The sequence below is a fragment of the Pseudomonas sp. TH37 genome (genome assembly GCF_016650735.1).
In the GTDB taxonomy this organism is placed as follows: domain Bacteria; phylum Pseudomonadota; class Gammaproteobacteria; order Pseudomonadales; family Pseudomonadaceae; genus Aquipseudomonas; species Aquipseudomonas farris.
Window position 1 is genome coordinate 230,687 of the sequence record NZ_JAEKFD010000010.1, and the last position, 57,671, is coordinate 288,357.

The window sequence follows — 57,671 nt, forward strand, 5'->3', positions numbered from 1 at the left end:
ACTGACGCGGGCCGATACCGGCGTCTTCCAGGGCGTTCCAGGACTCCTGCAACAGCAGACGCTGTCGGGGATCGAGGTTTTTTGCCTCACGCGGTGAAATCCCGAAAAACAGCGGATCAAATTCGTCGATCCCCGGCACGCTGCCCATCCAGATGCAGCGGGTCTTGGCCGGGTTCTCACGCGGGTCGCCATAATGCTCGCGCCAGTCGTAACGCTCAGCCGGTATTTCGCCGACCAGGTCGCGGCCTTCGGCCAGCAGTTGCCACAGCTCATCGGGCGTGCGGGCGCCGGGGAAGCGACCACTGATACCGATGATCGCGATGGCGTCGGTGTCCGGGCTTGAGGTGATGGTGCTAGTTGCCACGGGTACCGGTTCAGGCGCGCTGGCCACGGTACGCAAGTAGTAGGCCTCAACCGCTTGCCGATACTGCGCCAGCAAATGCCCGGCGAGTTTTGCCAGGGTCGAATGGCTGAAAAACACTTCCGGGGTCAACTTCAGGCCCAAGTGCCGGCTCAGCAGACCGGCATACTCCGCCAGGCTGATGGAGTCGAAACCGAAATCGGCCAGATTGGTGTCTTCGCCGAGCGTCTGGCGTTCGGCATTCAGCGGCCGGCTCGCCAGCTCCCGCAGGTCCCACAGCAGCGACCGCTCAAGGCTCAAACCCTTGAGTTCGGGACGGCTGTGCGCGGGGTTGCGTACCGGACTTACTGACGGTGTTTCAGCTGTGGCTTTTGGTGTCGGTTCATTGATCCCGGCGACCATCTGCTGCAACCGCGCCGGTTGCCCGGCCAGCACCAATACCTGCTCGACGTCGCTGCTGACAATCCGGCGCAGCAATGCCAGGCCTTCGGTGCTTTCCAGCATCCGCTGGCCGCTGGACTTGAGGTAGAACTCGGTCGACTCGCGCTCGCCCACCGCCATGCCGCCGTCACGCCACAGCGGCCAGTTGATCGCCACGACCCGCCGCGTGCGCCCGGTCTGGACATAACGCGCATAGGCCTGCTGGAAACGGTTGGCCATTGCGTAGCTGCATGCGCCCATATCCCCCAGCAACGCCGAGCTTGAGGAGAAATGGCAGATCAATGCCAGCGGTTGCGCCGACAGCACCTCGCCCAGCACCTGCGTGGCCTTGATCTTGGCGTTGAGCACCGCGTTGAAATCAGCCGCCGAACTGACAAATACACTGCCGCTGGCCTTGAGGCCGGCGGCATGGATCAGGCCGTCGATGGGCCCGCTTTGCGGCAGTATCTCGGCCAATGCAGCCGTCATCGCGATACGGTCGGCGCAATCGGCCTGCACATGGAAAATCTTGCAACGCTCATGGCTCAGCGCATCGATTCGCGCCTGTGTGGCCGTCGACAATGGCGAGCGACCGTTGAGCAGCAGATGCAGTTGACCGCTGCTGCGGTGCCTGGCCTGGTTCGACAGTTCGCTCGCCAGCAGCAAGCCCAGCTCGCCGAGTCCACCGGTGATCAGCAGCGTATTGAGTTGCTCCAGCGTCAGCGGCTCGACGGTGGGCTCGGCGAGGGTCGGCGTCAAGACAGGTCGCAGGCTCAGCATGTCCTGGTACAACCTGCTACCGGCCGCTTTGCCGCTGAGTTGCAGCCACACACGGCGCAGCCAGCGACTGTCGTCGGAGTCACGGTGCGGCAAGTCGATGGCCACTTCGACAGGGCAATCCATCACCGCGCCAAGCGAGCGTTCGATGCCGATCCAGGACTCAAGGTGACAGCGTTCAAGCACATCGCCCGCCCGCCCAGCGAGCAGCAAGCGGTCGATGGGCGTTGCGGTGGCGGCCATGGCCTTGAGCAAGGCGACTATTGGGCTGCTGTCGCTGATCCAGCGTCGATCATCCATGCCCCACAGATACAGAATCCGGGTTGCGCCGTGAGCGGACAGCGCCTGTTGCAGTCCTTGCTGCAACTGCTGCGGGTCGTGCGCCGCAACGCGGTAATGGCCCTCCTCGTCGCGGCCATTGGCGTCAGCGGCAGCGATAAAGACCAGCTCGGTGTGCGGGCTCAGGGCGTGGATTTCGCGGGCCAGTTGTTGGCGTAGACGAGGCTCAGTCAACAGGCAGATCACCCGTTTGATCCCGGTCCCCCCAACCGGCTCCTCAACCGAAAGCCATTGCTCGGTGTACGTGAGCAACGTGCCTTCTGCCACGGCGGGTATCGTCGGCGCTTCCAGCCAGTGGCGTTCCTTGGCAAAGGCATAACACGGCAGGCTGATGCGTGCAGGATGCCGGTTCGCGCTATAGAGCTGCGCCCAGTCGATAGTGTCCTCATCGTCAGCACCCGCGAGCCACAGCGCTGCCAGTTGCCGCAGGTCAGCGGCAGCCAGGGCCTGCTCGGCGCTCATGACCGGCGCGGCAACGACGCCACCGCGCTCGCCCGCGATCCAGGCTTGCAGTTGGTGTTGCAACTGTTCAAGGCTGTCGACCGTAAAAATCGCCCGCACCGCCATCGCCTCCCGCCCGGTTTGCAGGGTGTACGCCAGTGCGGCGAGGTCCGGCGTGTGTTGCTTCAGGTGGTCCAGCAACCGCAGCACCTGCTCTTGCAGACGTTGTTCATTGCGTGCGGACACCGGCACCAGCACCTGCTGGCCCTGATGCGTGGCGAACGCGCGTTGCTCGCGATATTCCTCCAGCACCGCATGGGCGTTGGTGCCGGAAAAACCGAAGGAGCTGATTCCAGCTCGTCGCGGTGTGTCTTGTTCCGGCCAGTCACGGCCCTCGGTGTCGATCAGCAACGGTGAGTCATCGAGCTTGATGTGGGCGTTCTGCTCCTTGAAATGCCCCAGCGCCGGCAGTTTCCTGTGTTTCATCTGCTGCAACACTTTGAGTACCCCGGCGATGCCCGCTGCACCCTCGGTGTGACCGATGTTGGCCTTGACCGAGCCGATATGGCAGAAGCCCCGGTCGTCGGTATAGCGCGCAAAGGCGCGTTTGAGTGCATTGATCTCGATCGGATCGCCGAGTCGGGTGCCGGTGCCGTGGGCCTCTATGTAGCTCAGGGTGCGCGGATCGATCCCGGCGTTCTGCCAGGCATGCAAGATCACGTTTTCCTCGCCTGCCACACTTGGCGCCGTCAGCGAAGGTGTGTAACCGCCATGCAGCGCCGCCGAGCCCTTGATCACACCATGGATCGGGTCGCCATCGGCCAGTGCCTGTGCCAGCGGTTTGAGCAGCAGCGTGGCCACGCATTCACCCGGCACATAGCCGTCGGCGCGGGCGTCGAAGGTGTGGCAATGCCCCGTCGGTGACAGCGCGCGGATCGCCGAAAAATAGCGGTAATGCCAGGACGACAGCAGCAAGTTGCTGCCACCGACAAAGGCCATCCCACACTCGCCGTTGCGCAACGCCACGCAGGCGGCGTGCAACGCGACCAGCGACGACGAGCAGGCGGTGTTGAACATCAGGCTCGGGCCTTTGAAGTCGAACCAGAACGAGATCCGGTTGGCCGCGATGGTGCCGCTGCCGGTGGCGATGTACGGGTCCATCGGCAGGCCGAGTTCGCTGATCTTGTCGACGTACTCGTTGAAGCACGAACCGATAAACACCCCGGTATTGCTGCCGCGCAAGCGCTGGATCACCCCGGCATTCTCGGCGCTGCTGTAGGCGCTTTGCAGCAGCAGGCGCACTTGCGGGTCCATCCACTGGGCTTCGCGGCGCGACATGTTGAAAAAGCCGGCGTCGAATTTGTCGACGTCGTCGATGAAACTGCCCCAGCGCGAATAGGTTTTATCCTTGGCGTCGGGATCGGCATCGAACCAGGGCGTGATGTCCCAGTGGTCCGCCGGCACCTGCTTGATCAGTTCAAGGTCTTGCCAGATGTTGCGCCAGAACTGATCCAGATCGGCGGCCTCGCCGAACTGCCCGTGCATGCCGATGATGGCGATATCGGTCTGCGGCTGTTCAGCCCTAAGCTCGGTCATGGGGCCGCTCGTGAGGCCGGGTTCAGTCACCGGGGCAACCTCGCTCGTCTTGCCCTGCTCGCCCAGCAACGGGCTGAACGCCATGCGGTGCTCCTGCCAGAGAAACGTTGCCAGTTCAGCGATGCTCGGGTATTCAAAAAACACCGTGGGTTCCAGCTCGATCAGCGCTGCGCTGGCGATTCGCTGCGCCAGATTGACCAGTTGCATAGACTCAAGCCCCAGGTCCATCAGGTTGCGCTGGCGTTGTTTTTTACCGACCTGACTGGCGCCGATGGCGTGCAGCTGGGACAGCAAATAGTCTTCGAGCGCAGCGCTGCTGCCGGTAATCTCTACGGCGTGCGGCTCAGCCTGATCAACCAGACTGACATCGCGCAACCGCTTCAACGAGCAGCCATTGAACTGGGCAATCAATGCGCCGTCGTCGCCATACAGCTCGGCGTCAAACAATACCAGTTCGCCGGAATTCTTCATCAGACGGGCATGGATCCAGCCGGTTGCCGGTGCCTGGCGCTGATGAAACGTCAGGGATTTGATGCCCAGGGGAATGTAATGACTGGCAAGTTGTTCCCCGGCCAGCAGTGGAACGATGGTCAGGAAAGCGCTGTTGATCAGCAATGGATGCAAACCGTACTGGCGCGCATCGCTCAGCGACACCCGTGACAGTGCCTGACTGCGGTCCGCTTGCTGGTAGAGCGCTTGCAGGGTGCGATAACTCTCACCAATGTGGATCTGCTCGCTGATCTGGTAGATCGATGCCAGTTCCACCGCCGTCATCCCGGCCATGAGTTCAGCAGGTGCTACTTGCTGGCGTTCGACAGCGACCGCCGACAATTCGCCGCTAGCCACCACCTGCCAGGGCGCCAGCGGCGTGCGCCGGCATACCGCCTCGAAGCCGGGCTGAGCGGCACGGATCGCCACTTCAAGCTGCTCGCCTGCGGCCAGCGCCATCGGCGCGGCAAACGTCAGTTTTTTCAGTTGCAGCGCTTCGCCGTCGGCGAGCTGACCCAGGCCGTGCTCCAGCGCCAGGCTGGCATAGGTCAGCCCCAACAGGATCTGCTGGCGATTGAACTGGTGATCGCGCAGGCACGGCTCGTCATGGCGATAGACAGCGGCAGCGATCAGTCCGGCGCTGGCCGAGGGCGCCTCGATCAGACGCGGAGCAACGTCGTGGCGAGCGTCGGCCCTGAGCTTCTCGAATTCCAGCGCCGCTTGTTCGATGCTGATTTCCTGCCGTTGGATCTTGCCGTGCAGAACCCTGATTTTACTGTCCACTGCTCTCTCCAATCCCTGGTTCTGATAGTGCTGCAATACCGAAATACGATGTGTGCCCTGCCTGATCAGGCGCCGCTGAAGTCGAGGAAGGCTTTGTTCGAGGGGCGTAAAAATGGCAGATAGGCCGGCGGCGGCATCTTGCCCACTAGCCGTGGTGTGATGCCCTTGGGCCCCAGCTCCCGGGCCAGCATCGCGATAAACAGGGTGATTTCCAGCGCTGCGACATGCCGCCCGAGGCACGCGTGCGGACCGCCGCCGAACTGGCAGGTTTCCACCTGGTTCAGCGCACGGTCCAGGCCCAGCCAGCGTTCCGGCCGCCAGCTGTCGGGATCGGGGTAGCGTTCGGGGTTGCGTGAAACATGCAGCAGGCTGACCCCGGCCATCACCCCGGCCGGGATGGTGTGGCCCATCAATTCGAACACAGTGTGCACCTTGCGCATTTCAAACGGTGCCGGTGGATAGAGGCGCATGGTTTCGCGGAATATCCCTTCGGCCAGCGGCACCTGTTTGACCAGTTCCTCGTGGGTAACGGGCATGCTGTCCAGGCCCGCGACCTGCTCGCACAACTGCTGCCAGACGTGCGGATGCTGCGACAGCATCAGCGCCGACCAGGCCATCACAGCGGCGGTGGTTTCCGAGCCGGCAAAGCCCAGGCCGAGGATGTTGTGCACCAGTTCGACTTCGGACATGCCGTTGCCGTGGTCATCGCGGCCAAAGATCATCGCCCCGACCAGACTGTCGTGGTCATTGTTGGCCCGTGTGGTGGCGACAATCTGCGCCACCCGCTGCTCCAGCCAGCCCCGCGCCTTGCGGCAGCGCCAGGCCGGGAAACCGGGCAGGTTGACCTTCAACGGAATCATGCCCAGGAAAAACTCTTCGTACTGGTGACGCCACACTTCCAACTCGTGGGTTTCAATGCCCAGAATGCGAAATACCACTTCGAGGGCGATGTCCTTGGTCTGCGGAAAAATCGCCAGTTTGTTCTCACGGCTCCAGTGCTTGAGCCGTTGATCGATGGTTTCCACGATGAACTGGCCGACCTGGGCGCGGGTCAGCCCCTTGGGGGTAAACGCATCGGTACTGGCGCGCCGCGCATTGCGGTGGCGCGGGCCATCGAACGCGTTCATGGCCTCGCCGGTAATCACCGGCATCTGTTCGCGCAGGAACGAATTGTCGGTGTATTTGTTCTGCAGGATCGCCAGGCCGGCCTCGTCGAGGATTTGGAGTACCGGCAACTGGGTGCCGAAGTAGGTCCAGAAGATCGGCCCGCACGTGGCCTCGGCCTGACGCAACTCACCGAGCGCATCCTTGCCGATCTTGTGCACATGACCGAGCAAGGGAATTTTGCCAGGCATGACCGGAAAACCGTCTTTCATTTTCACGTTGGCGGCAATCGGATGGGCGGCCTTGTACGCGTGTTGACCGGCGACTGCGTCACTTTGCGTGGGTGTGTTGGTGTCTTGTATCTGGCTCATAACGTTCCCTGTTCATTGCTTGAGGTGGTGAGCAGTCGTTCAAATTGTGCGGCGTCCAGCTCGCCGCAACTGATGCGCCGATACAGTTCGCTGGAGAACAACGCGGGTGGCGTTCTGCCGGATTTCGGCGACGCCAGTGGATGCTCAAACTCATAACCGGGCAGCGCCATTCGATTGCCGCCGCTCGGGTACAGCGCCGGGATATCCAGCCCGGCACCGCGACTCCAGGCTTCGCCCCTTTGCATCAGTGACCCCGACGCGGTCCCAGGCTCGCCCTCTTCAATGCCATCAACCGGTGATAGCCAACAGCCGCTATCTGGTGTGCCCGCCAACAGCAATTGCAAGCGTGCCCGCAGTTGCTGTTTGTCGCCGACCACCAACGCGGCGCGGTGGGCCAGACGGTGTTCACGCAGGGCTAAACTGTAGGCCAGATCTGACAGATCGAAAGTCGAATTCGCATCGATTAAGGTCTGGAGTTTTTTCAGATAGGCCAAGAGGCTGCCCCGGCTGGCTGCGGCGACAATCAACAGTTGCTCACCGCCTGTGTTTCTGAACGTTGCCCGACTCTCCTGATACTCCTCGACCACCAGACTGGCGTAAGTTCCGCCAGCCCCAAAAGAATTGATCAGGCAACGGAGCGGCTGACCGTTGCCATCAGCCGTCCAGGGCGAAGCGTGTTGTTGCAAATAAAAGGCGCTGCCCTCCAGGCGAATATGCGGGTTCAGCGGTTCGGCATTGATCGAAGGCGCCAACTGCTGATGTTGCAGTTGCAGCAACACTTTGGTCAGTTGGGAAATTCCCGAAGCCGCCTCAAGGTGACCGATATTGGACTTCACCGTGCCCAGCGCACAGCTGCCGGGCGGCAGTTCACCGAAGACCTTTTTCAACGCGGCCACTTCAATCGGGTCGCCGAGTTCCGAGCCGTTGGCCGCCGCTTCAACGTAGTTGATCTGCGCGGGTTGCAGGCCTGCGCGCTTGATGGTCTCGGCGATCAAGCGGGTTTGCTGGCGGGTGTTGGGCGCCGAGTACATCAGTTTGCCGCCGCCATGATTAACACTGGAGCTCTTGATCACCCCGTAGATCCGGTCGCCATCGGCCACTGCCGCCGCCAATGGTTTGAGCAGCACGGCGCCGGCGCCTTCACCCGGCAGCATGCCGTCGCTCTGGCCGAAGCCGCGGCTCAGGTCCGAACTGCCGAGGAAACTGGCCAGTTTGAGGGTCTGGTATCGGGACGGATCGAGGATCAGATTGACGCCGCCAGCCATCGCCATCGCACAGTCGCCGGCCAAAATGCTCTGGCAGGCCAAGTGGATCGCCGACATCGAACTGGCGCACGCCGTGTTGACCGCCAGGCTCGGGCCCTTGAGATCGAAGCAGTGAGAAATCCGGTTGGGGATCTGCCAGTCGGTGACATTGGCCGTGATCACCGCATGCGCAGGATCGCTCTCGCGCAGCGGCGACGGGTTGTACATCGAACCGATAAACACCCCGACCGCCGCCGTATCGCCCTGCTGGAACCGGGCCAGCGCATCGCTGTTGTAACCGGCACTCTCGAAGGTCAGCCAGGCCACTTCGAGCATCTGCCGCAGCTCTGGCGAAACGTGCTGCACCTCGGCGTCTCCGATGCCGAACAGGCCATGATCAAAGGCCTCGACCTGTTCGAGGAAGCCACCGTAGTAGCGCTCATCGCCGTTCGAGGCCATTGACCAGCGTTGACCATCGGCCTCGCTGACGCAGTTGCGACCGTTGCGCAGGTTGTCCCAGAAGGCGTCCAGATCAGCCGCCATCGGGTAGCGGCCATTGACCCCGATAATCGCGATGTCGCGGTTCGCTGCCTGCGCCTCAACGCTGGCTGACGGTTGCGGCGCGGGCCTGACAGGGGCGTGACGACTGACCGCGAGCGGCGCAACCGACTGCACTGCCACCGACCGCTCAACCTGCTGCACGGGTGCAAAATAGCTGGTCAGCGCAGGCCGATGTTCGGCCAGCAGGTAATTCGTCAGCTGATTGATGGTGTTGTGTTCGAACAGAATGGTGCGCGACAGCTCGCCGGTGCTTTTCTCCAGCGCCTGAATCAGGCTGATCTGCAAGATGGAGTCGATGCCGTAGCGATCGAACGCAGTGTCGCGCTGCAAACGCTCAGGTGCCATGTTCACCAGCTTCGACAGCACCTCGGTGATCAGTTGCCGACACTGCCCCGCCAACACTTCTTCATCGATATCTGCTTTCGCAACAGGGCGTGGCGCCTGCGGCTCGACGTTCGCCACGACAGCGCCACCCTGCGCCGGCAGGCACACCACGCCATCGCTGGCGGCGACGACTATCTGCTGGCCCAACGAATGACTGGCCGAGGCCGGGAAGGCAATGCCGTCAAAGCCCTGCGCCTGCAACAGTTGCCGCCAGCGCTCGGGATACAGGCCGGGGCATCCGGGAATGCGCAGCGGCGTGTCGTTGTGCAACCACCAGCCTTCGAGCAGGCCGAAGGTCAGGTGGGTGAACATCGAACGGTCGCTGATTTCATTGAGCAACAGCAAGCCGCCCTGGCGCAGCGCGGTCTTGGCGTTTTGCAGCGTGCGCCGCAGGTCCGGCGTTGCGTGCAGCACGTTGGTGGCGATCACCAAGTCATAGTGTTGCAGGCTGATGCCTTGCTCGGCGCAGGGTTGGCCGACATCGAAAATCGCCGTGCGCAGGTAAGGCGCCTGGGGCGCGAAATGCGTTTCGGCATGGCGCAGGAACGCCTGGGACACGTCGGTGTAGCAGTATTCACCGATCCCTTGTTGCCACGGGCGCAGCGTGTCGATCAGCCCGGCGGTGGTGCCGCCCGTGCCGGCGCCGATTTCCAGAATCCGCAACGGCCTGCCGCTCTGCGCCTGACGGCGAGCGACATCGGCCACCACCTCGCCGAGCACGGCGTTGAAGTAGTCGCAGACCCGGTTGTTTTTGTAGATGCCCTCCACCAACGCCATCGAACCGTCGGGGAACATCACCCCGGTAGCCGGCTGCTCGCCGCGCAGGATCGCCGGCAGCGCACGGGCGCAGGTTTGCACCAATTGCAACTGAGCATGCAGATCGGCGTCGCGGCGCCACTGCTCGCTGGCCTGTTGCCATTGCGACCAGAGCGTTGCCGGCTCAGGCAGGGCCGACAACAACTGGCCGTGTGCGTCGATATCAGCATTCTCAGTCAACAAGCGCAGGCTTTCACGCAGCCAGCGACGGTAGAACGGATGGGCTTGCAGATTGGCCGCCACAGCCGGCTCGGCGGCGATCCGTTGCTCGGTCAGCGGCCCGCCAGCAGCCAGTTCACCGAGGCAGGCAAAGGTCTGCGCCAGCAACAGCCGGTTCATCTCGTTGGCCGCCGGGTGATGTTGCGGCGCCGAAGCGCAGTGCCGAACGACCTGCGCCCAGTCATCGGACGCCAGTGATTCCTGCGCCGGGTAGCAATCGAGCTGCCAGCCGCTGTCGATGCCGGCGATGGCCATCGGCTCCAGCAACTTGATCAGCCCCAACTGCGGCAAGGGACTGGCCAGCAACCGGTCCAGCGCCGCCATGCCCTCTTGCGGTTCAATCGAGCCCAGGCCCTGCGCGGCCATCCGCGCCCGATAACCCGCATCGGCAACCACGCCCACCGAGCCCCAATAGCCCCAGTTGATGACCTTGACCGGGCATGGGCCGTGCTGATCGAGCTGCGCGGCAAAGACATCGGCGAAGGCGCAGCCAGCGGCGTAGTTGGCCTGGCCAGCGGCTCGGCTGAAGGCAATCATGGAGGAGAAAAATAGCACGAAGTCCAGCGCCGGGTTGTCCGCCGCCGTACAGACCTGGGCCATGGCGAGACTGGTCAGGCGCTTGGCGTCGAACGCCGCGCTGAACTGCGCCTCGTCCATCTGAGCAAGCCGCGCATCATTCAGCACCAGCGCCGAATGCACCCAGCCATTGATCGGCCCGCAGGTCTCGAGCACTTGCTGCCTGGCCCATGTCAGTTGCCCGGCATCGGTAGCGTCGGCCTGGAGATACAGCGGCGCCGCCGCATTGTGTTGGCGGGCAAACTGCGCCAACGTCGCGAGTTTTTGATTGATCTGATCGTCAGCAACGCGGCGGCCCAGCCAGACCACTTGCGCACGCCAATGGCTGATCAGATGGCGAGTCCACACTTCGCCAATACCACCGGCGCCGCCGATCACCACGTACACGCCGCCCTCGCGGTAATGCACAGCGCCAGCGTCTGTTGGCACACCCTCGGCCAGCGGCAACAAGCGTTGGCGAAACCATTCACCCTGACGCCAGGCCAGGCATTCAGCGGGCAATGTTGGCTCGGGCATTGTCTGTGGCAGCGGTTGGCCGTCCGCTGGCAGATCGATCAGCTCAACCCGCCATTGCTCCTGTTCCTTGGCCAACGACCCGGCCAGGCCATGACAAGCCCCCTGCTCCGGCACCAACGGTTCGTCGGGACGCAGGGCGATGCTGGCAGTGAAGATCAGTTGCAGGTGCAACGCTTGTTGGGCCAAACCCAGCTGCAACAGCGCCTTGATCATGCGGAACAGCATCAGCGTGCTGTGCTCCGCTGGCGCCAGCCAGATCAGGCGTTGGAACGGTGCGCAGGCCGACAACTGGGCGGCGATCCCATCGATAGTGGATGACGGCGACGGCAGAAACTCGATCTGTGGATGTAACCCGGCCAGCCAGTCATGGCGCTCACTGGATGCGCCAATGGCCAACGTGGGCAACGCTTTCGCTGATATCGACGGGCTATCGGCGATAACCCATTGAGGCGCCAGCAGGCTCAGGCCCGCCGGCAGCAACTGATCGGTGGGACGTTCACGCCCGGTCCGAATGGGCCGCGAGCTGAACCCGCGTAACGCCACGGCAATCTGCCCATACTCATCGCACAGATCGATATCGATCCGTTGCACCGCGCTACCCGCATTGCGCCCATCGACGCTGATCAGTGCCCACATCTGCGGCCGGCAACGCCCAAATACGTTCAGTTGCTCAAGGGCAAAGGGCAGCAGCGTCTCGCCAGTCCCGTCGCGGTTTTGCAGCAGGCCAATCGAAGCCTGCACGGCGGAATCGAGCATGCCCGGATGCAGATGCAGCACCCAATCACCGTCAAACAACCCCGGCGCCAGTTCAAGCCGGGCCAATACCCGGCCCTCACCCAGCCACAGACGCGAAACACCGCGATGGCCGGGACCGTAGTGGATGCCCATCGCTTCAAACAGCGGATACAGCTCGGCCGCTTCAAGGCTGCGCTGCCAGGGCGCGGCGCAGAGAGTGTCGAGATCCAGCGGTTGCACATGGCCTGCCGGGATCACCTGCGCACTGCCCTTGCAGTGCTCCAACACTACACCGTCAGCTTGCGAGTAGATCCTGAAGTCGACTTTCTGTTGTTCCAGCGTCAATTCGATATGCAGTTCGTTGTGCTGCGGCGTCGGCGTGTAAGGCGTGAGCCAGACGATGTTCTTCAATTGCAGCGAGCCGGCATCCAGTACCTGCGCATCCAGCGACCGGGCAATCGCCGCCCGGGCCATTTCCAGATAACCGACGCCGGGCATGGTGTTGCGGCTGTCGACCTGATGGTCGGCAAACCAGCTCTCGTCACCCTGCCAACGGCTGCTGAAACGCTGTTGATAAAAGTCCGAGGTATTGCGTTCGAGCATCGGGTGCAGCCACATGCCACCTTGAACAGGGCTGGCCACCTGGCCGCTGGCAAGGTCCGTGACCCAGTAGCGCTCCTCGGCAAAGGGATAACCTGGCAGGCTTAGGCGGCGCATCGGCCGAGCGTCACGGTAGAACTGACGCCAGTCGATCGTCAGGCCCTGGGCCCACAGTTCCAGCAACTTGTGGTACTTGCGTTTGTCGATCCAGGCCGCCAGCGCGGCGGCCATGTCCTCGTCCTGACGAAACAGCGCCAGTGCCGGATTATCGCCCTCACTGGTGCCGCGATAGAGCGCTTTGCCAGTCGCCGCGAAGTCGCCGAGCTGGCGTTGCAGATCGCCCAGGGAATCGCTCAACAGCGCCACCCGCTCCTGCATCACATCGCGGCCCACTTGCAGCGTATACGCCAGATCATCGAGGTAGCGCGGGTCTTGCGCAGGCGCGGTGGCGATGAAATCTGCCAGGCGACGGGCAGACTCACGCAGCCGTTCCGGGTTTTTGGCCGACAGCAGAAACGCTCTTACGCCTGAAGTCGCTTCGTTGCGAGCTTGCTGTGGCGCGCAATATTCCTCCAGCAGAATATGCGCATTCGCGCCGCCAAAACCGAACGAGCTGACACCCGCCCGACGCGGCAACTCATGGCCGTGGCGGTCCTTGAGGGCGGCCCAGGGTCGGCTTTGCTGGACCACGTAAAACGGGCTGTCGTCGAGTTCGATATAAGGGTTGAGCTGTTCACAGTGCAGGCTCTTGAACAGGGTCTTGTGCTTGAGCTGCAGCAGGACCTTGATCACTCCGGCAATCCCGGCCGCCAGTTCCAGGTGGCCGATGTTCGACTTCACCGAACCGACGCCGCAATAGCCCTGCCCCGGCGCATCGCTGCTCAGCTCTTCGGCCAGTTCGCGGAAGGCCATTTTCAGGCCGTTGATTTCAATCGGGTCGCCCAGCTCCGTACCGGTGCCATGGGCCTCGATGTAGCTGACACTGCGCGGATCGACCCCGGCCTTGCGCCAGGCCGACTTCAGCAGCTCGGCCTGGGCCCGTGGGTTGGGTGCCGTCAGCGAGTTGGCTTTGCCACCGTGGTTTTCCGCGGTGCTGCGGATCAGCGCATAAATGTGGTCGCCATCGGCCTCGGCCTGGGCGCGTTTTTTCAGCACGATCATCCCGATGCCTTCACCACGGGCATAGCCGTTGGCCTGGGCCGAGAAGGTCTTGCTGCGCCCATCCAGCGCCAGCATGCCGGCTTTGCTGAAGCTGATCTGCGCCTCGGGCGCGATCAATGTGTTAACGCCGCCGACCACCGCCATCCGGCAATCACCGCTGCGCATCGCCTGGACCGCGCGGTGGATCGCCACCAGCGACGACGAGCAGGCGGTTTCCACCGGTTCGCTGGGGCCGTGGAAATCCAGCAGGAAACTCATGCGGTTGGGGCCGACCGAGGGCACCATCGCCGTGGCGCTATAGCCTTCGACCGGTACGCCGGCCTTGGCGATCAGGCTGCTGTAGCCGGTCACCCCGGTGCCGACGAAAATCCCGGTGTCGCTGCCCGCCAGATCAGCGGTGGCGTAGCCGGCGTCTTCGATGGCCAGCCACACGTACGTCATCAGCAGGCGCTGCTGCGGGTCCATCAATTGTGCTTCGCGTGGCGAGATGGCGAAGAACAGCGGATCAAAGTGATCGACACCGTGGATAAAGCCGCCCCACTTGACGTTGGTCTTGTCGACCTCGCGGTGCGGATCGCCGTAGTACTGGCGCCAGTCCCAGCGATTGGCGGGAATCTCGCTGATGCAGTCACGCCCATCCTTGAGATTATGGAAAAACTGCTCGACGTCATCGGCCATCGGGAAACGGCCACTGATGCCGATCACCGCGATGTCATCGTCGGCTTCGGTGGCAGGCGGGTTAGTCAGGGCAACGCTGGCGGTTGGCAGCGGGCGCGGGGCTGCTGCCTGCGGCTGTGTTTGCCGGGGGTACACTACCAGCGGCACTGTTTGCGGCGCGAGTCTGGCGGCCAGTGCGCTGCGGTGCTCGCGTTCCAGATACGCGGCGAAACGGCCGACCGTGGCGTGTTCGAAAAAGATCGTTGGCGCCAGATTGAGCCGCCATTGCTGTTTCAGGGTGTTGGCCAGCGTGGTCAGACTGATCGAGTCGAAGCCGTACTGGCTGAACTCGACATCGAGCCGGATTTCGCCAGCGGGGATTTTCATCTGCGTGGACACCAGCTCGATCAATGCCCGGTGCAGCGCTTCGGTCAATGGTGCGTCACTGTTGGGGGCAACCTGCGGGGCAGGTTGCGGCATTGAGACATGGGTGGCGCCGCTGACCAACGCGGTAATCGGCTCGCGCCGACCGTGCATCACCAGCACCTGCGGCAGCGCCAGCGCCACGCATTGGCGCAGGGCGTGAGTCCCGGCGTTGCTCGGCATGGCGACCATGCCGGTGCTGTGCGCCATCTGCTGCGCGGTCGCTTCATCGACCTGCATACCGCCCTCTTTCCACAGCGGCCAGTTGATCGCCAGGCTCTGACCACGGCGCAGACCTTGGGCGGTCAATTGGTTGCGATACACGGCGTAGCGGTCGACAAAAGCGTTGGCTGCCGCGTAGTCGGCCTGACCGGCATTGCCGACGACGCCGGTGCCGGAGGAAAAACAGATCCAGAAATCCAGCGCCAATCCGGCGGTGGCCAGATCCAGGTTGCGGGTGCCGGCCACCTTGGCCGCCATCACCTGTTTCAGTTCGTCATCCTGTTTGTTAATCAGCAGGCTGTCGCGGATCACCCCGGCGCTGTGCAACACGCCGTTGAGGCCATGATGCCCGGCGACAATCCCGTCGATCAGGCGCTGCACCGCCTCGGCGTCGCTGACATCCAGCTGGCGGTATTCGATCTGGTTGCGGCCCGGGTCAATTCCGGCCAGCAGGTGCGGGGCCAGCGCTGAACGGCCAGTGAGAATCAAGGTGGCATCGCTGACACTGGCGGCGATGGCCTGGGCGAACAGCCGGCCGAGGCCCCCGAGGCCACCGGTAATCAGGTACACACCACGGTCCTTCCACGGAGCGTCAATCGCCAGATCGACCGCCGGGCAAGGACGCCAGTGTTGCACTTGGCGACGACCCACCTGGTAGCGAATCCCGACATCGCCGGCAGCGGCGTTGTCCGCTAGCCGTTGCACCAGTGATTGCTGTTCGTCCAGCTCGATCACCTGGCCGGTCACGTCCGGCACTTCCAGCTGCAAACTGCGCAGCATCGCCGCGAGGCCGCCGATCATCCGGTCGTCATTCGGGTTATGCACGGCGAGCTGCAGCAACCGCCGTCCGCCGCCCGCACCGAGCAGCAACCGGATTTGCTGCAACAGCGCGAGTGCCGTCTGCTGATAATCAACGGCGCAATCCTGCTCGGGAACGTCCAGCACCGTGCAGCAGCCAGCGGCCAGTTGTTGCACCTCGGCGGTGATCGTTGAATCAAAGCCACTCAGCAGGATCAGGCGCTGGCTGAAATTCGGCGCTTGAGCCAATGGCGGCACCTCGTCAATCCACTGTGGCTGGAACAGCAGGGTTTCCATCAGCGGCTGGTCGCTGGTTGCCGGTTCGGTCGGGTTTCCCAGCACGCGCGAAGTGAAACCCTGCATCAACACACAAAGCTTGCCCTGCTGATCGAACAGCTCGATGTTCAAGCGCTGCAAACCGCTGTCGGCCTGCTGATCGTCGCGGCGTTCGGCGTAGCTCACCCGGGCCCACATCGATTCGCTGCAACGATCCAGAATCTGCAAGCTTTCAAGGGCAAACGGCAGTGTCGGGCGCGTCAACGGCGGCAGGTGCTGCCGCTCGTCTTCACTCAGCACCACCTCGGCACCGAGACTCAGGGCGATGGCCGCCTGTAGCGCCGAATCCATCAGCGACGGGTGCAGCACATAGTCCTCCAGGCTGTCGCGCTGGCAGGCGGGCAGCAACAGTTGCGCCAACACCTCGCCCCGCCCGAGGTCCACCGCTTGCAGGCCCTGATAGGCCGGGCCGTGCTCGAACGTCATCGCCTGATAGGCGTCGTAACACTGCTTGGCGCTTAACTGGCCGCCGGTCATCCGTGCCTTGAGCGCCGCCAGATCCACCTGTTGCGGCGCCGATGTTTCAGCAAATCCGGCCAGCCCCTGACTGTGAAGCAGCGGTTCACCCTTGGCTTGCCCGGTCAACAAATCAAGCTCGCGGCTGGAGATCTCGAAGCGGATCTGCTCATCGTCTTCCAGTGTCAGCTCGATATCGACCTGCCGAGGCTGGGCGCCAATGATCAATGGCCGCAGCCACACCACCTGACTGAACGATGGCTGCCGCCCCGCCGTGGCCATCACCACCGCCGCCCGGGCCATTTCCAGATGCGCGACACCGGGAAAAATCCGTTGCCCGCCGACCACATGCTGCTTGAGGAAAAACGCCTCGCCATCAAACACGCTGCTGAAGCGCTGACGCTGTAGATCGGAGGTGTTTCGCGCCAGGAACGGATGCAGATTGCGTTCTGTAATGCCTGCGCCGACCTGAGCTTCGCCTCCCGCCGCGCCACGGTGCGCGGGCGCTATCCAGAAAGTCTGCCGGGCAAACGGATAGACCGGCGCGTGCACACGGCGGGCATCGCCACGGTGCTGACGATTGAATTGCGCCCAGTCGAGTTTGCCGCCCATGACCCAGGCCTCGGCCAGCGGTTGCAGGCTCGTTTGATCGATAATGGCAGGCACCTCGATGTCCGTACGTTCAGCCGTGTCGATCTGCCCGGACCAGCAATGTCGGGGCGAACGCCCGTCCAGCCAGTCATTCAATTGTTGGCGCAACTGGTCCTTGTCGGAACACAGGAAGATCAACCGATGCGCCTGCGCCAGCCGCCCTGTTTGCAGGGTGTAAGCGAGGTCCGGCAGGCGCAGTGCCGGGTCCAGCAGTGCCTGACGCACGCGGCGGGCATAGCGTTTGAGGCTGTCGGCGGTACGTGCCGACAGTGGCAGCAGGCAGGGCCGCGCCTCGTCGGTGACTGGGGCGGCGGCGACTTCGGGCGCCTCGCGGATGACCATGTGCACATTGGTGCCGCTGTGGCCAAAGGAGTTGAGCGCCGCCATTTTCGGGCCGCTGCCGAGCCATTCCCGGGGTTCGGCATGGATATGAAACGCCGAGCCCGCCAGTTCGATCCGTGGGTTGAGCTGTTCGAAATTCAACAGCCCCGGCAACTGGCGGTGCTTCATCGACAGCAGGATCTTGATCAGGCTGACCACGCCGGCCGCCGCCGAGGTGTGGCCGATGTGCGCTTTGGCGCTGCCCAGCGCGCAATAACCCGTGTCGTCGGTAAACTGGCGGAAAGCCCGGACCAGCGCGTTGACCTCGACCGGATCGCCCAGTGGCGTGCCGGTGCCGTGGGCCTCGACGTAGCTGATCTGCCGCGGATCGATGCCAAAACGCGAATACAACTCGCTGATCAGCCGTTCCTGGGCCTGGCCGCTGGGGGCGGTAATGCCGTTGCTGGCGCCGTCCTGGTTCATGCCCGAGGCACAGATTACCCCGTAGATCGGGTCGCCGTCGGCCAGCGCCTGGGACAGGCGCTTGAGGGTCAGCATGCCTACCGCCTCGGACAGCACAATGCCGTCGCTGCGCTGATCGAAGGTATGGCAGTGCCCGGTTGGCGAGAGCATGTCCATTTGCGCCAGGCTGATCAGGCCGGGCTCGCCGAGGGTGGCGAACACACCGCCGGCCAGCGCCAGTTCCGCCTCGCCATTGCGCAGGCTTTCGCAGGCCAGGTGAATGGCCGTGGCCGAGGACGAGCAACCGGTGTTCACCACCAGCGCCGGGCCTTTGAAGTCGAGGAAGTAAGACAGGCGCGAAGCAATGATCGCGTCGGAGGCGCCGATAAAGGTTTCGTGGAAATAGCCGGTCGGTTCGGCGCCGACAAAGATGCCCACCGACTGGTCGCGAAAACTTTTCGGGTTGTAGCCGGCATCTTCCAGCGCCTTCCAGCTTTCCTGGAGGATCAGCCGTTGATGCGGGTTCATCGACTCGGCATCGCGGGGCGAAATACTGAAAAACAACGGATCGAAATCATCGCGCTGCTCAAGGACACCGCCCCATTTGCAATACGTCTTGCCGGGCTGACGCTCGGCCGAATAGCTGCGCTCAGCGTCCAGATAACGCTCGCCCAGTTCAACCACACCGTCGGCACCGGTGCTGAGGTTGTGCCAGAAGCGCTCGACGTTGTCGGCGGAGGGAAACTGCCCCGACATGCCGATCACGGCAATCTCGTCATGCACCTTCGGGCGAGTGGCTGACGGTGTTTCTGTTGTGGCCTGCGCGCCGGCCTTGAGTTGTTGCAGCAGCTGCCGGGCTTCGTCAGCGGTGATCTGGCGCTGTTGAAGCCGGGCGATGATGGATTGAAATGCTTGGCTGCTCATGATTGTCCTTTCCCCGCCGTGGCCTGCGCCGTGCCGTGGTTTGCCGTGGCGTTGTCGTTGATGATTTTCAGCAATTCATCGATTGCCAGTTCACCGCACAAAAATGCCGCCTCAAGTTGCTGCTCGGATGCCGGTGGCTCAGGCACAACAGGCTGTGCTGCCCCGCCGCCCAGCCGGGCGCATTGGGCCGGGTATTGGCCGAGCAGGTAGTCCACCAGGCTTTGCAGCGACGAATAGTCGAACAGCAACGCGGTGTTTAGCTCCGTGCCCAGGGCCTCGCCGATGTGGCTGACAAAACTCACGCCAAGGATCGAGTCGATGCCGTAGTCGGCAAATGGCTGATCCGCCTGAATGCGACCGGGCTCCAGTTGCAACGTCTTGGCCAGGCCGTCCAGCACCAACGCGGTCAGCACCTCGCGGCCGCTGCCGGTTGCCGCAGGCACCGTTTGCAGGGTTGGTGCGGGGCTGCCGAGTGGTTTTTCGATTTGATCCAGCACCGCCACGCGCTCCATACCATCGCTGTGCGCGACGATAATCTGCTGGCCAAGGCCATGGGCGCATTGCGCCGGGAAGGTGACGCTGTGGAAGCCGGTTTCGCCCAGCACGCTGGCCCAGCTTTGCGGATACAGAGCCGGTGTGCCGGGGATGCGCAGCTCGGGGTCTTCGTACAGCCACCAGCCCTTGAGCAGACCGAAGGTCAGGTGGGCGAACAGCGAGCGGTCGCTGATTTCATTCATCACCACCATCGCGTCACGGCGCAGCAACGCACCGGCATGCGTCAGCGTGCGGCGAATGCTGCCGGTGGCGTGCAGCACGTTGGCGGCGATCACGATGTCATAACTGCCCAGCTCCAGACCCTGGGCTTGCGGCGGTTGCTCGACATTCCATACCTGATAGGTGAGGAACGGATTGGCCTCGCCATAGGTTTTCCTGGCGTACATCAAAAACGCCTTGGAGATGTCGGTGTAGCAATACTCGGCGATCTGCCCGCGCCACGCTTGCAGCGCCGGCAGCACGATGGAGCTGGTGCCGCCGGTGCCGGCACCGATTTCCAGAATGCGGATTTGCCGCTGCGGCTCGCGGATCAACAGCGCTTCGATGTGCTGTTGCACCACGCCTGCGACCACCTGATTGAAGTAGTCGGACAAGGCGTTGTGGCGATAGACGCCCTCGACCTTGTCCATCGAGCCGTTGGGGAACATGACATCGGTGGCCTGGGTTCGTCCGCCAAGTATCGCCGGCAGCTGTTGCAGGCAGGCGTCAACCAACTGCACCTGGGCCTTGCGTTGCGGTACGGCGATCAACTCCTCCCTGAGCAGGCACCAGCGTTGCTCCAGGGGCTGAGAATCCACTTGCTCCGTGACCGCGACCTGGGTGCCCCGGCGCTGCACCAGCCCCTGCTGTTGCAGCAGTTCGAGGCTGGTCGCCCACCAGCGGCCATAGTGCTCGCCGATGCCGGCCTGACGGCGCAGGACTTCGCTGTCCTGAAACTGCCCCGGTTGGGTGAACAGGCCCATGCGACGCAGTTGCACCAGCGTCATCCCGGCCATGGCCTGGTCAAACGGCAGTGGATCATGGGCCGCAAGCAACGGCGCGGCAGCGATGCGGTAGCGCTCAAAGCCATCGTCGGGCGACTGAATGCCGGTCTGGCCAAGGATGATGGGCTGCGGTTGCAGTTGCATCAACTGCTGGACCGGCGCCGAAGCGGCCATGCACAGCACCTGATCGAGCTGGCCGTGACTCAGGGCTTCGACAAAGCGGGCAAAGCATCCAAAGCCCTCGCGGTCCTCCAGGGCCCCGGCGTGGCGGCTCATTGGTTGCGCCAACGGGTCCGCCGCCTGTTGTTCGGTCAGCGATGACAGCCAGAACCCCCAATTGATCGCACCCACCGGGAACGCCGCGTGCCGACGCAGGCTGCGCACCAGCGTGTCGCCGAAGGTGATGCCGGCGGCATAGGCCCCCAACCGCGCCGCGCCGGAGAAGGCAAAGCTTTGCCCGGACGAGAAGTAGCACATGAAATCCAGCGGCTCATCAGCCAGCGCCCGGTAGAACTCGATACCGCCACGGCTTTTCACTTGCAGGATTTCGTCGAACTGCGGTTCGGGGATGCGCGTGATCGGATCTTCATGGTTGAACACCACGGCGGAGAAAATCGCCCCGTTGATCGCGCCATGACGCTGTTTGATCTGCGCCATGGCCCGTTGCAGCGATGCAGCGTCGTTGGCATCGGCTTGCAGGTAGTGCAACTGCGCCGGATCGACCGTGCGGTCAACGCGTTGCAGGCAGTTCGCGAGCCGTTGTTGCACCTTGGGATCGGCGGCGCCGCTGCGTCCCAGCCAGATGACCCGGGCCTGATAATCGGCCAGCAGGTAGCGGCTGATGATCGAGCCCACCGTGCCGCTGCCGCCAAGAATCACATAGACACCGCCCCGCTTGAGCGCCGGGGTGACAAAGCGGCCGTCGGCCAACGGCACCTGGGGTTGCCAGCTCAGGTTGAAAATACGCTGGCGATAACGCACGCCGTCGCGCAGGCACAACACCTCGCCCCGCGCCAGGCCGCCCTCGCCCTGCACCTGGCGCAGTAAGCCTGGCCGGCGCCGGTGGTCGGCCAGCTCACGGCTGTCGACATCCAGGTTGCGCACCCGGAAGCGGTGCTCGCCTTGGGCAATCGCGTAGGCCATGCCCGTCAGGCCGCCACCCACGGCGCTGACTGGCTCGCCGCTGATGTCGAAGTTGTCCTGGCTGATGATGTAGCTGTCGATCGCCTGGCAAGAGCTGTGCTGTTTGAGCCATTTGATCAACCGCAGCAGCAGGATTTCATTGGTTTTCGGGCTGTCGAGCTGCGCTTGCCAGTCAGTGGCCTGGGCGTTGCCGCCGAAGAAATACAGGCAATCGATGGCAGGACAAGCGCTCAGGCAGTGTTCCAGCGCTTGCGGATCGGCGACGTCCAGCGACCAGTGATCCGGCGCCAGACAGACCGTTTGCGTGCCGGGCTGCAGACGGATCACCCGGCCGGCACCCGTGGCAAAACCCGCGCTGAGCAGGTAGTGCGCGGTGATCGCCTCTGCCACTGGCCGGATCGACGCATCGCCGACGATCAGCACGCAACGGTGCTCGGCGGTCATGGGTTCGCCGCCCTGCCCGTCGGCCTGCCAGCGTGCCAGATAGCTCAGGTGGTCGCTTGAGGTGGAAGCCGCAGCCTCAGCGCTAACGGTCTCAGGCGTCGCCACAGGCTCAATACCCGGTAACCAGAACGTCTCGCGGGCAAAGGGATAGACCGGCACGCTAATCCGGTACGGCAGCGGCCCGGCCCGCAGAGCATGCGGCAGTGTCCAGTCGACGACTTCGCCGTTGACCCACAGCTCCAGCAGCTTGTGCAGTTTGCCGCTCTCGGCCCAACGGCGAATCACCGGCGCCAGCTCGGCATCGGCTTGGGCGCAGAGCTGTTTACGCTGGATGTCGCCGACGTAAAGGCCTGCGTCCGGCTCGGCACCACGCTCGATAAACCTGCGCAATTGCGTCGCCAGCGCGGCAGGCGAATCGACCACCAGGCCCAGCCGCGCCGCCATCATTTCCCGACCGGTTTGCAGGGTGTACGCCAGGTTCGCCAGGTCGGCGCCCGACAGCGATGGCCGGGCAACCAGATAGGCCAGCAGCGCCTGCGCATAGTCGCGCAGGCGTTCGCCATCCCTGGCCGACAGCAGAATCACTTCGGCGCCATTGGCGGTTGGCAGTTCACGGTACTCGTCGTGCTCTTGCAACAGCACATGGGCATTGGCACCGCCAGCACCAAAGGATGAGACCCCGGCGATACGCGGTCCATCGCCTGCCGGGCACCAATCGCCCAGCGTCTGTTGCAGGTAGAACGGTGTCGCGTCCAACGTCAGGTTGGGATTGAGGGTGGTGGCATGCAGGCTTGGCACCAGCTGTTTGTGTTTGAGCTGGAGAATGACCTTGCTGACGCCGGCGATACCGGCGGCACCTTCCAGGTGCCCGATATTGGCTTTGACCGAACCCAGCGCGCAGTGGCCGAGCTCGACGCCATCAAGCGCAAAGGCCTGGCTCAGGCCGCTCACTTCGATGGGGTCGCCCAACTCAGTGCCGGTGCCGTGGGCCTCGATGTAGCTGATCTGGCTGGCATCGAGCCCGGCCTGATCGATGGCCAGGCGAATCACCTTAGCCTGGGCCTGGGGATTGGGCACGGTGTAGCCGTTAGTCTTGCCGCCGTGATTGACCGCCACGGCGCGGATCAGCGCGTGGATGTTGTCGCGGTCCGCCAGCGCCCGGGATAACGGTTTGAGCAGCACTGAACCGACGCCCTCACCCGGTACAAAGCCGTTGCCGCCTTCGCCGAAACTGCGGCAGCGACCGTCCTTGGAGAGCATCTGCCCGGCGCTCAATTCAACGTAGTTGGAGGGATGCAGGTACAGATTGACCCCGCCGGCAAAGGCCATCCGGCACTCGCCGCGACGCAGGCTTTCGCAGGCCCGGTGCAGCGCGCTCAGCGACGAGGAACACATGGTATCCACCGGTTCGCTCGGCCCGTTGAGGTCCAGCACATAAGAGACGCGGTTGGCGGTCGAGCCGAACGAGGTGCGCGGAAAGACCATGTGCCCCTGCTCCCGCAACGCCGGCCCGTAGAGGCTGTAGCCGGTCTTGGTGATGCCGGCAAAGACCCCGACGTTGCCCTGATACTGCTCGGCCAGATCGGCCTTGGTGATCCCCGCGTCTTCCAGCGACTGCCAACACGATTGCAGGAACAGCCGTTCCTGCGGGTCCATGTTGACCGCCTCACGCGGCGAGATATTGAAGAACAGCGGATCGAAATCGGCAAAGCCGTCGATGAAGCCACCCCACTTGCTGTAACTGCGAGCCTGCTTCAGCGCCTCGGACACCGAGTCGACGTAAAAGCCCTCAAGTGACCAGCGTTGCGGCGGAATCTCGGTGATGCTGTCGCGACCTTCCTTGAGGTTGCGCCAGTATTCGTCGAGATTGGCGGCCTGCGGATAACGACCACTGATGCCGATGATCGCGATGGGTTCGGCGGCTGACATCGCCGCAGGTGCCTGGGTGGTCTGAGTGACAATCGGTGCAATTGGCACGGGAACGTCGGCCAGACCGCTCCACAACATGCAGGCGCGGTGATGTTCGGCCACCAGATAACCGGTCAGCGCGTCCAGGCTGTGGTATTCGAAAAACAGCGTTTTCGACAACAGGCGTTCTGCCGGACGCAGCTGGGTCATCGCCGAAAACACGTCCTCCAGCGCCTTGTTGAGCCGGGTGATCATGATCGAGTCGATACCGTACTGCTCAAGCGGCGCTGCGCTTTCAACCCGGTCGGGCGGCAGTTTGGTAACAGCACAGAACACCGCCTTGAGTCGTTCGAGAATCGCGGCAGTGAGCCGCGTGCGGTCAACCGGGACCGGGGCCGACGTCATCGCTGGCTCAGTTGCGGTTTCTTCAGCAGCGCCAAAGTGCGCACGAATCTGCGCCAGATCGCCCTCGATCACCAGCAGCCGTTCCAGGCCGGCGTTCAGCCCCAGTTGCAACGCCTGGATGCCATGTACCGACTGCATCGGCGCCATGCCGGTCTTGTGGCGGATGTGCGCACGGTCGGCGGCGCTGACCTGCATGCCGCCATCGCGCCACAGCGGATAATTGATCGACAGCGTGTGGCCGAAGCGCAAGCCCTGTTCGACGCGTTTGTTGCGCAGCCCGGCAAAGTGATCGACGAAGCCGTTGGCGGCGGCGTAATCCGACTGACCGATGCTACCCAACACCGCCGAACAGGATGAAAACAGCACAAAAAAATCCAGGTACAGCCGACGGCAAGCACGGTCCAGCAGTTCGGTGCCGATCACTTTGGCGGCAAACACCTCGACCATGTCTTGCGCGGTTTTATGCGCGAGCAACCGATCGCGGTTGATCCCGGCGCCATGCAGCACACCGTTGAGGCCGCCGTGGTTGGTGCAGATGTCGTCGATCAACTGCTCCAGCTCTTCGGCGTCGGTCAGGTCGACCTGCTGATAAATGACCACCGCGCCAGCATCACGAATGGCCTGCAACCGCGCCTGCTGACGCGCATCGAGGGCCGAGCGGCCAATCAGGATCAAGGTGGCGTCGCTGCATTGCTCGGCAATCGCGTCGGCAAAGATCAGCCCCAGGCCACCGGCGCCACCGGTAATCAGGTAGACGCCGTGATCTTTCCAGATGATGCGGTCGTGCTCACGGCGGGCGGCGACATCGTCCGCCAGTTCCTGCCATTGCAGTTCCTGGCACTCGCCTTGTTGGCCGCTGCGTTGCAACACCGAGCTGGCGCGCCGGCGGTTTTCGCCGAGTGTGGTGGTCAGCTGTGCGAGCTGAGTCGCCGACAATGGCTGGTCGGGCTCGACCTCGATCATCAGGCAGCGGGCACTCAGTGCCGGTTGTTCCAGGCACGCGGTTTTCAGCAAGCCGTCGAGACCGGCGTACAGCAAGTGCTCCGGTGCCTGTTCGGCGATCATCAGTTCAACGTGAACCCGGCCCTTGAGCGTCTGCAACCGCAGCAACAGCGCAATCGCCAGTTCCTGATAACGTGCTGCCGGTGCGGTCCTGGTGCAGGGCAGAATTTCACCGCGCACGCCTGCGCCAGCAGCGTTGGTCAGGGTTTGCAACTGTGCCACTTGCGCACTGCTGAAACCAACCCACAACAGCAGGCGCTGGCCGATGTCATCGTCTGCATCAGCGCTTGCCCCCAGCGGCTCCTGCCACACGGGACATGCCAGAAACAGGCCGTTGGCGGGTTCATCCACTGCGTCTTCGGGCGTGTCCTGTTCGACGATGGGCTGCGGCGTCTGATCGACCCAGTAGCGCTCTTTGGCAAACTGGTAAGGCGGCAGGTGAATGCGCTTGGCCGAGCCGGTCGGCCACAGCGCCGCCCAGTCGATGTCGCTGCCGGCGACCCACTCACTGGCCAGCCGGCCGTTGTCGTCCGCCGCCACAGGCAGTGCGTCGCCATTGGCCAGCAGGGCCAGTTGAATGCGCAGTTGCGCGAGATCACTGACCACCAGCGCCGCCCTCTCCCGCATCGGCTCCCGGGCGGTCTGCAAGGTAAAGGCTATGTGGCTCAGCGGCGCGTCGGTCTTGTCCAGCCAGTGCGCCAGCGCCCGGGCGTTGTCGCACAGGCTGGCGGCGGTTTTGCCGGACAAAGGAATAACCCGGCTCACTGCCGGTGGCGTTGCGTCTTGATCTGTGCGGTGGATTGTTTGGTATTCGCCAATCACCAGATGCGCATTGGTTCCGCTATGGCCAAAGGAGTTGAGTGCCGCGATCAGACGTTCGCCGCCACTGGCCTGCCAGGCTTGCGCCTGACGGTTGATGTAGAACGGCGAGTGTTCAAGTTCGATCAGCGGGTTGACCTGTGCAAAGCCCGGCATGACCGGCAAGGTGCGTTGGCGGATCGACAGCAGGATTTTGATCAGACCGATGACCCCGGCCCCCGCCGCCGCGTGACCGAGGTTGGCCTTGGCGCTGCCCAGCACGCAATAGCCCTGGGCGTCGGTGAGCGCGCGGAACGCACGGATCAATGCGTTGGCCTCGACCGGGTCACCCAGCCGGGTGCCGGTGCCATGGGCTTCGACGTAGCTGATCTGCGCAGGATCGACACCGAATTTGTGCCAGGTGTCGCGCAGCAATTGCTCCTGAGCATCACCGTTGGGCGCGGTAATGCCGTTGCTGGCGCCGTCCTGATTCACCCCCGAGGCCTCGATCACGGCGTAGATCGGGTCACCATCGGCCTCGGCGTCTTCCAGGCGTTTGAGCACGACCATGCCCACGCCTTCGGAAATCACCGTGCCGTCGGCTGCCGCATCGAACGCATGGCACTGGCCGCTGGGGCTGAGCATATCGATGGCCGACAGGCTGATCAGCCCGCGTTGATCCAGCAGCGCATACACACCGCCCGCCAGTGCCAGGCGGCTTTCACCGTGGCGCAGGCTTTCACAGGCCTGGTGGATGGCCACGGCGGACGACGAGCAACCGGTGTTGACCACCATCGCCGGGCCTTTAAGGTCGAGAAAATACGACAGGCGAGAGGCGACGATGGCCTCGGAGCTGCCGGTAAAGGAGTCGTGGTGATAGCCCCCCGGCTCGGCGCCGACATAAATGCTGACCGCCTGACCGGCGAGGGTCATCGGGTTGTACCCGGCGTCTTCCAGCGCCTTCCAGCTTTCTTGCAGCACCAGCCGCTGATGCGGGGTCATCGACTCCGCTTCGTGGGGGGTGAGGTTGAAAAACAGCGGATCGAAGCAGTCGCGGTCCTTGAGTATGCCGGCGCGATTGCAATAGCTTTTGCCCGGCTGTTTGTCGGCGCTGTAGACACGGGATTCGAGATAGTCCGGCCCCAGTGCCTGCACGCCGTTGCGCCCGGCCAGCAGGTTGTCCCACAGTTCCTCAATGTTATCGGCGCCGGGGAACTGCCCGGCCATGCCAATCACGGCAATTCGCCGGTTTTTGCTGGTCTGCGGACTTGTGCTCGGGGTTTCTGCGCCCGCCAGCGCAGCCGCCATGACCGGGTTGATCAGGGCAGCAGTTGTTTGCAGGCTGTGCGCGGCTGTTGGCGCCAGTGGCTCGGCCAGCGCCCGCTGGATCTGCGGGCCATAAGATTTTTGCAGGTAATTGTGCAGTTTGCTCACCGTGGCCTGTTCGAACAGGATCGCGCTGTTGAGCTTGATCCCCAACTGGTTGCCCAGTTGTTTGACGAAACCCACCCCGAGAATCGAGTCCACGCCGTAATCGGAAAACGGCGTGCGCAGCGCGATGCTCTGGCCGTCGGCCTTGAGGGTTTTGCCCAGGGCCTCGATGATCACTTGTTGCAGTCTGTCTGCAACGTCCACGGACGCTCCGGGCCCGCTGGCAGGATGCTGGTTCAACGTAAACTCCTTGTTTTGTGCGGACGTGGCGGGCCGTTGCGGCTCAAAGACTTGCAGGGTCAGTGCATCGCCATGGGCGGTGATGATCTGTTGACCCAGGGCGATTTGCGCAGGGATGTGCAGATCGACCTGTTCAAAGCCGCTGCTCCACAGCAGCTCAAGCCAGGTCTGCTCGGCGATCAACGGCGAGCCGGGGATTCTCAGCGCCGGGTCCTCGTACAACCACCAGCCATCGAGCAGGCCGAAGGTAACGGTCGCGGCGGAGGTTTTGCGGTTCAGTTCGTTCAGCGCCAGCAGGCCGCCGCTGCGCAACAGCGACCGCACATGGGCCAGGGTGTTGCGCATGTTGGCGGTGGCGTGCAACACGTTGGTGGCGACAACAATGTCATACGGCTGAAGGCTGTCCGCGGGCTGGCTGATGTCGATAATTTGCGTGGTGAAGTAAGGTCGGCCTGCGGCGAAGCGGGCTTCCCCATGTTGCAAAAATGCCCGTGACAGATCGCTGTAGCAGTATTCGCTGATCTGCGCGGCCAGCGGTTCCAGCGCCGCCAGCAGCGCGGCGGTGGTGCCGCCGGTGCCGGCGCCGATTTCCAGGATGCGCACCGGGCGCCCTGGTTCGGCCAGAACCTGCCGCCGTACATGTGCGGTCACCTGCGATGCCAGTTGCGCGTTGAAGAAGTCCGACAGGGTATTGTGCTGGTAGATGCCCTCGACCTTGTCCATCGAACCGTCGGGAAACAGTAGGTCCGTCGCCTGAATCCGGCCTGTGAGAATCTGCGGCAACTGCAGCAGGCAATCGTCGATCAGCGTCACTTGAACCCGGCGTTCGCGGTCCTGGAAATAGTGATCGCGCTGGGTTTTCCAGGCGGCCAGAATCGCGGCGTGTCGCGTCCGGGCAACAGGCGTTGCCACGGCAAAGACCTCACCGTGCTGCTGCAAGTAACCGTGCTCCACCAGAATCGCCAGGCATTCCTGCCACCAGCGCCGATAGCGCTCGCTGATCCCGGCCTGCTGGCGCCAGACTTCAGCGCTGTGGGCGCCGGGCGCGGTGAAGATGCCCAGGGTCTGCAACTGGATCAACAGCAGCACGGCAATCGATTGATCGAGCGTTTGCGGATCAAAGATCTGCTGCAACCGCTCGCGCTCGGCGGGCTCCAGTTCGACGCCCGGCGCCGTTTCTGGCACCAGCACCGTTGGATCGAGCCGCAACTGCTGGCCCTCGGGCACGGCCATCAGCTGACGCACCGCCGACGAGGCCTTGAGGCACAGCAGGCGACGCAGCGAACCGCTGGACAGCTGCGCGACAAAGCGGCTGAAACAGGCAAAGCCCTCATCGTCATCAAGCGCGTCCAGATGCTGGCTGACCTTCTGCGCTTGCAGCGAAGCGCGCCAGAAGCCCCAGTTGATTACGCCGACCGGGAAACCCGCCGTCGGCCCGATGGCCTCGGCAAAGGCGTCGGCGAAGGTGATGCCGCAGGCATAGGCCGACAGCTTGGCCGCGCCGGAAAAGGCAAAGCCCTGCCCGGAGGAGAAATAGCAGAGGAAATCCAGCGGTTGCCCGGCCAGCGCCTGATAAAAACGCAGGCTGCCACGGCTCTTGATGTCGAGAATCTGCTGGAACTGCGCCTCGGTGGTGTGCTGGATGCTGTTCTCGAAGTCGAAGACCATCGCAGAGAACACGGCGCCATTGATTCGCCCGTAACGCTGATTGACCAGTGCCACGGCCTGTTGCAATTGCACCAGATCTGTCGCATCGACCTGAAGATAATCGACCCTGCCCCGGAACTGCTCGGCCTTCAGGCTGTGCTGTACCTGCTCGCTGTCGGCAGGTTTGCGCCCGAGCCAGATCACCCGGGCCTGATAGTGCTCGATCAACTGACGGCTGATCACCTGACCGATCACGCCGCTGCCGCCGAGGATCAGGTACACCCCGTTCTGTTGCAGCGCCGACGTGCTGGTGTGGGTCGGCGGCAGCGCCAGCGGGATCAACTGCTGGATAAAGCGCTCGCCACGGCTGAGTTTGATCAGCTCACCGCGCAGCGAAGCAGGCTCGGCGAGGATCTGCGCGAGCAGCCGTTGCCGGCTGTGTGGCGTTTCAAGTTCGTCGAGATTGAGGTCCAGAGTGCGCAGGTGCACCCGGTGTTCGCTCTGGGCCATGGCGTAACCCAGCCCGGCCATGCCGGCCCCCAGCGGATTGCCCCGTTGCGGCGCACCGGCAAAGGCGTAGCGGCCGAAGGACAACAGGAAACAGTCGGTCGCGCTGCCATCTTCCGCTGCCGTTTGCAACGCCTTGAACAGCCGTAGCAGCGGCAACTCGTGGTGTTGCAGGCTGTCGGCCAGCGCCAATGGCGTCATGTGGTTGGCCGTTTGCGCGCCGATCACCAGGATCTGCGCCACCGGGCCGAGGGCCGACAGAATGTGCGTAAAGCCTTCCGGATCATCGTCGCCGCACCGCCAATGGCCTGTCGCCAATTCGGTGGTGGCGCCAATACCGCCGTCGATCCGCAGCACATTCCGGCTGCCTTGATTATGCTCGGCCAATGCCGCCCATAGCAGCCCGGTCGCAGAGGTGGATTCGCCCAGGGTCACCAGCACAACCGCTCCGACGCCTGGCACTGTGGCTTGCTCGTCTGCAGTTTGAGCCTGCCAGCGCGGCAGGTAGCAACAGTCGCTCAGGTCCTGCTCAGTTGATGCTTCGACGAGGGACGCGTCGGCTGGCGGATTTGCCAGCCCCGGCATCCAGTAGCTGTTTTTGGCGAAGGGATAACCCGGCAGACTGATGCGCATCGGCCGCCGATAGGTGCGGTCGCGATAGAGCTCCGGCCAGTCGATGGCCTCGCCCTGCACCCACGCCGTCGCCAGTTCGGTCAACTGCTGGTGTTGCAGCCAGTGATCGATCGGCTGCGAGGTGGGGGCGTCCAGCGCTGGGTCATAAGGATCGCTATGGCCACAGAACACGTTGTCTAGCGCTTCGCCTGCCAGCCACGACGCCAGACAACGCTGCACATCGGCAATGGAATCTACCCGCAGCGCCAACCGCTCGGCCATCGCTTCGCGCCCGGTTTGCAGGGTCCACGCCAGGTCGGCCATGACCGGTAGTTCAGTGCCTAGAAACGCCTGCAAGCGCGACGCCGATTCCGTCAGGCGTTGCGGATCACGTGCCGATAACAGGATCAGCCAGGGGCCGGGCATCGCCGGGCGTGTGTCGGTCACGCCGAGGTGTTCCTCGACAATCAGCGAAGCATTGGCGCCGCCTGCGCCAAACGAGGAAATGGCGGCTATGCGTGTCGCACCATTGGCGGTCCAGGGCGCCAGCTGCTGTTGCAGGCGAAACGGGGTCTGTTCGAAATCAATGCTCGGGTTGGGTTGCGCGGCATGCAGCGATGGCACCAGTTGGCGGTGTTGCAGTTGCAGCAGGACCTTGCTCAACCCGGCGATACCGGCTGCACTTTCACAGTGGCCGATATTGCTTTTGATCGAGCCGATGGCGCAGCGGGCGTCGTCGCTATGGGCAAAGACCCGGCTCAGGCCGCTGATCTCAATCGGATCGCCCAGCGCGGTGCCGGTACCGTGGGCCTCGATGTAGCTGATGCGGCTGGCATCGACGGCTGACCGTGCCAGGGCTTTTTCCAGCACACGCTGCTGGGCGCCGGCGCTCGGTACGGTGTAGCCATTGGTCTTGCCCCCGGCGTTTATCGCACCACCACGAATCACTCCGTAGATCCGGTCGCCGTCGGCGAGCGCCTTGTGCAGCGGCTTGAGCACTACCGCGCCGACGCCTTCGGCATCGACAAAGCCGTCGGCATCATCGCCAAAGGCGCGGCAGTGTTCGCCGGGCGACAGCATCATCATTTCGCACAGACTGAGGTAGTGCTGTGGATTGATGATCAGGTTGATGCCACCGGCAATCGCCACGTCGCAGCTGCCACTGCCCAGGCTCTCGACCGCCAGGTGGATCGCGGTCAGCGATGACGAGCAGGCACTGTCGACCACGAAACTGGGGCCTTGCAGGTCCAGCTGATAAGACACCCGGTTGGCAATCGACCAGTAGTTGCTGATGGGGTTGTAGCTGCCGTTCATGACCCCGACAAACACCCCGACCTCGCCCTGTTGATGCAGGGTCGCCGGGTTGTAGCCCGCGTCTTCGATGCTGTGATAGGCCACTTGCAGGAACAGCCGTTCTTGCGGGTCCATCCGTTCGGCTTCGGTGCGCGAGATGCGGAAAAATGCCGGATCGAACTGATCGATGCCTTCGATGAAGCCGCCCCAACGTGTATACAGATGCCCGGACTTGCCCTTCTCCGCAGCAAAGTAACGCCGCCAGTCCCAGCGCTCGGCGGGGATTTCGTCGATGGCGCAATGGCCGTCGGCGAGGTTGCGCCACAGGTGGCCCATCGACTGTGCGCCGGGATAACGGCCGTCGAGACCGATAATGGCGATGTGGCTGGCCTCTGCCTTCTCGACCGGCACTGCGGCTTTTTCCAGGCGGGTGGTATCTGCCGTTGTCTCGCGCACGTCAGCCTCGGGTTGCCCCAACAGCGCTTCAAGTTCTTCGCCGCGATGCTGAATAAAATGCTCGGTCAGCGCCGCCAGGGTCGGCACTTCAAAAAACAATGCGCTGTCGATGGCGGCAAAATGTTCGCTGAACGCATGGGTCAACCGGACCACCAGAATCGAGTCCAGGCCATAGTCTTCCAGCGGCCGCGACAGGCTCATCTTCTCGACCGGGATCTTCAACGTGGTGCTGACCAGATTGCGCAGGTAGTCGGCGACCCGGTGCCGCCAGCCGCCCGGGGCGGTCTCGTCCTGTTTCGGTGTGAACGTGTCCTGAGGCACGCGGCTATCGGCGGGCGATGCTGCTGGCCGCGCGGTGTTGACGACTGGCTGACGGACGATGCCGTCGCTCTCGGCCAGGATAATTTGCTGGCCCCGGTCATGTGCCTGCCGGGCCGGGAACAACACCGGGCTGAAGCCCTCTTGCTCCAGCACCGCCTGCCAGCCTGCCGGCGAAAGTCCGGGGCAACCGGGAATGCGCAGGGCGCCATCGCGGTGCAGCCACCAGCCTTCGAGCAGACCGAAACTCAGGTGGGTGAACAGCGACGCTTCGCTGATTTCATTGAGCATCAGCAATCCGCCTTTGCGCAGCACGGCCTTGGCGTTGCGCAATGTCTGGCGGATTTCCGGGGTGGCGTGCAGCACATTGGTCGCCACCACCAGATGATAGTGGTCGGCGTCAATGCCCTGCTCGGCGCACGGGCGCGACACATCGAACAGTCGGGTTTGCAGAAACGGGTTATCACGGCCAAATTGATCGACGCCGTGTTGCAGGAACGCACGCGACAGATCGGTGTAGCAGTATTCGCCGATCTGCGACCGCCAGGGTGCCAGCGCCGCCAGCAAGCCCGCCGTGGTGCCGCCCGTGCCAGCACCAACTTCGAGAATGCGCAGCGGTTCGGCGCCCGCTGGACGGCTTTCGATATAGGCCAGCGCTGCCTCGATCAGCACCTGATTGAAGTAGTCGGAAATCCGGTTGTTCTTGTAAACGCCTTCGACCAGCGTCATCGAGCCATCAGGAAAGAGCACGCGAGTCGCGGTCTGCTCACCGCGCAGCAGCGCCGGCAGCCCTTTGAGGCAGGCGTCGAGCAACTGCGCCCTGGCGGCCAGATCCGGGTCCTGGCGCCAGAGCGGCAAGCGCTCGTGCCACTGCTGCCACAGCGAATCGGCAGCGTCGGTTTCGATACCGGCGACGTAGTTGAGACTTTCAGCCAGCCACAGGTGCAGATAATCCGGCGTGACATGGCCGTGCTGCATCGCGTGGCGTTGCAGGTCCTCGGCGCCAGCCAGCCCAAGCGCCTGCAACTGGCTCGCCAGCAGGCGGCGCGCCAGGGCATCGATTTCGTCGGAGGCGGCGGCGGTGGTCTGATGTGCGGCTGTTTGCATGCTTCAACTTCCCTGTGACGCGTCTGCTGTGGGTGAAATGGATTGTTTCTCTGGGGCGTTACGTGATCGCTGCCAACGCCGCCAGCCTTTCCCCTAACCTGTCCTGCATCGCCGCCATGGCGCCGGATCTGTGCGCAGAGAGCGCGATGTGTTCGTGGCTGAGCAGTCCGGCCAGGCTGTCGAGCCCGTCGATTTCGTCACTGTGCAAGAGCTTGAGCAGCGCCAACTGGTGCAGTTCGCCCGCCAACAACTGATCGAGTGCGCGCAGGCCCTCCTCGGGTTCGATGGAGCCCAGGCCGAGCGCGCTCATGCGCTCCCGGTAACGCGCGTCACTCACCGTGCCGACGCTGCCCCAATACCCCCAGTTGATCACCTTGACCGGGCACGACCATTGGGCCCTGAGTTGGTCGGCAAAGGCGTCGGCGAAGGTGCAGCCCGCCGCGTAGTTGCTTTGGCCGGCAGCCGTGCTGAAGGACATCATCGAGGAGAAAAACAGCACGAAATCCAGCGCGTCGGCGCTTTGTGCGAACGTGCGGGCCAGGGCCACGCTGGTGGCGACCTTGGCGTTCAGCACGCAGGTGAAGGTCTGCTCATCCATGTTGGCCAGGCTTTGGTCCTTGAGCACGATGGCCGAATGCACCACGCCGTTGATCGGGCCAAACCGCTCGGTGATCTGCTGTTTCGCCGCAGCCAGTTGCTGTTTGTCTGCGGCGTCGACTTGCAGGTAGACCGGAGCCGGGGCGTCATGCATCAGGCTGATGGCGGTGAGATCGTCAAGCTTGGCTTCGATCTGCGCATCCCGCGCACGGCGACCGATCCAGATCACCCGGGCGCGATGCTGGCTGATCATGTGGCGGCTCCAGACCGCGCCAATCCCGCCGGCACCACCAATGACCAGATAGACGCCGCCGTCGCGATACACCGGCAGACGGGCTGGCATTGTGTCGGCCTTTACCCGCGCCAGTTGGCGGAACCACCATTGGCCCTGACGCAGCGCCAGCAGTTCGCCGCAAGCGATGCCGGCGAAGGGTGCTGAGCGCAACAGGGACAATTGCGAGCCGGGCAGGTCCGCGAGCTGCACGGTCCAGTGCGGATATTCCTTGGCCAGTGAACCGGCCAGGCCATGCACCGCTGCGTGAGTCGCACGGCAGGATTCGCCGGGGCGGATGCTGATCGCCTGATCGGTGATCAGGGTCAAGCGCAGCGGGCGAGGACCGTAGCCCTGATTCAGCAGCGCCTTGATCAACCGGAACAGCGCGAGGACGCCGTGCTGTTGCGCCGCGACCAGGTCCGCGCTGCCGTCGTCGGACGGCGCCAGCCACATCACGTCGGTCAATCCGGGCCGGGCGTGCAGTTCGGCTTCGTAGTCGGGCTGCGAGTCGTCCAACCGTGCGGCCTGAGGATAGAGTTCAGCCAGCGTCTGCTCACGAGCCGGGGTCGCGCCGAAGATCAGCATCGCGCCCTGGACTTCCTCCCGTTCGCTGATCACACCATCGACCACTGACCAGATCGGCGCCAATAGCTGCTGTGTTTGCTTCGGTTTTTTTGGCCCCGCCGTGAGCGGTCTTGAGCTCAATCCTGTGAACCGCGCACAGAGCTGTCCTTGATCGTCACACAGGTCGATAGTGATCCGGCCAGCGGGATTGTCGGCAAGGTCGCTGCGCAACAAGGCCCACATCCGCCGCTGACACGGCGCGATGATTTCCAGCCGTTGCAGGGCAAACGGTATCACCAGTGACAACGGTGCGGCGACGCTATCGTTCAGCGGCAGTAACATGCCGATGGCGGCCTGTAACACGCTGTCGGTCATTCCGGGCTCCAGCCACCAGTCACCGCCGGGGTGGATGCCCTCAAGGTTCAACTGCGCCAGCACTTCGCGCTGGCCGCCCTGCTCCGCGATCAACAACTGGCGAATGGCGCGGTGGCTGGCGCCGTACGCCAGGCCCATCTGGTCGAACAGGCGATAGACTGCTTCGCCGTCCAGGCGTCGTTGCCAAGTGCGGTCGCGCCAGTGCGCCAGATCCAGTCGCTCGGCAACCGACTGCACATCCGTAATCACGCGAGCCTGACAATGCACTTGATCGCCGTCTTCGCCGAGCAACGTCACCGCAAGCTGACCGTCTACGCGCTCCAGGTTGACCCGCAGGCGGCGCGGTGCGGATTCCACCGTCAGCGGCGCCAGCCAGTTGAGCCGCTCGATGACCATGGGCTGCGCCTCGCCGTCCTCCCGCGAATGCGTCACTGCGGCCCTGATCATTTCCAGGCAGGCCGCACCGGGCAGGGTTTTGCGCCCGTTCACCACATGGTCGCGCAGCCACGGCTCGTCACCGCTGAAGTCACTGGTGAATTGCTGGCGGTCGAAGGCCGAGCTGTTGCGGTGCAGCAACGGATGCAAGACCGCCGCTGCCGAAGGCAGGCGATTGGCGCCAACAGGCGCCCAATAGCGGCTGGTGGCGAAGGGATAAGTTGGCAGGCTGATGCGCTGGCGTTGTTCACCGCTGGCGGCCCACAGCGCAGCCCAGTCGATGCGCAGCCCCGCGCTCCACAGCGCCAACAATTGTTGCTGCTCACCGTTGGCAAACAGCCTGGCCAACTGCTCGCGCCACTGGCTCGGGAAGCGGTTTTTGAACTGTTCGACGTGGTCGCTGCTAGCGTTCGTGTCACCGCAAATCCAGCCACGGCTGTCGCCGCCGGTCAGAGCGCGCAAGGCATCCAGCAGGCTTGCCGTCGAAGACGCGATGAACGCCGCACGATGCTCCATCGCCTCGCGGCCCACCTGCAAGGTGTGGGCAATGGCGGCCAGGCTGTCAGGGGCGGTGGCCTGCTCTAGTTTGGCGAGCATACGGCTGGCGATCTGGCGCAATTGCTCGGGCTCGCGGGCAGACAGCAGAATCATTTCGGGCTTGCCGTCATGACCGGGTAAAGGCTTGGCCTGTGGGTACTGCGCAACGATCAAGTGAGCGTTGGAACCGCCCGCGCCGAACGAGGAAATCCCGGCGATGCGCGGCATCGGCTCACCGCCCTGAACCGGCTGCGGCCAGTCGCGCAGGTGTTGGTTGACCTCGAACGGGGTCGCGGCAAAATCGATAAAGGGGTTGAGCGTGCGCGAATGCAGCGAGGGCACGATCTGCCCGTGTTTGAGCTGCAACAGCACCTTGGTCAGGCCGGCGATGCCAGCGGCCGCTTCGCAGTGACCGATGTTGGATTTCACCGAACCGATCCAGCAGCTCTGCCCAGGCGTACGCTCACCCAAGGCATTGGCCAGACCGGCTATTTCAATCGGGTCGCCCAGACGGGTGCCGGTGCCGTGAGCCTCGATGTAGCTGATGGCCGCCGGGTCAACCTGCGCGTCCTTGAGCGCGCCGCTGATTGCGGCCTGCTGCGCCCGTGGATCGGGCACGCTGTACCCGGTGTTCTTGCCGCCGTGGTTGAGGTAGCTGCCCTTGATCAGCCCGTAGATCTGATCGCCATCACGCTCGGCATCCGCCAGGCGCTTGAGGACCACCACGCCCACGCCCTCGCCCGGCACATAACCGTCACCGCCCTCGCCGAAGCTCGCGCACTGGCCCTGATTGGAGATGAACTGGCCGCTGCTGAGCATCAGGTACTTGTTGGGGTGCAGCGTCAGGTTGACGCCACCGGCAATGGCCATGGCGGTACGGCCACTGTGCAGGTCCTGGCAGGCCAGATGGATGGCGGTCAGTGAGCTGGAGCACATCGAATCGAGCGACAGGCTCGGGCCTTGCAGGTTGAGGCAGAACGACACCCGGTTGGCGATGCTCGCGCTGGAGCCGGCAAAGCCCATGCGCTCGCCGCGCAGGCTGGCTTCTGCGCCCAGCAGTTGGTATTCGCTGTACATCACGCCGGCATAGACGCCGACCTGCCGGGTCTTTTCGGCCTGCTCAACGCCAAGCTGGCGGCTGTAGCCAGCGTCTTCCATGGCCGCCCAGGCGGTTTGCAGAAACAGCCGTTCCTGCGGGTCGATCAGCTCGGCTTCCAGCGGCGAAATATTGAAGAACAGCGGATCGAACTGATCGATGCCCTCAATAAAGCCGCCCCACTTGCTGTTATGCACTCCGCTATCGCTGCGGTTGGTGCTGTAGTAGTCGCGCCAGTCCCAGCGTTCGGGCGGGATTTCGCCGATGCTGTTTTTGCCCTGGCTGAGGTTGTGCCAGAAGGCGTCAAGGTTGTCGGCGTCCGGGTAGCGACCGGCGATGCCGATGATGGCGATATCGTCGTGCTGTGGCGCGATCGGCTGCTGAATTTGCGCAGGTTGGTCGAACAGCCGGCGCTGTTGATCACGGGGTGTGGCGACGAGTTCGGCGACCGCTGTGGCGTCTCTTGATGCCAAGTGGTTCGCCAGGGCCCGGAGGCTGGAATGCTCGAACAGCAGCGCCGCTGACAGCGTGCCAAAACGTTGTTCGAGGCGCCGTGTGAGGTCGAGGATCTGCAACGAGTCGATGCCGTAATCCTCGAAACACTGCTGATCATCGAACTGCTCCGGCGGCGTATTCAAGACACTCGACAGCAGGCTCCGCAGCTGGGTTATCAATGGCGCCTGTGCCGCTTTTCGCGGCTGTCGCGTGGCCAGGTGATCGGCCAGGCTTTGCAGGCTCGGGTATTGGAAAAACAGGGTTTTGGACAACGCACCGAAGCGCCTTTCCAGCGCGGCGGTCATCTCCATGATCATCAGCGAATCGATGCCGTACTGTTCAAACGGCACGTCGTTATCCAGTCGCGACTGGGCGATTTTCACCGTATTGGCCAGCAACTGACGCAGCCAGGTCTGCAGGTTTTCACCGTCTATAGGTACCGCCTCCACAACAGGGGACGGTTCATCGCTGAGCAGTGCGAGCAGTTTTTCGGTGTCGCCTGCCAGCACCATCAGCTGGTCTTCGTCGCTGTGCAACGCCTGATAGAACGCCTGAATGCCGGTGGCACTGGCCATCGCTTCGATGCCGGTGCGTTGCGCCAGAAGGCGCCGCGCCGTATCGCTCATGTGCAGGCCACCTTCGAGCCACAGCGGCCAGTTGATCGACAGCGTGCGACCCTGCCGCATCCCGGCTGCGACCTGCTGATTGCGCAGGCCGGCGAAGGCGTCCAGATAGCCATTGGCGGCGGCGTAGTCGGTCTGCCCGGCGTTGCCCAGGACGCTGGCAATCGAGGAACACAGCACAAAGAAATCCAGCGCCGAGCCGGCACTGAAGCGGTCGAGATGCTGCACGCCGTCAACCTTGGCGGCGAACACGGCGGCAAAGTCCGCCTTGGGCTTGTCTGTCAGCAAGGCGTCGCGGGTGATGCCGGCGCAATGGATGATCCCGTGCAATGCGCCGTGACGGCTGACGATGTCAGTGATCAGGTGTTCGACCTGATCGGCATCGGCCAGATCCACGGTGCGGTAGTCAACGCCTGCGCCCAGTTGCGCCAGCTTGTCGAGCACCGACGGTGCATCGGCTGGCGTGCGGCCACAGAGCACAACACGGGCCTGAGACGCGGCAGCGATGATCGCGCGCGCCATGACCGTGCCGACACCGCCCAAACCACCGGTAATCAGGTAGACACCCTCTGGCCGCCAGGGAGCAGGAGCGTTATCCAGCGGCTGGTGGCGCCAGCTCAATTGCTGACGGCGCAATGTGCCGGCCTCGGCCAGATAGCGCAGTTGGCGCTCGCCTGGGTTAGCGGCCTCGGCTGACAATTGCGTCAGTAACTGCTGTGTGTCGAGCCCCGGTGCCACTTCAATCAGCTGGCTGATCAGCGCCGGCTGTTCACGACTGACGCTGCACAACAGGCCGCCGAGGCCGCGATAACCGTGCGGATCGTCGGCCGGGATCAGCAGTTGAATCAGGCAGGGTTGGCCGGTGCGCAGCAAAGGTTTGAACTGTTCGGCAAGTGCCAGTGCGGCGTGCTGATAGTCACCCTCTGGCAGCGTGAAACTCAGGATGCCTCGCGCCTTTAGAGGCTCCACCAGGTTGGAAAACCCGTGCGTCAGCACCACCTGTGTAAGCCCCGGTGCGACTGTCGCACCAGCCGGTTGAGCGTCGAGCCATTGCTTGTGACACAGCAGTCCATTGCTGGCGCCAAGACTGGCGCCGGAAACGGTCTTGAACGACAGCTGATTCAGCATCGCGCAGCACTGGCCATTGTCGTCGAACAACGCCAGATCAAAGCGATAGCCGCCCGGCGTGGTCCCTGCGCTGCGGATCTGCACCTGCAAGGTCGCCGAACAGTCGGCAAACAACACGCATTCACCCAGCCCGTCGGGTAGCAACAGCGCCGGGCGCTCGCCCAGTTCATCAAACAGCAAGGCCATCACGCCTTGCATGGCGGCATCCAACAGCGCCGGATGCAGGGCGAAACCGGCGTTAAGCGCCGGGGCTTGCAGTCCGACCCGCGCCAGCGCCTGATCGTCCTGACGCAGCAGCGACTGCAACCGGCGATGACCAACGCCATAGTCGATGCCCATTGCCGCAAAACGCTGGTAGCAGGCCTCGACGTCCACTTTTTGGGCGCCGACATTGTTGAAGTCGAGCCGGGCGGCCTGGACCACGGAGATGAGGGCCAAAGCCCGACAATGCAGCTGCAACTGGCCGGCGCGGTCATAGGAGCAAATCCCGATCTGGTAGTCGCCCTCTGCTTGCACCGACAGTTCAAGGAACAGCTCGCCGTTGTTGGCGGTGTCAACGCTGAACGGCTGGAGCCACGCCAGATTGCGGATCACCAGCGCCCTGTCCGCAGGCACCGCGCCGCCCAAGGCGTCGGTCAATGCCGCGTGGATCATGGCGATCATCGCCGCACCCGGCAACACGCCCTGCCCGTTGACCTGATGCTCGGCCAACACGCTTTCGTCACCGGTGAACCGGGTCAGGTAACGCAAGCCGCGCAGGTCCGACACGTTGCAATGCAGCAGTGGGTGCAGCCGTTGCTCGCCCGCGATGGCCGACACGACCGCTTGCTGCGGTTCGCGCCAGTAGCGCTCGCGGGCAAAGGGGTAACCCGGCAAACTGAGCGGCGCGGGCGTGCCCTGCGGGTACATCAGGTGCCAATCCAGGGTGGCGCCGCCGAGCCAGGCGTCGAGCAGCTGTTGCTGTTCGCCGCGCTCGATCCAGCCGCCGATATCGGCGCTCGACGCCTGAGCGTCAGGCTTGAGCCGACCACGCGCCTGAGCGCCGCCGTCGTCGATGAATTCCCGCAGTCGGGTTTTCAGCTGGATCATTGAGTTGATCAGCCAGCCGTGGCGATGCTCCATCGCCTCACGAGCGACCTGCAAGGTAAAGGCCAGCGCCGGCAGATCGGTGTCGCCGAGTGCGTCCTGCGCAAGCGCGTCCAGCAACAGACTGGCTTGTTGCAGCAACTGCTCGCGAGTCTTGGCCGACAACAGGAGGATCGCCGGATGCTGCTCATTGACGGCAATCGCTGGCGGCACTCTGCGGTCTTCGTACTCTTCGATCACCACGTGGGCATTGGCGCCGCCCGCGCCGAAGGAGGACACCGTGGCAATGCGCTTGAACGTCTGCAAGACACCGTCGATCAGCACTTGCGGTCGCGACCATTCGGCCAGCGACTGCTGCACCGCGAACGGGCTGTTGGCGAAGTCGATCTCCGGGTTGAGTGCCTCGGCGTGCAGCGATGGCACCAGTTGGCGGTGCTGCAGTTGCAGCAGCACCTTGGTGATACCGGCGATGCCGGCGGCGCTTTCGCAATGGCCGATATTGGATTTGACCGAGCCGATGGCGCAGTACTGTCTGACGGGCGTTGGCACGCCGCTATTGAAGGCCCGGGCCAGACCGGCGATCTCGATCGGGTCGCCCAGCGCAGTGCCGGTGCCGTGGGCCTCGACGTAGCTCACGGCCCGGGCGTCGACCCCGGCCCTTGCCAGCGAATCGATCACCAACCGACTCTGGGCCAAGGGATTAGGCACGGTGTAGCCGTTGGTTTTGCCACCGGCATTGATCATGCTGCCTTTGATCACGCCGTAAATCCGGTCGCCATCCGCCTCGGCCTGAGCCAGCGGTTTGAGCAGCAAGACACCCACGCCCTCCCCCCCGACAAAGCCGTCGGCATCGGCGCCGAACGCCTTGCACTGGCGGCCCGAGGACAACATCTTCATCTCGCTCAGGCCCATGTAATGCACGGGGTCGACCACCAGATTGACCCCGCCGACCAGCACACAGTCGCTGATCCCGCTGTGCAGACTTTCCAGCGCCAGATGAATCGCGGTAATGGATGACGAACAGGCGGTGTCCACCGCGAGGCTCGGACCCTGGAAATTGAACTGATACGACACGCGATTGGCCACCGACCAGTAGCTGGACTGGCGGGCGTAGGTGCCATTCATCACGCCGACAAACACCCCGACCCGATGCCGTTCGGCCAAGCGTGCGGGGGTATAGCCGGCGTCGCTGATGCAGTGATAGGCCTCTTCCAGGAACAGCCGTTCCTGAGGGTCCATCTTCAGCGCTTCGCGGGGCGAAAGATGGAAGAACAGCGGATCGAACTTGTCGATTTCGCGGATGAAGCCCCCCCACGGGGTATAGATGCGGCCCGCCGTGCCCGGCGCCTGATCAAAGTACTGACGCCAGTCCCAGCGATCCGCCGGCACTTCATCGATGCAATTCTCGGCATTTTTCAGGTGCTGCCACAACTCGCGAACGTTGTCGGAGTTGGCGTAACGCCCGGCCAGACCGACGATGGCCACGTCTGAACCGCGTGCCGTTGCCGGCGTGTTATCGGCTGCCTTGGCGGTAAAGCGCGACTTGCCCGGATTGATCAATGGTTCGACGCTTTCGACTGCGGATGGCTGCACGATTACCGCTGTCTGATCCAGTCCGAGCAGCGTCCTGAGCCGGTCTTTCTGCGTGGCGACAAAATGATCCGCCAGTGCTTCGACGGTCTGGTATTCGAAGAACAGCGTGCTGCTGATACCCGCCAGTTTGTCCCGTAGCAGGTTGGTCAGTTGCACCACCAGAATCGAGTCGATGCCATAGGTTTCCAGCGCTTCACGGGAGTCAATCTGTTCGGGGGCGATCTTGAACAGACCACCGATGACCTGCTTGAGGTAGCGGACGGTCTCGGCTTTGAGCTGCGTGCTGCTAACTTCGGCCATCGGCGCTGCGATGACGCTGAGTTGTGGCGGTCGCGGTGCCTGCTGAGCGGTCACCTTTGCCCGGCTGACAGGCACCATTCTGACCGGTTCGATTTTATCGCTGCGGTCCTGCCAGACCATTCCATTGCTCTGGGCGATGACGATCTGCTGCCCAAGGTCGTGGTCGGCCAGCGCCGGGAAATACACCTGCCGATAGCCTTCGCTTTCCAGCACCTGCTTCCACTGTCTGGGCGCGAGCGCCGGGCCGCCGGGCAAGCGCAGGTCCTGATCATCGAACAGCCACCAGCCCTTGAGCAGGCCGAAAGTCAGGTGGGTAAACAGGCCATTGCGTGCAATCTCGTTGATCAATACCAGGCCGTTATGCTTGAGCGCGGCCTTGGCGTTTTTCATCGTCCGGCGCAGGTCTTGCGTAGCGTGCAGGACGTTGGTGGCGATCACCAGATCATAGGCGCCAGGCTGGATGCCCTGTGCTGCCAGCGGCTTGTCGACGTCGAACAGTTGATAGCTGAGGTAGGGGGTCTGCGGGCCATAGACCTGCCGCGCGTGCATCAGGAACGCCTGGGAGACGTCGGTGTAGCAGTACTCGGCGATCTGCGCCTGATACGGCCGCAGTTTTTCAAAAGCGCGGGCGCTGGTGCCACCGGTGCCGGCGCCGATTTCCAGGATCCGGATCGGCGTCTGTGGCGCCAGCTCCAGGCGGGCCCTGACAAATTCGAGCATGGCTTCGAGCAGCACTTCGTTGAAGAAGTCGGACACCGGATTGTGCTTGTAGATGCCCTCGACCATGGACATCGAGGCGTCGGGAAACAGGATGTCGGTGGCGGCGATCCGGCCATCAAGAATCTGCGGCAATACACGCAGGGTTGCTTCGGCGAGCAGTGTTTCGGCTTTCAGGCTGGGGTGTTCGAGCCAGGCCGACTTTTGTGCATCCCATTCGTGCCACAGGGCTTCTACCGTCAGCGGTTGCGGGTGCGTGACACGGCAGCTGTCGCCCTCCAGCTGCACGTAGCCGCGTTGGGCCAGCTCTTGCAGGCTCTTGTCGAGCCAGCGTTGATACATCGGCAACAAGCCGCTGCGTTGGGTCATTTCAGCCACGGATTCGCGCTCGCGACTGAACCAGCCCAGTTGCTGCAACTGGGCGTAGAGCAAGCGGACCTGCTGCTCGTCGATAGCCGCCTTGTACGCCTGCACCTGCGCGGTTGCGCTGCGAACCTGCTGATTGTCCACCCGCAGATTCTTCTGCATTCGGCTGATCAGCGATGGATAGGCAGGCGGACGCATTTCGCCGTACTCACCGAAAGGCCCGGCAGGATGTTGGGCCAGCGCCAGGTGGTTGAAGGTGTCACTCAACCGCTGCGAAGTACGCAGGAAGGTCAACTGGCTGAGCGGCGCGCCGTCATCAGCCGCGCCGAGCAGTGTTTCCAGCGCCGCCATCGCCTGCTCACCGTTGATTGAACCAAGGCCAACCTCGGCCATCCGGCGCCGATAGTCGTCGCTGGCCACCGAGCCGACCTCGCCCCAATAACCCCAGTTGATGACTTTCACCGGGTAGCTGCGTTGTTGCGCCAGAGAGTGGCCGAAGGCGTTCTTGAAGGTGCAGCCGGCGGCGTAATTGCTCTGGCCTACCGACTTGGTGAAGCTTTGCAACGACGAGAAGAACAGCATGAAATCCAGCGGCAGGTGTTCAAACACCTCGGCCAGACGTGCGCAGACATCGATCTTGGCGGCGAGGCCTGCGGCAAATTTTTGCGCATCCATGCGTGCCAGGCTTTGATCCTCAAGCTGGATCGCCGCGTGGATCACCCCGTGAATCCGGCCATGCTCGGCCAGCACTTGCTTCACCGCCTGTTGCAGGGCGGCGTGGTTGCCGGCGTCGGCGCTGATGTAGCGTGGTGCGGGGCCAAACCGGGCCAGTTCGCTGATCGCTGCATCGATTTGGCGGTCCTGCTCTCGACGCCCCAGCCAGATGACCTGAGCGCCACGGCTGCGGATCAGGTGTTCACTCCACAAGCGGCCAATACCGCCGGCGCCGCCAACGACCAGGTACACGCCACCATCGCGGTAGAGACTGTCGGCAGCCGCTTCGGTCGGCGCCAGGCAAGGCACCAGGGATTGGCGATACCAGACGTCGTTACGACAGGCCAGCGCGTCGCCGCGCGGATCGGCGGGCAACGACAACGGATCCAGACTCGGCCAGCTGTCGCCGGCCGGCAGGTCCACCAGCCGCACCTGCCAATGGCTGTATTCCTTGGCCATCACACCGATCAGCCCATGGAGGCTGGCGTGAGCGGGCGCCACCGGTTCGGTGGCGGCCTGATGCAGCGGGCTGGCTTCGCCGAACACTGTCAGTGTGGCGCGGGTGATGACCGTCCATGCCAGTGGCTGCTGGTCCAGTGCCAACGCCAGCAGCGCCTTGATCAAGCGGAAGCAGCTCAGTACGCCGGCTTGCTGGGCATTGATCATGCCGTCGGCGCTGGCGTCATCGACTGACGCGGTCGGCGCCAGCCACAACAGATGCTCTACCGGGCCGGCTTCACGCAGCAGGCCGGTGAGTGTTTCGATGGATTCGCTTCCGTCCAGCAACAATGAAGCGGCCTGCGGGTAGCGGGCGATCAACTGTTGCTGGCCTTGGGGATCATTGGCGATCAGCAACAGCCGGGAGCTGCTTGGCGACAACGGTTGAGGACTGACCCTGCGCCATTTTTCCACGAGGTAACAGTCGGTCTGCGGGCGGTCGTCGAGCATCATTTCCAGCGGCGACGGCGCTTTCATTTCCCGCAGGACAAAGCCCTGAAGGGCGACGCAATGCTCGCCCTGCTGATTGTAGATATCGATATCAAAAACCGACTGCCCCGCTTCCGTGCTCTCGGCACCGGGCCGCACCCAGGCCCATGTCTGTTCACCCAGTGCCGCGCCGCTCAGCTCTAGCCGGGCCAGTGCAAACGGCACCCAGGTTTGCCCAAGTTGCGGCGCTGCACCTTGATCGAGCTGATCGGCCACCAGCAGGCCCACGGTCGACTGCAACGCGCCGTCCATCAGGCTCGGGTGCAGGATAAATTGCGTGTGGCCGGCACTCAGGGACTGCGGCAGTTCGATCCTTGCCAACAGCTGGCCACCGTCAATGCGCAGTTCGCGAACCGGTCGGTGGCTGGGGCCGTAGTGGATGTCGATGCTGTCGAAAACGCGGTACAGCGCCTCGGCGTCGAGGCGATGGCCGTTGATGGCGGCTTGCAGGGAGGCCAGCGATGCAGCCGGTTCGGGCGCGTTTTGCAGCAATACCGCTTCGCCTTGGCAACAAAGGGTTTGTTGTTGCTGTTCGCTAATGTCGAAGGTCAGTCGCTGTGGCTCGACGCTGTTGATGTGGATGTCGACGGTGGCCGGTGTATCGCCCTGCTCGCTGAGCATCAGCGGTTGCGACCACACCAGATTGCACAGACTCACGGTGCCGGAGGATGCCAGCTCGCCGAGTGAGCGGCTGATGGCTTCTCGCGCCATCTCAAGATAGGCCACGCCGGGCAGCACTTTCTGGTTGCGCACGCGATGATCGCGCAGGAAAAACTCATGGCCGCTGAACACCGAGCTGAATTTCTGTTGCGACAGATCGGAGACGTTGCGGTGCAGCAACGGGTGCAAGCGGGCCTCGCCAAGCTGCTCGGCCTGAGGCGGAAAATGGAAATCGCCGGACACCCAGATCCGTTCACGGGCGAAGGGATAACCCGGCAGGCTGATCCGTCTGGCCAGGCCCATGGAGGTGCCCAGCAGCGCCCAGTCGAACGTCAGCCCTTTGACCCACAGCTCCAGCAACTTCTGGTATTTGCCTTTGTCGGCCCAGGCCGCCAGCGTTGCCGCCATGTCCTCATCGTGGGCCAGCACCGCCATGGCCGCCTTGTTGTCTTGCACCCGGCCCAGATGCAGGCCGTCGAAGCAACCAAAGTGTTCCGGGGCCTTGAGCAGTTGCGCCAGGCTCTGCGCCAGGCGGTCTTGCAGCTCACTGATCGAGACGACGCTGAAGGCCAGGCGATATTCCAGCGCTTCTCTGCCCTGTTGCAGGGTAAAGGCCAGGTCCGCCAGGCGCGGCGGCTCGCCCTCAAAGTCGCGTCGTTGCAGGAACTGCTGCAAACGCTCGACTTGCTGTTGCAACTGCGCCGGGGTTCTGGCCGACAGCACGATGATCGCCGGCAGCCCGACAACCGCCTCGTCCCGCTCCGGCGCCACGTACTGGACGATGATCACATGGCCGTTCGATCCGCCAGAGCCAAAAGACGAGACCGAGGCGGCCAGTGGATATTCGCGTTCGCGGCCATCGAGATTGAGCAGCGGCCGGCGCCACGCTTGCAGTTGCTGGGGAATGTAGAACGGCGTATCGCTGAAGGAAATTCGGGGGTTGAGCCGACTCGAATGCAGCGACGGCGCCAGTTGGCGGTGCTTAAGTTGCAGCAGCACCTTGGCGATCCCGGCGATGCCGGCTGCCGATTCCAGATGGCCGATGTTCGATTTGGCCGAGCCGAGGGCGCACTGCTGCGCCAATCCCGGCTCGCTGCCGAGGGCCGCGCTGCGTCGGGCAAAGCCCTGTTGCAGACCGCTGATTTCAATCGGGTCACCCAACGCGGTGCCGGTGCCGTGGGCTTCGATATAGCTCAGCTCGCGGGGATTCATACCGGCCTTTTCCAGCGACTCGGCGATCATTGCGCCTTGGGCATTCGGGCTCGGCACGGTGTAGCCATGGGTCTTGCCGTTATGGTTGACCGAGGTCGCACGAATGACGCCGTAGATGTTGTCGCCATCGGCCTGCGCCTGGGCCAGCGGTTTGAGCAACACCGCCCCGGCGCCTTCGCCGGGTACAAAACCATCGCCGCCTTCGCCGAAACTGCGGCAGCGGCCATCGGTCGAGGACATGGTCAGCTGCGACTGGATGAAGTATTTGTTGGGGTGCAACGATAGGTTGACACCACCGGCCAGCGCCACCCGGCACTCGCCGCGTTTCAGGCTCTCGACGGCCAGGTGCAGCGCGGTCAGCGAGGACGAGCAGATGGTGTCGATGGCCATGCTCGGGCCGTTGCAGTCGAAGACGTAGGACACGCGGTTGGCAATCGAACCGAACGATGAATCCACCGCATCGTCGGCGCAGTCTGCGGCGGCAGAGCGCGTGTACAGCAGGTATTCGCCGTGCATCACGCCGACAAAAACCCCCATGTTTCCCTGGTAGTGACGTTGCAATGCGGCGCGGTCGTAGCCTGCGTCTTCGAGGGTGTGCCAGGCGGTTTCGAGGAAGATCCGTTCCTGCGGATCCATGCGCTCGGCGTCGCGCGGCGAAATATTGAAAAACAGCGGATCGAAGCGGTCTACACCGTCGATAAAGCCGCCCCACTTGGTGTTGATCTTGCCTTTGAGGCGGCGGTCGCGGCTGTAGTAATGCTGGTGCTGCCAACGCTCGGCGGGGATCTCGCTGATGCTGTCGACCGCGTTTTTCAGGTTGTCCCAGAAGCTGTCGACGTCCGGTGCACCGGGAAAACGCCCGGCCAGGCCGATGATCGCAATCGGTTCGTCGCGCTCCTGGCGTCGGTTAGTGTCGGGGCGTTGTGCGGTTCTGGCGGGCTGGGTAGCCTGTTTGAGGGGCGCCTGAATCCCCAGCAGTTGCCGGCTGCGCGACGGATGTTCGGCAGCAAAATAAGCGGCCAGTGCGCCGATGCTCTGGTGTTCGAAGAACAGGGTGCTAGACAACGCACCAAACGCCTCGGCCAGCCGTTGGTTGAGCGCGGTGATCATCAGCGAGGTCAAGCCGTAGCGATCAAAGCTTTCAAGGCTGTCGAGGCTGCTCTCGGGAATCGCCGAGACGCTGGAAAAGTGTTGTTTGAGATAGCCCTCCAGCGCAGTGTGCAGCGCGTCATCCCGCGCAGGCGGTGGTGCTGCTTCGTCCCTGGCGGAGGCCGCGATATGACAATCAACGGTTGCAAAGGGGTATGCCGGCAGTGCCACTCGACGAGCGTCATGCCGGGCGATCTCGGCCAGATCGGTTTCGCCGGCGACCCAGCGGCTGGCGATGGCGTTCAGGGCATCGCGGTCGAGGCCGCGCAGATCCTGTTCGATAGCAGCCGGTTGTGCCGCTCTGGCGAGGGTGCCTGGCGGCGCTGACTGACCATTGTTGAGCAGCGTCAGCAGTTCGGTTTCGCTGTCGGCCACCAGTGCCAGACGATGTCCCAGTGGCGCTCGGCCGACGCACAGGGTGTAGCTGATATCGCCGAGGCTGGCGTCGCCCAGGCGTCCTGCCTGAAGAGCGTTGGCAAATGCCGCCATCAATTGATCAAGCTGCGCACGGCTGGCGGCGGTAAAGGGAAACAGCCACGGCCCGACAGTCTTCAATGTTGTGGTCTGTGGTGGTGGCGCTTCAAGGATCAAATGACCACCGGAACCGCTGGCGCCGAAGGCATTGATCAATGCACGTTGCGGCCCCTGCCACTCGCTCAACGTGTCGGCGATGGCAAGGTTACTGTTTTCAAGTCCGACAAGGGGGCTCAACGGAATGCAGCCCAGGGTCGGCGCTATCTGCCGGTGTTTGAACTGCATCAATACTTTGGTGATCTGCGACAGCGCCGACGCCGATTCGAGGTGGCCGATATTGGCCTTGATCGACCCGACTTTCAGCGGTGTATCGCCAAGGCGGCTGCCGAAGACTTTGTTGATCGCCGCAAACTCGGCCCCGTCCGCCAGACTGGCACCGGGGGCTGCGGCCTCCACGTAGCCAATCGCCTCGGCAGGCAAGCCCGCCTGTTGCAGCACCCGGCGCATCGACGCGGCATGACTGTCGGCGCTCGGTGTGCCGTAGCGAAACGTCTTGCCGCTGTGGCTGATGGCCGTGGTACGAACAACGCCGAGGATCTGGTCACCGTCGCGTCTGGCCTCTGCAAGTGGCCGGATCAACAGCGCACCGACGCCCTCGCCCGCGACCCAGCCGTTGGCGTTGAGGCCGAACGGGTGAGACTGGCCATTGCCGGACAACAGCTCCAGCGACGTCAATAGCTCAAGGTGTGAGGGATGACTGATCAGGTTGACGCCGCCGACAATCGCCGCCTGACATTCACCCTGACGAATACTCGCGCAAGCAAAGTGCAGGGCCGTCATTGCGGATGAACACGAGGTGTCGAATGCGACGCTGGGGCCATTGAAGTCGTTGAAGAACGACACCCGGTTGGCAATCGCCGAGAGAAACGAGGTGGTTCGCTCGCCCTGTTCGCCGGGCTGATGGTGCTGGTAATCGCCCCACATCGCGCCGACAAACACACCGACTCGCTCGGCCTTGCGCCGCAGACCGGCAGCGGTATAACCGCTGTTTTCCAGGCAATGCCAGACCGTTTGCAGGAACAGGCGCTCTTGTGGGTCCAGGGTCTTCGCTTCGACGGGGGTGATCTTGAACAGTAGCGGATCAAACAGCTGCTTGTCGGCCAGTGCGCCGACGGCCCACTGCGGTGAATCCGCGCTGATGTCGTCGCCATACAGCAGCGATTCGCGGCTGACGGTGTTGATCGCCGAGCGCCCGGCACTGAGGTTCTGCCACAGCTCTTGTGCATTGGCAGCGCCGGGATAACGACCGCTGAGGCCGATGATCGCCAGCGCGCCATCACACACCGACTCGGCGGCGACTCGGCTGCCACTGTGGAGCTCAAGCCGTGGCCAGCCTATCGGGAGCAATTGGCTGACGGTGCCGCCGACGAAGCTGTGCAGCAGTTCGTCACCCTCTTGCAGGTCAAAGGCGCTGCGAATTTTATCGAAGTACATCGAGCCGATGGGGCACAGCCCGATGCCAAATTCGGTTTGTTTTTCCAGCAGCAACTGGCCGATTCGTCCGGCCTGGAGCAGGTTGAAATAGCGACTTTCATCGCCGTAAGCCGGCGAGCGACCGGCGATGATGAAGATCCGCAACCGGGCCTGCTGCGCGTGTTTGCGGTTGAACGGGGTGTAGCTGCCGTTGAACGCCAGCGGATCGCCTTCGCCGATGTAGCTCAGGCTATGGCTGTCGCTGTGGTAGCGGTAAATGCCGGGGGGCGGACAGTGTTCCTGGCCGTGCTCGGTCGGCCCGGCGAGGTGCAGGTAGATCTTCAGGTCCAGTGCGGCGTCGGCGCTGTACAGGTGACCGCTGCCCTGTCCGTCCCTCAACAGGCTCAACAACCGGCTCAATTGCGCCACGCTCAGCGGATCGCCTCCGTACTGGCGCTTGGCGGCCCGCAGTCGCAGCGCGTCGGCGCTGATCGGTGCGGTGGGCAGTTCGATGACGCTGTCACCCTGCTCCGGCAGATCATGGCGAATCTGCAGTTGTTGGCGGTGCAGTTGCTCCAGCGCCTCCTTGCCCGGCAGGTCAAAACCGTTGTTGTTTTCTGCCAGGAAGTCGGCGAACAAGGGCCTAGGCTGTCCAGTCAGAACGGCTGGCGCGTCACCTTCGATCAGGCAATGCAGCAAACGGTGGCTCGGCTGCAACTTGAACAGATCGGCAATCGTCGCGACGTCCACGCCACAGACCGGGGTCAACGCGATGTCGAAGTCCGCCTGGTGCGACAGCAACATCTGCTCGATATAACCGGCTTCCAGCACCAGCAACGCCGGGGTGGCATGGTTATAGAGCGGCGTGATGGCGGCGGTTTCGGCGACCAGAAACAGCGCAAAACCGGCTTCGGCCAGTTGCGCGCGCTGCTCGGCACGCAGAGCCTGCGGGTCCATTCTGGCCGGCACACTCACCGGCCACAGGCGATTGAGCCGTGGCTGGTAGTACCAGGCGCCACCCGCCAGTCCCTCGATCCGCCCTTCGGCGACATACAGGTAACACTGGACAGCGTTGAGGCCGCCAGCTGATGAATAGAGGTATTTACCCTCACCCTCCAGCGTCACTTCGCGCAATAACGAGAGCAGGCAGCCCAGCCGTTCAAGGCTGGCGGGTGAAGCGTCGTCGGTTCGCTGATAAGCACGCGGATCAAAGCGCACCCGCTCCAGCCGGATCAGTTTCTGGGCTGTTGGTTGTGGTGGCAGCGCGGCCTCCACCAGCGGCGCCTGCTCGGGTGTCACACCCTTGGCGTCAAGGATAAAGGCCGTGACGGCGGCGATGGTCGGTTGCTCCAGGAACATCTCGACCGGCAGCGTGACCTGGTACTGCTGGTGAATGCTATGGACCGCTTGCACCAGGGTAAAGGAGGTCGCGCCCTGATCAAAAAGATCGTCGTCAACCGCCAGCTCATTGATGCCGAGCGCCTCGATAAAATAGTGTTGCAGCCAGGCCGTCAGTGCCTGGGGATCCACAGCTGGCGCCGGTGAACCGACTGACGAGAGGCCGTCACCGGCCAGCAGCGCCTGACGGTCCGCCTTGCCATGGGGCGTTACCGGGATCTGCTCGACAAAGTGAACCTGATTCGGCGTCATGTACTCCGGCAAGCGGGATTTTACAAAATCACGCACCGCCTTTTTGTCCAATCCCTCGGCGACGACATAGGCCACCAGTTTGGGATCTTCGGAGCCGGGATCCTTGACCAGCACCACCGCATCACTGATCGACAGATGGCTTTTGAGGGTGTTTTCGATCTCGCCCAACTCGATGCGAAAACCCCGCAGTTTGACCTGCGAGTCGAAACGCCCCAGCACCTCGATCTCGCCATTGTCGAGGAAGCGCGCCTCGTCACCGGTGCGGTAAAGCCTGGCGTCGGGTTCAGTGGAGAACGGATCGCGGATGAATTTTTCAGCCGTCAGCTCGGGCCGATTGAGATAACCCCGGGCCAGGCCAACGCCGCCAATGCACAGCTCGCCAGTCTGGCCGATTGGCACCGGTTTGGACCCGGCATCGAGGATATAGATTTGAATATTGTCGATGGGCCGGCCGATTGGCACGCGCTGGTCCTCGCGCGGTTCGGCGAGCCACCAGGTGACGTCCACCGCTGCCTCGGTCGGGCCATAGAGGTTATGCAATTGCGCGCTCAGAAGCGAACGACATTGAAGCAGCAGGTCATGGGTCAGTGCTTCGCCGCTGACGAACACCTTGCTCAGTGACCGGCATTCGCCAACCGCCGGGTGCTTGAGGAAGAAGCGCAACATGGACGGCACGAAGTGGCAGATGGTGATCCGCTGCGCCTTGATGATCTCCACCAGATAGTGGGCGTCCTTGTGGCCTTCCGGCCTGGCCATGACCAGGCAAGCACCGCTGAGCAACGGCAGAAACAGCTCCCACACCGACACATCGAAGGTAAAAGGCGTCTTCTGCAAGATCCGGTCAGCCGGCCCCACGGCGTAATGGCGCTGCATCCACAGCAGCCGGTTGCAGATCGCCTTGTGCGGCAACATGCAGCCTTTGGGCCGCCCGGTTGAGCCCGAGGTGTAGATCACATAGGCGAGATCATCAGGGCGGTTGATGGACGCCGGATTGGCATCGTTTTCGTGCGGCACTTCGTTCGCGGGATCGTCCAGGCAAAGCACTGCAACGTTATGGGCCTTGAGGCGCTGCTCAAAACGTTGCTGCGTCAACACCACGCTGACCGCGGCGTCCTCAATGATCAGGGCCAGCCGTTCCTCGGGGTAAGCCGGGGCCAGCGGCAGGTAGGCACCACCGGCCTTGAGAATGGCGAGCAGCGCGATCATCAGCTCAAGCGAACGCTCCATCTGCACGCCGACCAAGCTGTCGGGGCCGATGCCAAGTTCGCGCAGGTAGTGGGCCAAGCGATTGGCCCGGCGATTCAACTGGCAAAAACTCAAGCTTTGATCGTCGAAGCGCACCGCCACGGCGTCAGGGCTGCGTTCCACCTGTTGCTCGATCAGCTGCTGCAGGCATTGCTCCAGCGGATATTCGTGGTGGGTGTCGTTCCAGCCGGCAATGATCGCGCATTCCTGGATTCGATCACCGGGCTGCGCTGCGGGCGGAGTGCTTTGTGGACTGTCATTCGTAGAGTTGTTGTCTGACACTGCGCGACTTCCCTGTCAGGTTGGGCCGACGTCATCGGCAACTTTGATCCGTGTCATCCCGTCAGCGCGGCACGCTCATGTAAGCGTCTTGCCGTGCGAGCCTTCAGTCGATTACCGGGGATTGTTCGGATTTTTTGTGCAGCTAATGATTGAGGGGCGCGTTGCTGCGCAAGCTAACCGTCCTCGAAGGGACGCTTGTGACAAACCCACAGGCGCCAGCCCGTGAGAGAAAAAAGCGGAAAGCAGCCCTCGGCCTTGCCGCGGGGGCAAGAATTTGGGCTGTTCAATGTAGAATCAGCGAGGAGCAAGACCAACACATCCGTGTTCCTGAACACAGTAATTCCCTTTACCAGTGAGCGCCTGAGGCTTGCCAGCGACAACGACGCATACCTTGCGCATTGTAGATTCACCGCTTGAGATCGTATTTTCTCGCTGGCGCCTGCAGGTCTAGAACTATTCCTACAGAATACCGACACCAGCCTAGTAGGAAGAGATGACCTGTCAAATCCAGATTCGAATACTTTACAAATCACGGATACTGACCGACCAGACAGGCTCCGCCCCACCAGTTTCGTAGATTAAAAGCTGACTCCCCCCTCAAAAAAACATTCACAATGGCAATTTTCCAGATCGGTATTAGGCTAACGATCTACGCGCCAGTCGGCGTACAGCACACTGCCATCATGGAAAAGGATGACATTCATGAGCACTCCCAACACGGATCGTTTTCATATTTTTGGCGTCTGTACGCCAAAAAATTACTGCCTGTTCGTCGACTACGTGCTCGACGAAATCAAGGATCGCGAAAGCAGTTTGCTACAGCGCATACAGGAAACACCCGACCCGGCATTACGCGTCTGGCGAGAAACCACACCACTGCAAGGCACGGATGTTTTGGAGATCGAATGCGTGAAAGACCGGGAAACAGCGCAAGAAGCGGTCGAGTTCTGGCGTGCGTATTTTCATTCCTTGGGCGAAACCATTATCGAAGCTGACCACGTATGCGACAGGTTGGATTGAGGGGGAGCGCATGGAGTCTGAGTCGGAACAATGCCCACTGAATATTCATTACCTGATGTCCTTGAGCGTCTGTACCAAAATCAGCTCGCCTTAGAGGCGGCCGTGATGGAGTTGACCTTGAGGGTTGAGCGCCAGGGTGCGACGGACACTGGCGACAATGTCCGCGGAGCGCTTCACACGATCGGTGAGAACGCCGGACACATCAAACAGGGCTTGCCCAAGCTGAGGACCCAACGGCCACCCTAATCAAGGTGGTTCCGACCTCCTTCCTTCAAAAACTCTCTGTCGCGCGGCTCCCGCTTCCCGAATCAGCACGCGCTATCTTGCAGTGCTGATCAACCTTAGACTCCAGCTCGTCAGATTCAAACCCCAAATTATGCTTTTGCAAGCGTAATGGCATAATATGCCAATGATCGAAAGAACCTGTTTGCCCAGAGCTGGAGCTAATTATGGCGACGCGAAACGTTGTGCTCACCCCACACCAGGAACAGGTTATCCAGGACCTGGTTCAGTCCGGCCGTTATCAAAATGCCAGCGAAGTGATGCGAGAAGGTTTGCGTCTATTGGAACAGCGCGTCGCCGAAGACACCGCCAAAATTGAGGCCCTGCGTCAGGCGACCTCGATCGGCATCATGGACCTTGAGCACGGGCGCTTTACTCAGTTGAACGAAGGAGATCTGGAGCACTACCTCGAGGGCTTGAGCCTGGAGGCAACCCTCCCCGCGCGCGCGAAACACTGAGCATGCCGCAGTATCGGATTTCCAACGCGGCGCGCGCCGACATTGTCGACATCCTCAGGCTCTCCCAGACGCGGTTCGGCGATCAAGCACGCCAGCGGTATCAGGCGCTGATCCTCGCGGCGCTGCAAGCGATTGCCGACACGCCTTATCGCATTGGCAGCCACGAACGCGATGAGCTGGCACCGGGCCTTCGCAGCTATCACCTCATCTATTCACGCCAGCAGACCAAACGCCCCCATGGGGCGGTCAAAAGCCCACGCCATATCGTGTTTTATCGTGTGGCAAACGACGATGTGATCGAGGTCGTCAGACTCCTGCATGACGCCATGGACGTGCAACTGCACCTGCCCAACGACTGATCACCGGCCTGGCCCAACGGCTTAACTGCCCATGAACAGCGAAGGTAAGGCGCCCGCCTCTACATCGCAACCTGAGCGCCCTCGCTGCCAGCCGACTCGGTGGCCAATTGAAGCGGAGGGTTCTGGGCCCGACCGGATTATCGAGACCCACGATCAGAAGCACGATGCTCAACGTTGCGTGCCACATTCAATGCTGAACAACCGCTTCCTCGGCGTTTTCCGTGGCCAGGCGCCTAGCATTCCCCTCCAGCTGCCGGTGGACACGCGGATCGATGCCTCTAGCGATCAGTACCCTCGCAACATCACGCAGTGCACGAGCATCTCGTAGGCTAATTTCAGGATAGGTGCCGAGAGAAATACGGGGTTGCTTTTCCGCCCAGGAAAAGCGGAAGTGCCAGTACTTGGCGCCTTTCGTATTCACGAAAAGAGCGAGGCCGTTGTAGTCAGGGAGGGTGTAGTCCTTGGCACGAGGTTTGGCGTGTCGGACCGCGGTATCGGTGAGAGCCATCGTACAATCTCCGTCTCGTTTAAACAGAGGAAATTTGTACGGTTTCCAGAGAGGCGAGTCCCACGAAAAAGTGATCTACCAAGCGCCGGATTAATGTACTAACAAATGTACTAACAAATCGTGGCTGCTGGTGGTTTAAAGAAGAACTTACTGGAACGAAAAAAGAGGCCTAAGCCTCTTTTTTGGGTTTCTACATACTTCAGTGGAAGCCTATAGAAAAATAATTGGAGCGGGAAACGAGACTCGCGCGTCCGACCCATTGAAATCTAAGGGGTTTCTTTTCTTGCCGGAGCAGGAAAAGACTCAATTCTGGACTTGTTTTTGGGATGTATCAAGGGCCAAGAAGGAGTGATTCCAAGATACGCTATTGGATTCTACCCAAAACCGTACGCTCAATATCCACTCCTGACCCACGCAAAAGCTAGCCAAGATAGTGCCCACCATCTTTTGATGGTGGACATCATGTCGCCGCTTAAAGGGCGTGGGTAGATAGGTTTATCGGCTCCTTACCATTCAATCAAGTCCAAGACTTTATTATCAAATCAATATTCTCTGGCAGAGTGATTACGTTGGAGTGTCTACCGTGAAGAGTCATTTGCGTGCTGCCCGACTTGTCTTTTGTCCACAACAGCCAGTCCATTGGTGTCGACTCTTTCGAGTGCAACGAATCCGCCGCCCATACCACATGCAACGGAGCATTGATGGCATGAGGCTCGAATTGCGAGTCCAAGGCGGCATGCGCACGCTGGATAAGATACTGCTGATGCAAGAACTCCAAATGATGATCGGCCACGCCATGCTCAAGTAGCCATTCAGGATTTTCACGAATAACGTGCTCAAAATCCCCCTCTATCGTCCGCGCGAACGCCTGGACCCGCGTCAACACAGCACGCAAATCGGGATCGAGCATCAGATCGTCCGCATTTAAGTGCAGAAAAACGGAGGCCAGGAAGGCTTCATGGCTGTCATGAAAGTCGGTGTCAAAGCCTGAGTCAAAAAGGCCCAGCCACTCCACTTCCCGCCCCCTCGACTCGAACAGCATCGCCATACGAAAGGCAATTTTTCCACCCAGTGACCAACCCGCTAACCGAAGCTTACCCACGGGGTAAAACTCATTGATCACCTCCACATAGCACTCACACAGGCTTTCAAGGGTGTAATCGGCCAAGTCGTATCCCGCCACCTCTGGAGACTGTATTGCGAAAGCACTCATCGACTGCGGCAGCCTCTGCGCCAAAGGCCTGTAGCCAAACACCGTACCGCCTGCGGGATGAATGAAAAATATGCGCTGCTCGCCGATGCCGCCAAGAGGCGTCAGCAATGAATGTTTGATTGAAGGAGCCTCTAACAAGTTGGAAAACGCTCTCAATGAGGGAGACGTAAAGATGGTAGACATGGGAAGGGTTACACCGAACTTGTC

Annotated in this window: 11 protein-coding genes (2 of these 11 running past the window's edge); 4 read left to right on the plus strand and 7 right to left on the minus strand. The window is 62.7% G+C overall.

Going from position 1 to position 57,671, the window contains the following annotated elements; all coding sequences use genetic code 11:
- The 5 genes from JFU11_RS23395 to JFU11_RS23415 form a co-directional block, all read right to left on the minus strand.
- Positions 1-5,206, minus strand: partial view of an SDR family NAD(P)-dependent oxidoreductase gene (locus JFU11_RS23395; RefSeq protein ID WP_201062239.1) — the beginning only. 7,139 nt of this gene lie to the left of the window's left edge; the window shows 5,206 of its 12,345 coding nt (coding positions 1-5,206); the start codon lies at positions 5,204-5,206; its stop codon lies off the left edge, out of view.
- A 65-nt stretch (positions 5,207-5,271) separates the two neighbouring features.
- Positions 5,272-6,681, minus strand: coding sequence for a cytochrome P450 (locus JFU11_RS23400; RefSeq protein WP_201062240.1), 1,410 nt, complete (start codon positions 6,679-6,681; stop codon positions 5,272-5,274).
- Positions 6,678-18,743 (minus strand): SDR family NAD(P)-dependent oxidoreductase, encoded by a 12,066-nt coding sequence (locus JFU11_RS23405; protein WP_201062241.1) that lies wholly within the window; start codon positions 18,741-18,743, stop codon positions 6,678-6,680. Before JFU11_RS23405 ends, JFU11_RS23400 begins: the two co-directional genes overlap by 4 nt.
- Entirely contained in the window at positions 18,740-33,592 is a 14,853-nt protein-coding gene (locus tag JFU11_RS23410; protein WP_201062242.1) for an SDR family NAD(P)-dependent oxidoreductase, read from the minus strand. Before JFU11_RS23410 ends, JFU11_RS23405 begins: the two co-directional genes overlap by 4 nt.
- A 58-nt stretch (positions 33,593-33,650) precedes the next feature.
- Positions 33,651-53,624: an amino acid adenylation domain-containing protein gene (locus JFU11_RS23415; protein WP_201062243.1), complete on the minus strand. Its 19,974-nt coding sequence runs from the start codon at positions 53,622-53,624 to the stop codon at positions 33,651-33,653.
- A gap of 702 nt (positions 53,625-54,326) precedes the next feature.
- On the opposite strand from JFU11_RS23415, the gene JFU11_RS23420 reads away from it, so the two are divergent.
- The 4 genes from JFU11_RS23420 to JFU11_RS23430 all read left to right on the plus strand — a co-directional run bounded on the left by JFU11_RS23420 (position 54,327) and on the right by JFU11_RS23430 (position 55,743).
- Positions 54,327-54,644 (plus strand): hypothetical protein, encoded by a 318-nt coding sequence (locus JFU11_RS23420; protein WP_201062244.1) that lies wholly within the window; start codon positions 54,327-54,329, stop codon positions 54,642-54,644.
- Between the two features lie 30 nt (positions 54,645-54,674).
- A complete protein-coding gene (locus JFU11_RS28200; RefSeq protein ID WP_242483632.1) occupies positions 54,675-54,890 on the plus strand; it encodes a hypothetical protein in 216 nt (71 codons plus the stop codon).
- 203 nt (positions 54,891-55,093) lie between these two features.
- Positions 55,094-55,384, plus strand: a complete 291-nt coding sequence (locus JFU11_RS23425; RefSeq protein ID WP_201062245.1) for a type II toxin-antitoxin system ParD family antitoxin — start codon at positions 55,094-55,096, stop codon at positions 55,382-55,384.
- 2 nt (positions 55,385-55,386) lie between these two features.
- Positions 55,387-55,743: a type II toxin-antitoxin system RelE/ParE family toxin gene (locus JFU11_RS23430; protein WP_201062246.1), complete on the plus strand. Its 357-nt coding sequence runs from the start codon at positions 55,387-55,389 to the stop codon at positions 55,741-55,743.
- Between the two features lie 187 nt (positions 55,744-55,930).
- Here the strand turns inward: JFU11_RS23430 and JFU11_RS23435 are convergent, their stop codons facing one another.
- Together JFU11_RS23435 and JFU11_RS23440 are read right to left on the minus strand one after the other, a co-directional pair.
- Entirely contained in the window at positions 55,931-56,251 is a 321-nt protein-coding gene (locus JFU11_RS23435) for an Arm DNA-binding domain-containing protein (RefSeq protein ID WP_201062247.1), read from the minus strand.
- Between the two features lie 517 nt (positions 56,252-56,768).
- Positions 56,769-57,671 carry the 3' end of an HAD-IIIC family phosphatase gene (locus tag JFU11_RS23440; protein WP_201062248.1) on the minus strand. It continues 3,516 nt past the right edge of the window, so only the last 903 of its 4,419 coding nucleotides appear in the window; the start codon falls outside the window, past its right edge; the stop codon is at positions 56,769-56,771.

Coding starts and splice junctions, on each gene's coding strand:
- JFU11_RS23420 (WP_201062244.1), top strand. CDS start 54,327: ATGAGCACTCCCAACACGGATCGTTTTCATATTTTTGGCGTCTGTACG.
- JFU11_RS23430 (WP_201062246.1), top strand. CDS start 55,387: ATGCCGCAGTATCGGATTTCCAACGCGGCGCGCGCCGACATTGTCGAC.
- JFU11_RS23435 (WP_201062247.1), bottom strand. CDS start 56,251: ATGGCTCTCACCGATACCGCGGTCCGACACGCCAAACCTCGTGCCAAG.
- JFU11_RS23400 (WP_201062240.1), bottom strand. CDS start 6,681: ATGAGCCAGATACAAGACACCAACACACCCACGCAAAGTGACGCAGTC.
- JFU11_RS23425 (WP_201062245.1), top strand. CDS start 55,094: ATGGCGACGCGAAACGTTGTGCTCACCCCACACCAGGAACAGGTTATC.
- JFU11_RS28200 (WP_242483632.1), top strand. CDS start 54,675: ATGCCCACTGAATATTCATTACCTGATGTCCTTGAGCGTCTGTACCAA.
- JFU11_RS23410 (WP_201062242.1), bottom strand. CDS start 33,592: ATGCAAACAGCCGCACATCAGACCACCGCCGCCGCCTCCGACGAAATC.
- JFU11_RS23405 (WP_201062241.1), bottom strand. CDS start 18,743: ATGAGCAGCCAAGCATTTCAATCCATCATCGCCCGGCTTCAACAGCGC.